At 37.1% G+C, this 57,104-nt stretch carries 58 protein-coding genes (1 of these 58 running past the window's edge); 23 read left to right on the forward strand and 35 right to left on the reverse strand.

Annotated features, from left to right (window positions below; genetic code table 11):
- On the reverse strand, window positions 1-249 hold a 249-nt coding region (locus B5440_RS15440), incomplete at its 3' end, for a transposase (RefSeq protein ID WP_143533302.1).
- A 197-nt stretch (window positions 250-446) separates the two neighbouring features.
- On the opposite strand from B5440_RS15440, the gene B5440_RS07220 reads away from it, so the two are divergent.
- The 5 genes from B5440_RS07220 to B5440_RS07240 all read left to right on the forward strand — a co-directional run bounded on the left by B5440_RS07220 (window position 447) and on the right by B5440_RS07240 (window position 6,767).
- A complete protein-coding gene (locus B5440_RS07220; RefSeq protein ID WP_141728105.1) occupies window positions 447-1,226 on the forward strand; it encodes a hypothetical protein in 780 nt (259 codons plus the stop codon).
- Between the two features lie 459 nt (window positions 1,227-1,685).
- Window positions 1,686-2,258 carry a cob(I)yrinic acid a,c-diamide adenosyltransferase gene (locus B5440_RS07225; RefSeq protein WP_070052910.1) on the forward strand — a complete coding sequence of 191 codons (573 nt, stop codon included), beginning with the start codon at window positions 1,686-1,688 and terminating at the stop codon, window positions 2,256-2,258.
- Window positions 2,259-2,495: 237 nt separating this feature from the next.
- Window positions 2,496-2,717, forward strand: a complete 222-nt coding sequence (locus tag B5440_RS07230) for a DUF2795 domain-containing protein (RefSeq protein WP_013070580.1) — start codon at window positions 2,496-2,498, stop codon at window positions 2,715-2,717.
- 88 nt (window positions 2,718-2,805) lie between these two features.
- Window positions 2,806-6,165 carry a preprotein translocase subunit SecA gene (gene secA / locus B5440_RS07235; RefSeq protein WP_070052908.1) on the forward strand — a complete coding sequence of 1,120 codons (3,360 nt, stop codon included), beginning with the start codon at window positions 2,806-2,808 and terminating at the stop codon, window positions 6,163-6,165.
- Window positions 6,166-6,290: 125 nt separating this feature from the next.
- Window positions 6,291-6,767, forward strand: a complete 477-nt coding sequence (locus tag B5440_RS07240) for a DUF4199 domain-containing protein (RefSeq protein WP_070052907.1) — start codon at window positions 6,291-6,293, stop codon at window positions 6,765-6,767.
- On the opposite strand, the gene B5440_RS07245 is transcribed toward B5440_RS07240, so the two are convergent.
- The 4 genes from B5440_RS07245 to B5440_RS07260 are packed head-to-tail and all read right to left on the reverse strand — an operon-like array spanning window position 6,768 to window position 10,061.
- Complete coding sequence (locus B5440_RS07245; RefSeq protein ID WP_070052905.1) at window positions 6,768-7,469, reverse strand: peptidoglycan DD-metalloendopeptidase family protein; 702 nt, start codon at window positions 7,467-7,469, stop codon at window positions 6,768-6,770.
- 55 nt (window positions 7,470-7,524) lie between these two features.
- On the reverse strand, window positions 7,525-8,934 hold the full coding sequence (locus B5440_RS07250) for a DUF4097 family beta strand repeat-containing protein (protein ID WP_070052903.1): 1,410 nt from the start codon (window positions 8,932-8,934) through the stop codon (window positions 7,525-7,527).
- Window positions 8,915-9,532 (reverse strand): hypothetical protein, encoded by a 618-nt coding sequence (locus tag B5440_RS07255; RefSeq protein WP_070052902.1) that lies wholly within the window; start codon window positions 9,530-9,532, stop codon window positions 8,915-8,917. Before B5440_RS07255 ends, B5440_RS07250 begins: the two co-directional genes overlap by 20 nt.
- Window positions 9,516-10,061, reverse strand: a complete 546-nt coding sequence (locus tag B5440_RS07260; protein ID WP_070052900.1) for an RNA polymerase sigma factor — start codon at window positions 10,059-10,061, stop codon at window positions 9,516-9,518. The genes B5440_RS07255 and B5440_RS07260 overlap by 17 nt, the downstream gene beginning before the upstream one ends.
- Window positions 10,062-10,304: 243 nt before the next feature.
- Between B5440_RS07260 and B5440_RS07265 the strand changes: the two genes are divergently transcribed.
- Window positions 10,305-10,868, forward strand: coding sequence for a DUF2911 domain-containing protein (locus B5440_RS07265; protein WP_070052898.1), 564 nt, complete (start codon window positions 10,305-10,307; stop codon window positions 10,866-10,868).
- Between the two features lie 214 nt (window positions 10,869-11,082).
- Here the strand turns inward: B5440_RS07265 and B5440_RS07270 are convergent, their stop codons facing one another.
- Entirely contained in the window at window positions 11,083-11,517 is a 435-nt protein-coding gene (locus tag B5440_RS07270) for an organic hydroperoxide resistance protein (RefSeq protein ID WP_070052896.1), read from the reverse strand.
- 95 nt (window positions 11,518-11,612) lie between these two features.
- On the opposite strand from B5440_RS07270, the gene meaB reads away from it, so the two are divergent.
- Window positions 11,613-12,701, forward strand: a complete 1,089-nt coding sequence (gene meaB / locus B5440_RS07275; RefSeq protein ID WP_070052917.1) for a methylmalonyl Co-A mutase-associated GTPase MeaB — start codon at window positions 11,613-11,615, stop codon at window positions 12,699-12,701.
- Here the strand turns inward: meaB and B5440_RS07280 are convergent.
- The 4 genes from B5440_RS07280 to B5440_RS07295 all read right to left on the reverse strand — a co-directional run bounded on the left by B5440_RS07280 (window position 12,698) and on the right by B5440_RS07295 (window position 16,466).
- Entirely contained in the window at window positions 12,698-13,267 is a 570-nt protein-coding gene (locus tag B5440_RS07280) for a phosphatase PAP2 family protein (RefSeq protein WP_070052895.1), read from the reverse strand. The two genes, meaB and B5440_RS07280, sit on opposite strands and share 4 nt — an antisense overlap.
- Entirely contained in the window at window positions 13,267-13,497 is a 231-nt protein-coding gene (locus tag B5440_RS07285; RefSeq protein ID WP_070052893.1) for a hypothetical protein, read from the reverse strand. Before B5440_RS07285 ends, B5440_RS07280 begins: the two co-directional genes overlap by 1 nt.
- 2 nt (window positions 13,498-13,499) lie before the next feature.
- Entirely contained in the window at window positions 13,500-14,870 is a 1,371-nt protein-coding gene (locus tag B5440_RS07290) for an MATE family efflux transporter (RefSeq protein ID WP_070052891.1), read from the reverse strand.
- 177 nt (window positions 14,871-15,047) lie between these two features.
- The gene (locus B5440_RS07295; protein WP_070052888.1) at window positions 15,048-16,466 is read right to left on the reverse strand and encodes a M20/M25/M40 family metallo-hydrolase; all 1,419 of its coding nucleotides are present in this window, start codon (window positions 16,464-16,466) and stop codon (window positions 15,048-15,050) included.
- Window positions 16,467-16,690: 224 nt separating this feature from the next.
- Here B5440_RS07295 and B5440_RS07300 point away from each other — a divergent pair, with 224 nt between their 5' ends.
- Entirely contained in the window at window positions 16,691-17,284 is a 594-nt protein-coding gene (locus tag B5440_RS07300) for a hypothetical protein (protein WP_070052886.1), read from the forward strand.
- A gap of 9 nt (window positions 17,285-17,293) precedes the next feature.
- Here B5440_RS07300 and B5440_RS07305 read toward each other — a convergent pair whose 3' ends face one another.
- The 7 genes from B5440_RS07305 to B5440_RS07335 all read right to left on the reverse strand — a co-directional run bounded on the left by B5440_RS07305 (window position 17,294) and on the right by B5440_RS07335 (window position 24,663).
- Window positions 17,294-18,460: a sigma-54-dependent transcriptional regulator gene (locus B5440_RS07305; protein WP_070052885.1), complete on the reverse strand. Its 1,167-nt coding sequence runs from the start codon at window positions 18,458-18,460 to the stop codon at window positions 17,294-17,296.
- 1 nt (window position 18,461) lies between these two features.
- Window positions 18,462-19,370: a DUF6268 family outer membrane beta-barrel protein gene (locus tag B5440_RS07310; protein WP_070052884.1), complete on the reverse strand. Its 909-nt coding sequence runs from the start codon at window positions 19,368-19,370 to the stop codon at window positions 18,462-18,464.
- Complete coding sequence (locus tag B5440_RS07315) at window positions 19,363-20,295, reverse strand: mechanosensitive ion channel family protein (protein WP_070052883.1); 933 nt, start codon at window positions 20,293-20,295, stop codon at window positions 19,363-19,365. Before B5440_RS07315 ends, B5440_RS07310 begins: the two co-directional genes overlap by 8 nt.
- 3 nt (window positions 20,296-20,298) lie before the next feature.
- Window positions 20,299-21,591: an ABC transporter permease gene (locus tag B5440_RS07320; RefSeq protein ID WP_070052882.1), complete on the reverse strand. Its 1,293-nt coding sequence runs from the start codon at window positions 21,589-21,591 to the stop codon at window positions 20,299-20,301.
- Window positions 21,584-22,513, reverse strand: coding sequence for an ABC transporter ATP-binding protein (locus B5440_RS07325; protein ID WP_070052881.1), 930 nt, complete (start codon window positions 22,511-22,513; stop codon window positions 21,584-21,586). The genes B5440_RS07320 and B5440_RS07325 overlap by 8 nt, the downstream gene beginning before the upstream one ends.
- Before the next feature lie 395 nt (window positions 22,514-22,908).
- Window positions 22,909-24,039: a molecular chaperone DnaJ gene (gene dnaJ, locus B5440_RS07330; protein WP_070052880.1), complete on the reverse strand. Its 1,131-nt coding sequence runs from the start codon at window positions 24,037-24,039 to the stop codon at window positions 22,909-22,911.
- 30 nt (window positions 24,040-24,069) lie between these two features.
- Window positions 24,070-24,663: a nucleotide exchange factor GrpE gene (locus tag B5440_RS07335; protein ID WP_070052879.1), complete on the reverse strand. Its 594-nt coding sequence runs from the start codon at window positions 24,661-24,663 to the stop codon at window positions 24,070-24,072.
- A gap of 157 nt (window positions 24,664-24,820) precedes the next feature.
- Between B5440_RS07335 and B5440_RS07340 the strand changes: the two genes are divergently transcribed.
- Complete coding sequence (locus B5440_RS07340; RefSeq protein WP_070052878.1) at window positions 24,821-25,489, forward strand: YceI family protein; 669 nt, start codon at window positions 24,821-24,823, stop codon at window positions 25,487-25,489.
- 171 nt (window positions 25,490-25,660) lie between these two features.
- On the opposite strand, the gene B5440_RS07345 is transcribed toward B5440_RS07340, so the two are convergent.
- From B5440_RS07345 to B5440_RS07355, 3 genes are all read right to left on the reverse strand, one after another.
- The gene (locus B5440_RS07345) at window positions 25,661-26,563 is read right to left on the reverse strand and encodes a TIGR01777 family oxidoreductase (RefSeq protein WP_070052877.1); all 903 of its coding nucleotides are present in this window, start codon (window positions 26,561-26,563) and stop codon (window positions 25,661-25,663) included.
- Window positions 26,564-26,633: 70 nt separating this feature from the next.
- Complete coding sequence (gene mnmD / locus B5440_RS07350; RefSeq protein ID WP_070052876.1) at window positions 26,634-27,308, reverse strand: tRNA (5-methylaminomethyl-2-thiouridine)(34)-methyltransferase MnmC2; 675 nt, start codon at window positions 27,306-27,308, stop codon at window positions 26,634-26,636.
- 1 nt (window position 27,309) lies between these two features.
- Complete coding sequence (locus B5440_RS07355; protein ID WP_070052874.1) at window positions 27,310-27,816, reverse strand: DUF4920 domain-containing protein; 507 nt, start codon at window positions 27,814-27,816, stop codon at window positions 27,310-27,312.
- A gap of 103 nt (window positions 27,817-27,919) precedes the next feature.
- Here B5440_RS07355 and B5440_RS07360 point away from each other — a divergent pair, with 103 nt between their 5' ends.
- Window positions 27,920-28,987 (forward strand): branched-chain amino acid aminotransferase, encoded by a 1,068-nt coding sequence (locus B5440_RS07360; protein WP_070052872.1) that lies wholly within the window; start codon window positions 27,920-27,922, stop codon window positions 28,985-28,987.
- A gap of 107 nt (window positions 28,988-29,094) precedes the next feature.
- On the opposite strand, the gene B5440_RS07365 is transcribed toward B5440_RS07360, so the two are convergent.
- Window positions 29,095-30,126, reverse strand: coding sequence for a Gmad2 immunoglobulin-like domain-containing protein (locus B5440_RS07365; protein WP_070052870.1), 1,032 nt, complete (start codon window positions 30,124-30,126; stop codon window positions 29,095-29,097).
- A gap of 57 nt (window positions 30,127-30,183) precedes the next feature.
- Window positions 30,184-30,570, reverse strand: a complete 387-nt coding sequence (locus B5440_RS07370; protein WP_070052869.1) for a pyrophosphohydrolase domain-containing protein — start codon at window positions 30,568-30,570, stop codon at window positions 30,184-30,186.
- Between the two features lie 66 nt (window positions 30,571-30,636).
- Here B5440_RS07370 and B5440_RS07375 point away from each other — a divergent pair, with 66 nt between their 5' ends.
- The 6 genes from B5440_RS07375 to B5440_RS07400 all read left to right on the forward strand — a co-directional run bounded on the left by B5440_RS07375 (window position 30,637) and on the right by B5440_RS07400 (window position 35,308).
- Window positions 30,637-30,825, forward strand: a complete 189-nt coding sequence (locus B5440_RS07375; RefSeq protein ID WP_057480293.1) for a hypothetical protein — start codon at window positions 30,637-30,639, stop codon at window positions 30,823-30,825.
- A gap of 57 nt (window positions 30,826-30,882) precedes the next feature.
- Window positions 30,883-31,914 carry an SRPBCC family protein gene (locus B5440_RS07380; RefSeq protein ID WP_070052867.1) on the forward strand — a complete coding sequence of 344 codons (1,032 nt, stop codon included), beginning with the start codon at window positions 30,883-30,885 and terminating at the stop codon, window positions 31,912-31,914.
- 6 nt (window positions 31,915-31,920) lie between these two features.
- Complete coding sequence (gene crcB, locus B5440_RS07385) at window positions 31,921-32,295, forward strand: fluoride efflux transporter CrcB (protein ID WP_070052865.1); 375 nt, start codon at window positions 31,921-31,923, stop codon at window positions 32,293-32,295.
- Between the two features lie 171 nt (window positions 32,296-32,466).
- Window positions 32,467-32,805: a P-II family nitrogen regulator gene (locus B5440_RS07390; RefSeq protein ID WP_070052863.1), complete on the forward strand. Its 339-nt coding sequence runs from the start codon at window positions 32,467-32,469 to the stop codon at window positions 32,803-32,805.
- A gap of 30 nt (window positions 32,806-32,835) precedes the next feature.
- On the forward strand, window positions 32,836-34,077 hold the full coding sequence (locus B5440_RS07395) for an ammonium transporter (protein WP_070052861.1): 1,242 nt from the start codon (window positions 32,836-32,838) through the stop codon (window positions 34,075-34,077).
- A 115-nt stretch (window positions 34,078-34,192) separates the two neighbouring features.
- Window positions 34,193-35,308: a porin gene (locus B5440_RS07400; RefSeq protein WP_070052859.1), complete on the forward strand. Its 1,116-nt coding sequence runs from the start codon at window positions 34,193-34,195 to the stop codon at window positions 35,306-35,308.
- Window position 35,309: 1 nt separating this feature from the next.
- Here the strand turns inward: B5440_RS07400 and B5440_RS07405 are convergent, their stop codons facing one another.
- The 4 genes from B5440_RS07405 to B5440_RS07420 all read right to left on the reverse strand — a co-directional run bounded on the left by B5440_RS07405 (window position 35,310) and on the right by B5440_RS07420 (window position 38,284).
- Window positions 35,310-35,810 carry a DUF1684 domain-containing protein gene (locus tag B5440_RS07405; RefSeq protein ID WP_232755974.1) on the reverse strand — a complete coding sequence of 167 codons (501 nt, stop codon included), beginning with the start codon at window positions 35,808-35,810 and terminating at the stop codon, window positions 35,310-35,312.
- Window positions 35,811-35,895: 85 nt separating this feature from the next.
- On the reverse strand, window positions 35,896-37,320 hold the full coding sequence (locus B5440_RS07410; protein WP_070052857.1) for a hypothetical protein: 1,425 nt from the start codon (window positions 37,318-37,320) through the stop codon (window positions 35,896-35,898).
- Between the two features lie 104 nt (window positions 37,321-37,424).
- Window positions 37,425-37,619 carry a DUF1328 domain-containing protein gene (locus tag B5440_RS07415; protein ID WP_057480301.1) on the reverse strand — a complete coding sequence of 65 codons (195 nt, stop codon included), beginning with the start codon at window positions 37,617-37,619 and terminating at the stop codon, window positions 37,425-37,427.
- A 209-nt stretch (window positions 37,620-37,828) separates the two neighbouring features.
- A complete protein-coding gene (locus tag B5440_RS07420) occupies window positions 37,829-38,284 on the reverse strand; it encodes an Lrp/AsnC family transcriptional regulator (protein ID WP_070052855.1) in 456 nt (151 codons plus the stop codon).
- Between the two features lie 116 nt (window positions 38,285-38,400).
- Between B5440_RS07420 and B5440_RS07425 the strand changes: the two genes are divergently transcribed.
- A complete protein-coding gene (locus tag B5440_RS07425) occupies window positions 38,401-38,805 on the forward strand; it encodes a hypothetical protein (protein WP_070052853.1) in 405 nt (134 codons plus the stop codon).
- Window positions 38,806-38,820: 15 nt separating this feature from the next.
- Here B5440_RS07425 and B5440_RS07430 read toward each other — a convergent pair whose 3' ends face one another.
- The gene (locus tag B5440_RS07430) at window positions 38,821-39,435 is read right to left on the reverse strand and encodes a MarC family protein (RefSeq protein ID WP_070052851.1); all 615 of its coding nucleotides are present in this window, start codon (window positions 39,433-39,435) and stop codon (window positions 38,821-38,823) included.
- Between the two features lie 420 nt (window positions 39,436-39,855).
- On the reverse strand, window positions 39,856-43,311 hold the full coding sequence (locus B5440_RS07435) for a methylmalonyl-CoA mutase family protein (RefSeq protein ID WP_070052849.1): 3,456 nt from the start codon (window positions 43,309-43,311) through the stop codon (window positions 39,856-39,858).
- 263 nt (window positions 43,312-43,574) lie between these two features.
- Here B5440_RS07435 and B5440_RS07440 point away from each other — a divergent pair, with 263 nt between their 5' ends.
- The gene (locus B5440_RS07440) at window positions 43,575-44,282 is read left to right on the forward strand and encodes a DUF4197 domain-containing protein (protein WP_070052847.1); all 708 of its coding nucleotides are present in this window, start codon (window positions 43,575-43,577) and stop codon (window positions 44,280-44,282) included.
- A gap of 169 nt (window positions 44,283-44,451) precedes the next feature.
- Window positions 44,452-44,634, forward strand: coding sequence for a Lacal_2735 family protein (locus B5440_RS07445; RefSeq protein ID WP_070052845.1), 183 nt, complete (start codon window positions 44,452-44,454; stop codon window positions 44,632-44,634).
- On the opposite strand, the gene B5440_RS07450 is transcribed toward B5440_RS07445, so the two are convergent.
- The 3 genes from B5440_RS07450 to prfA form a co-directional block, all read right to left on the reverse strand.
- On the reverse strand, window positions 44,631-45,404 hold the full coding sequence (locus B5440_RS07450; RefSeq protein WP_070052843.1) for an ABC transporter substrate-binding protein: 774 nt from the start codon (window positions 45,402-45,404) through the stop codon (window positions 44,631-44,633). The two genes, B5440_RS07445 and B5440_RS07450, sit on opposite strands and share 4 nt — an antisense overlap.
- 9 nt (window positions 45,405-45,413) lie before the next feature.
- Window positions 45,414-46,232 carry an orotidine-5'-phosphate decarboxylase gene (gene pyrF / locus B5440_RS07455; protein WP_070052842.1) on the reverse strand — a complete coding sequence of 273 codons (819 nt, stop codon included), beginning with the start codon at window positions 46,230-46,232 and terminating at the stop codon, window positions 45,414-45,416.
- Between the two features lie 133 nt (window positions 46,233-46,365).
- A complete protein-coding gene (gene prfA, locus B5440_RS07460; protein WP_070052840.1) occupies window positions 46,366-47,442 on the reverse strand; it encodes a peptide chain release factor 1 in 1,077 nt (358 codons plus the stop codon).
- A gap of 382 nt (window positions 47,443-47,824) precedes the next feature.
- Between prfA and B5440_RS07465 the strand changes: the two genes are divergently transcribed.
- Window positions 47,825-48,487 carry an ATP-binding cassette domain-containing protein gene (locus B5440_RS07465; RefSeq protein ID WP_070052838.1) on the forward strand — a complete coding sequence of 221 codons (663 nt, stop codon included), beginning with the start codon at window positions 47,825-47,827 and terminating at the stop codon, window positions 48,485-48,487.
- Between the two features lie 41 nt (window positions 48,488-48,528).
- Here B5440_RS07465 and B5440_RS07470 read toward each other — a convergent pair whose 3' ends face one another.
- The 4 genes from B5440_RS07470 to B5440_RS07485 all read right to left on the reverse strand — a co-directional run bounded on the left by B5440_RS07470 (window position 48,529) and on the right by B5440_RS07485 (window position 54,018).
- Window positions 48,529-49,056 (reverse strand): hypothetical protein, encoded by a 528-nt coding sequence (locus B5440_RS07470; RefSeq protein ID WP_141728103.1) that lies wholly within the window; start codon window positions 49,054-49,056, stop codon window positions 48,529-48,531.
- Between the two features lie 397 nt (window positions 49,057-49,453).
- Window positions 49,454-50,632, reverse strand: a complete 1,179-nt coding sequence (locus tag B5440_RS07475; RefSeq protein WP_070052835.1) for an AIR synthase related protein — start codon at window positions 50,630-50,632, stop codon at window positions 49,454-49,456.
- Between the two features lie 129 nt (window positions 50,633-50,761).
- Entirely contained in the window at window positions 50,762-52,948 is a 2,187-nt protein-coding gene (locus B5440_RS07480) for a glutamine synthetase III family protein (RefSeq protein ID WP_070052834.1), read from the reverse strand.
- A gap of 122 nt (window positions 52,949-53,070) precedes the next feature.
- Complete coding sequence (locus B5440_RS07485; RefSeq protein ID WP_070052832.1) at window positions 53,071-54,018, reverse strand: calcium/sodium antiporter; 948 nt, start codon at window positions 54,016-54,018, stop codon at window positions 53,071-53,073.
- Between the two features lie 133 nt (window positions 54,019-54,151).
- On the opposite strand from B5440_RS07485, the gene B5440_RS07490 reads away from it, so the two are divergent.
- The 3 genes in view from B5440_RS07490 to B5440_RS07500 are tightly spaced (at most 60 nt apart) and all read left to right on the forward strand, a layout consistent with a single transcriptional unit that may run on beyond the window.
- The gene (locus B5440_RS07490) at window positions 54,152-55,150 is read left to right on the forward strand and encodes a carboxypeptidase-like regulatory domain-containing protein (protein WP_070052830.1); all 999 of its coding nucleotides are present in this window, start codon (window positions 54,152-54,154) and stop codon (window positions 55,148-55,150) included.
- A 60-nt stretch (window positions 55,151-55,210) separates the two neighbouring features.
- Window positions 55,211-55,576, forward strand: a complete 366-nt coding sequence (locus B5440_RS07495; RefSeq protein ID WP_070052828.1) for a BlaI/MecI/CopY family transcriptional regulator — start codon at window positions 55,211-55,213, stop codon at window positions 55,574-55,576.
- 3 nt (window positions 55,577-55,579) lie between these two features.
- A protein-coding gene (locus B5440_RS07500) for a M56 family metallopeptidase (protein WP_070052827.1) crosses the window boundary here: on the forward strand, window positions 55,580-57,104 show its 5' portion. Its footprint extends 602 nt past the window's final position; the window shows 1,525 of its 2,127 coding nt (coding positions 1-1,525); it begins with the start codon at window positions 55,580-55,582; its stop codon lies off the right edge, out of view.

The following is a 57,104-nucleotide window of genomic DNA, read 5'->3' on the forward strand; positions in this document are numbered from 1 at the left end:
CTCAATTTTACGAGAGGAATACATATTGCGAAGGTACGCATAGATGGTCACCTTGAGCAACATCCGGGGATGGTAACTGGAGGTACCTCCTCCTTTATAACTTCGCTCCAGGTCAGCGATGTCGATTTGATCAATAATCGTATTGACGATCCTAACGGGATGATGGGCAGGGACCAGATCATCATAACTGGGAGGTAAAAGACTTAACTGCGACTGGTCATAGGTCTTAAATACTGCTTTGGCTTTCATTACATGAAAATACTAAAAACCAGAAAATAATACAACAAAAAAGGCTGCCTTTTCAGACAGCCTCTTTTTATTACTCCCAAAATAGAAAAAGAGCAAATAAACTGACATATTTAACTATTTTTCAGTAACTTAGAATACCTATTTATTTTAGCCTCATCTATCATAGCTGCATTACTAACACTTAATTAAAACAGCTTATGAAATCAATTTTCTACTGGATGATGCTAATCCCTTTTTTAGTATTCTCCCAAGATCAACAAAGTAACAGTGAGGAATACCTCATTGTAGGAAGCGCTATTTATTCAGCTAAAAGCGATAAAACGAAAGAGTTTTCCGAAGGAATGAAAAACCACAACGAGCAATTTCATGCCGAAGGTGCTATGGGTGTGCGAATTTTCAATATTATGAATGGCCAAAACGCCTACGACTATATGGCGGTTATGGGACCGATGCCCTGGAGCGCGCTAGACACACCAAGTACAAATCAGGAAGCCCACGACGAAGACTGGGAGAATAACGTAGTTCCTTATTTAGCCAGCGAAGAAGAAGTAACTTTCTGGAGATTTCACAATAATTTCTCTCACTTCCCAACAGATTTTGAAATGAGTAAACTAAGAGTTACCGTTTGGGATATTGCGAGGGGGAAATATGATGAGATGATTTCTAAATTAGAAAAAGTAACAAAAGTTCTCAAGGAAAAATCATCTGAAACGCCTTTTGGGATTTATACCAATGAATTCTCCTCTACTCAATCAGGTCAGGATTTATCTGTAGTCTATTTCTTTGATGACTTTGCCTGGCTGGGGAAAGATCAAAAACTTAAAGAGAAATTTGACGAAGTTCACGGCTCAGGTTCCTTTGATACTTTCGCCCAGGAATGGATGGATATTACTAACGGTGCCACACAAGAATTATGGATATACAACCAAAGCCTTAGCGGCATAGGACCACAAGTGACTACCTCAACAGAAGATTAAAACATTTTATATAAATTATTTACAAAGCCTGCCTTGATAAATTTAGGGCAGGCTTTATTATAAAATTCGACTTAAAGATTTTCAACACTCACCTAATACCACAACCGTAGGTTTTTTCCCAATCTTAAGTTTGAAAAGTAGATTTTAATTCCTGAAAAATTAAGAATTTCTTATCTTGTAAAAAATTAACAACCTATCATGTTTGAGTTTGACCAGGAAACCTGGATTTACTTCGCGCTCATAGCGGTTTTTCTCATTTATTTTATCTGGAATTCCCGCAGGGCCAAAAAGAACCGCAAGGCACGCAAAAACCGAAACTTCAGAAAGCGCTATATGGCTCGCCGAAATGATGAAAAATCAGAAACCAAAACCTGATTTCCATATTGGTTTAATTCATCGTTTACTACCTTTGGAAGATAAATTCCACCAGGTGAATTACGCAAAAACAAAACATTTTATATGAAGATTTATACAAAAACCGGCGATAAAGGAACCACAGCACTATTTGGAGGTACGAGAGTTCCAAAACATCATATTCGCATAGAAAGTTACGGCACGGTAGACGAACTAAACTCTCACATTGGGCTTATTCGTGACCAGGATACCGGAGAACATACCAAGCAAATATTAAGCAGAATTCAGGATAGGCTTTTCACTATTGGCTCAACCCTGGCTACAGATCCCGAAAAGCAAAAATTGAAGAGCGGTAAAGACAGATTAACCATTCCGAAGATTTCAGCTGAGGATATTGAATTGCTGGAAAAAGAGATGGATAAAATGAATGAAGAACTTCCAGAAATGACTCATTTTGTTCTTCCCGGCGGACACCAAAGCGTGTCATTCTGTCACATAGCTCGTTGCGTATGCCGCCGAGCAGAGCGGCTTGCCACTGCTTTATACGAAATTGAAGCTTTTGATGAAGCCGTATTACAATACCTTAATAGACTTTCTGACTACCTGTTTGTGCTGGCACGGATGTTGTCTAAAAGATTACAGGCCGAAGAGGTAAAATGGATTCCAGAAAAATCATAAAACCCAAGGTGCGAGCAAAAATTATTTATAAAACTACATCAGAACAGCTCAGAAGAAATTTATGGGAAATAACATTATATTTTCGTGTCAGATCTCAGAGCGTTTAAATATCGATTATCGAGTAAAATTTATAATTTTAGCGTAAGTTCTTAACAGTATTGATTAAATAATAGATTTTTTTCTTGGCTATTACCACAAAAAATTTATTTTTGCAAAAATAATAAACCTGATCAACCCATGTATTGGACTTTAGAATTAGCATCCTATTTAAGTGATGCACCCTGGCCAGCAACTAAAGACGAGTTAATTGACTATGCGATTAGAACCGGTGCTCCGCTAGAAGTAGTTGAGAACCTGCAGGCAATTGAAGATGAAGGAGACTCGTATGATTCTATTGAGGAAATTTGGCCCGATTATCCAACTGACGATGATTATCTTTGGAATGAGGATGAATATTAAATAACAACACGCAAAAAATAGAAAAAAGTCTCCAAAGTGAGGCTTTTTTTTTGCGTACATTTGAACCCCGTATTAAACAAAAACTATTATGAGTTTTTTAAATTCTGTATTAAAAGTATTTGTTGGCGATAAATCAAAAAAAGACGTCAAAGAAATACAACCCATAGTCGATAAGATAAAGGCGCTGGAAGGTGAGTTTGAAGCCCTTTCTATAGACGAACTTAGAGCAAAAACCACAAGTTTTAAAGCAAAGATCGCTGAAGCTTTAAAAGATATAAATAAACAAATTAAAGACCTGGAAGCTGAGGCCGATGCCAGTGATGACATTACCAGAAATGAGGATATTTATGCAGAGATTGACGCCTTAAAAGCAAAGTCTTATGAAATATCTGAAGGTGTTTTAAATGATATTCTTCCCGAAGCTTTTGCCACTGTAAAAGAAACAGCGAAACGCTTCTTCCATAACGAGCAATTAAAAGTTACTGCAACAGAATTTGACCGCGAGATTTCTGCAGAAAAAGATTACGTAAATCTTGAGGGAGATCATGCTATTTGGAATAACTCCTGGGATGCTGCCGGTAAGCCGGTAACCTGGGATATGATCCATTACGATGTTCAGCTAATTGGTGGTGTAGCAATGCACCAGGGTAAAATTGCAGAGATGCAAACCGGTGAAGGTAAAACCCTTGTAGCTACCTTACCAATGTACCTTAACGCCTTAACCGGAAACGGGGTGCACCTTGTAACGGTAAACGATTATCTGGCGAAAAGGGATAGCGCCTGGATGGCCCCTATTTTTCAATTTCACGGCTTAAGTGTAGATTGTATAGATTACCACAGGCCAAATTCCGCATCAAGAAGAAAAGCTTATAATGCCGATATCACCTACGGAACCAATAATGAGTTCGGTTTCGATTATTTGCGTGATAATATGTCTCACGCGCCAGACGATTTGGTGCAGCGTCCACATAATTTTGCTATCGTAGATGAGGTAGATTCGGTGTTAGTTGATGATGCCCGTACTCCACTTATTATTTCAGGACCTATTCCCAAAGGAGATGTTCACGAATTTAATGAGTTAAAACCGGCAATTTCTAATATTGTAGAATTACAGCGTAAACATCTTACCAAGGTTTTTGCTGAAGCTAAAAAGCTTATCAAAGAAGGAAACACCAAAGACGGTGCTTTTCTATTGTTAAGAGTTTACCGAGGGCTTCCTAAAAATAAGGCCCTAATTAAATTCCTTAGTGAAGAAGGTATAAAGCAACTACTGCAAAAGACCGAAAATCACTATATGCAGGATAATAACCGCGAAATGCCTAAAGTAGACGCGGATCTATATTTTACAATTGAAGAGAAAAACAATCAAATAGACCTTACCGATAAAGGTATTGATTACCTTTCTGCCGATGGAGATGCCGATTTCTTTGTATTGCCAGAAATGGGAATGGAGATCGCCAAAATCGAAAAAGAAGGACTTTCTAAAGAAGAAGAGGCTCAGAAAAAAGAAGAGCTTTTTAGAGATTACAGCGTAAAAAGTGAGCGTATTCACACCCTACGCCAATTGCTTAAAGCCTACACCTTATTTGAGAAAGATGACGAATATGTGGTGATAGATAACAAGGTGAAAATCGTAGACGAGCAAACCGGTCGTATTATGGACGGGCGTCGTTATAGCGATGGCTTGCACCAGGCAATTGAAGCTAAGGAAAATGTAAAGATTGAGGATGCTACCCAAACGTTTGCTACCGTAACCCTTCAGAATTACTTTAGAATGTACAGCAAGTTATCGGGTATGACCGGTACGGCTGTAACTGAAGCTGGAGAATTCTGGGAGATCTATGAATTGGATGTAGTAGAAATTCCTACCAACCGCCCAATTGCAAGAAACGATAAAGACGATTTGGTTTATAAAACCAAACGAGAAAAATATAATGCGGTTATAGATCACGTTACAGATCTTTCTAATGCCGGAAGACCGGTACTTATTGGTACAACTTCGGTAGAAATTTCAGAATTACTTTCAAGGATGCTGAAATTAAGAAATGTTCCGCATAACGTGCTTAACGCGAAATTACACAAAAGAGAGGCCGATATTGTTGCTGAAGCCGGTAAATCTGGTATTGTAACTATCGCCACAAACATGGCAGGTCGTGGTACCGATATTAAACTGAGTAAAGAAGTAAAAGAAGCCGGTGGTTTGGCCATTGTAGGTACAGAGCGTCACGATTCACGTCGTGTAGACCGCCAGTTAAGAGGTCGTGCAGGCCGTCAGGGAGATCCGGGAAGTTCTCAGTTCTATGTTTCCCTGGAAGATAACCTAATGCGTCTATTCGGCTCTGAAAGGATCGCCAAATTAATGGATAAAATGGGGCTGGAAGAAGGTGAAGTAATTCAGCATTCTATGATCTCAAAATCTATTGAACGTGCACAGAAAAAAGTTGAGGAAAATAACTTCGGAATAAGAAAGCGTTTGCTGGAATATGATGATGTGATGAATGCGCAACGTGAGGTGATTTACAAACGTAGATACCACGCATTATTTGGCGACAGGCTCAAAGTTGATATCGCTAACATGATCTTTGATACTTCTGAAGCGATTACCGAGAACAATAAAGTTGCCCAGGATTATAAGAATTTTGAATTTGAACTAATCAGGTATTTCTCTATGAGTGCCCCGGTTTCAGAAGAAGAGTTCGAGAAAATGGGCGTACAAAAAATCGCCGGAATTGTTTATAAAGAAGCCTATAAGCATTACCAGCAGAAAATGGAACACAGCGCATCCAGAGCGTTCCCGGTAATTAAGAATGTTTACGAAGATGAAAGTAACAATTTTGAAAGAATTTCGGTTCCATTTTCAGATGGTCAAAAAACACTTCAGGTAGTTACTAATCTTGAAAAAGCTTACGAAACCGAAGGCGTTCAGCTAGTTAAAGATTTCGAGAAAAATATAAGTCTTGCAATTATAGATGATTCGTGGAAAACTCACCTTCGTAAAATGGATGAGTTAAAACAAAGCGTTCAGTTGGCTGTTCACGAGCAAAAAGATCCTTTATTGATCTATAAATTTGAAGCTTTTGAATTGTTTAAAGCTATGCTGGACCAGGTAAACCGCGATGTGATTTCGTTCCTTTTCAAAGGAGAAATTCCAGAAGGAAATGTTTCTAACATTCACGAAGCAAGACAACGTAAAAAAGAGAAGGTAGAAACCCAGAAGGAAGAAATTCCTAATATAGATGAAAGAGCCGCTCAAAGTCGTGCTGCAGGGAACACCCAACAGCAACGTAGACCACAGGTGACTGAGACGATTACCAGAGACCAACCTAAAATTGGGCGTAATGATAAAGTGACTATCAAAAATGTGATGAGTGGAGAAAATAAAACTTTAAAATATAAACAAGCGATTCCGCTTATTGAAAAAGGAGATTGGGTTGTGGTAAACCAATAATCTAATTTTCAATTCCTTTTAAAAGGGCTGTCTAAAATTCCGAAATATGGAAGCTTTTAGACAGCCCTTTCTTTTTTCGCCTATTTTTTTGAGTAAATTAGCTTTTCAACTAACCAATCAAAAAAATGAAAAAATACGAGATAGAAATAAAATGGGGAGTGATCTTTTTTGCGGCTTCTTTACTTTGGATGTATTTTGAAAAACTAATGGGCTGGCACGATGTGCTAATAGCCAAACATCCTATCTACTCAAACTTTTTCGGCTTAATTGCAATCGCGATTTACTTATTTGCCATTCACGATAAAAGAAAGAATTTTTTCCGCGGAAAAATGAGCTGGAAACAGGGTTTTGTTTCCGGAGTTATTTTAAGTATCGTCATTGCGCTCCTCTCGCCTATTGGCACATTAATTACTCATTACCTAATTACCCCAGAATTTTTTGACAATGCCATAGAAAGCAGTGTAGCGAGAAATGCTATGAGCCGCGAGGATGCCGAGGCTTACTTTAACCTTAACTCTTACATAGTGCAATCTATAGCAGGATCTTTAATGATGGGCGTCGTAACGGCAGCAATTGCGGCCCTTATTTTAAAAAAGAAATAATCAGGAATTTCTAAGCTTTAGTAGATAATTGGGATCTGGACAATTTTGTAAATAAAAGTCCAGGTCTCTCCTTGAAGTTACGCCAGGAAAATCACCTATTTTTTCGTCCAGCTCCTCTATAATCTGAAAATGTAAATGCGGAGCATAATCCCCGTTTTCTTCGGCCGTTCCCAGCTGACCTATTTTCTCTCCTTTTTTAATGGAAATGCCAGGCTTTAAATTTTTTAAAGAAGCCCGACTTAAATGGCCATAGAGAGAATAAAATTTCTTCTCTTCAAATTTATGTTCAAGAATAATTGTTGGCCCGTAATCGCCAAAATTGGTATTATCATTAAAACTGTGGATTCTACCATCCAGAACCGCTAAAACATCGGTGTAGGCATCAGCCCAAAAATCCAGGCCTAAATGAATATTTCTGTTAGCATCTTCATCTTCTGAAGCTGTAAAAAGTTCACTTCTCTTATATAATTTTCGAACTTCAGAATAACCGCCAAAAGCAACTTTTTTTCCGAAGGCATTTAAATATTCAGCTATATAATTAGAAAAAGCCCGGGAAGAAGAAACATCTACTTTCCCGAGCTCTACATTATCTTCAGATAAATCTATTATGATATAATCTTCTTCCCTTAAATTCACGTCTAAAACCTGGGTAAACCCGGAAGTTAGCTGCGAAAGAAATTCAGAAAAATTGGTGGTTTCCATATTCGATCTTATAAACACTTTGTTGCTTATAAGATCGCAAAATACAGTATGAAATCTAATTTAACAAGACTTCGCTAAAATTAGCTTTAATACTAATATTCCCGCCTGCATCTTTTGATTTATGATACCCGCTAAGTTTTTTATTATCGTAAGATTCACTGCTTGTTAACTTTAAAGCATTGGGATGCTTAATATCACTCTGCGTGCCACTATATATAAAGTTAAACGCCGAAGAAGGCAAACCTAATTCCAGATCGCTATTCTCTAAATTGATATCCAGAACCTTAAAATTAGGACCCACGCTTGCAATATTCAGTTCACCAAAATTCCCCGATAAGATTCCGGTATCTTCCAGCTCGTTGATATTCACATTACTTGAGTTTGAAGTAAGTTTAATGCTTTTAACTTTATTAATTTTAAAGTTCTTTACATACTTAGCATCCATAATTCCGTAAGACCAGTAGTTGATATTCACTGGCGTGTAGGCTGCTTCCACATTGGTATTTTTCCCATTTATCCTATCGGCATTAAGTTTACTGTGAGAAAGATCGGCTCGTAAATTATTAGTGGTTCCAGAAAGTTTAATCTCTCCGTGACGAACATCAAGCTTAAGTTTCCCGTTTTTTGGCATTTTCACCTTAATGGTCTTTTTAGCCTTAGAATTACTTAAACCTATCACTTTACTTTTTCCATTTTCACCTTCTCCAAAACGAGCTTCCATTTGTGCGCCAAACGATTCGCCCCAGGCTTCCATATCCTTCCCAAAGCTCTCTGCCCATTTTTCCATAGACTTTTCCAGCTCCTCCTCGTTTATTTCCATTTTCATTTCAAAATTCTTCTCCCACTTCTCTGCATTTTTCTCAAACTGACTCGCCCATTTTTCCATAGATCTTTCAAAATCATCTCCAAAATTGGCTTCTACCTCCTTTTCAAACTTCGCAAGATATTCATCGCCGTCTTTTTGATAGGCTTCATAGTCAAATTTTATCTTTCCCATTTTCTCACTAAATTCTGGTGGAAGCGGTGCTCCCATACCTTCGCCCATGCTTTCTCCCATACTTTGTAATAAAGGTGTTACCAGGTTATTCATTAGCGGTTCCAGCATCTGCGGAAGGCTGGCCAACGGCTTTTCCAGTCCACTTAGATCTATATCTCCATTCCACTGCATCCCGCCACCGGAAGAAATATTAACTGTAGAAGTACTTCCTGAAGTATTCAGTTTCCATGCAGCCAGAAGATCTTCCGTTTGTTCTTTTGCAACCTCCCCGGTTTCTAAAGTGGCTTCTATTTGAACTTCATTTTTATCCCAGTAATCTACCACGATATTAGTGTGACTGGCATCTATTTTAACTTCTACATTATCTGAAGTTTTATAAGTTTTATTCAACTTATTTGTTTGAGCACCAAGCATTACCGGAAGGCAAAGTGCTAGTGCGAACATTAAATTATACCTCGTAGTTTTCATATTCTTTGTCTTGTGATGGTTTGACTTCTTTTAATTTATTCTTCAGCTTATACAGCAAATCCAATCTTAATTGAAGGTTTGCGATCATTGCCTCTAAAGTTTCTTCGTTTGGTCCCGTTTCTTTTATCTCTGTGTTTAAGCGTTGATATTCTTTATCTAGCTCGGCCATTTGCTTCATAAAAGAGTCTATAAGCGCTTTATTCTCTGGGGTAATATTGATCTTGGAAAGTTCAATATTGAGACTTGCCATATAATAATCTTCAATTTTCTTGAATTCTGGAGAAACTTCACTTAGTTGAAAGTTATTTTCAGAAGGTTCTAAATTATCTTCTTTTTCTACCGAAGATTTTTCAGTTGGAGTATCGACCACTGAAGGTCCATTAAAATTATCTCCGCCTGAATTCAGAAAAAAGAATCCTACTCCCAGCGCTACAACAAGCACGGCTGCGATCTTTAGAAAAAAGAAAGAATTATTTTCTTTTTTCTTCGGAAACTCCTTCTCAAGACGATCTTCAAATCGTTTTTGGTGCCCTTTGGGTAATGTATTGGGTTTGGGCTCCTTTTCATTTTTAAACATTTCCCTAATATCCTGTGCCATTTTTTATAGTCTTTAATTCTTGCTGCAATTTTTTCTTACCTCTGTGTACTAAAGTCCGCGAGGCTACCGGACTGATATTTAAAATCTCTGATATTTCTTCGTGATCATAACCTTCCATTAAGAACAACATCAAAGGATATTTATATTTCTCCGGGAGGTTTTCCATACTTTGCTTTATTTCTTCCATCCCAATACCATCATCTACCTGCCAATTATCGTCTTCTTCTGCGCTGCTTAGTACCTGCTCGTTTATGGCCACTAACTCCATTTTCTTCGCCTTTAACTTGTCAATGCATTTGTTAATTACAATGCGTTTAAGCCAAGCACCAAAAGTGACTTCTCCAGTAAATTGTTGCAGTTTAGCAAAGGCTTTTATAAAAGCTTCCTGCATCGCGTCTTCCGCTTCATACGGATCTTTCAAAAAACGTAAGGCCACATAATGCATTCCCTGGCAGTATTGATTGTAGAGCTTAAGCTGCGCCCGGCGATCATTATTTTTACAGGCTTCTATTAATTTATGCTGTATCATTTTTGATGGTTGATTTCATCCATTAAATGGAATTTGATATTCTGGATACAAGCAACGAAACATTTTGGTTGGTTATCAAAACAGTCGGCTTTTACCAGCTTGGTTTCATTATAAAGACGAAGATATTTTTCTAATGTTGCAAACTTCCAATTAATTTTAGCTGAAAATACGTTTTTTCGCTTTCATGCTTAAAAATTAAAGTTTGCACGCTTTTTGAATTAGATATTGTAAATTGAAGTAATAATGAAAAAACCGGTAAAGACTTTCTTAAAAATGGGTGGCATTATTCTGGTGCTTACCACGGTAATTTTACTGATTCTGCGCTATAATACAAAAGCTCACAGCCCGGAAGACACGGTATCTTATACTGAGAAAGACTTAAAAATGGAGGTTTTCTATAACCGTCCTTATAAAAAAGACCGGGACATATTTGGCAACCTGGTGCCCTATAATGAAGTTTGGCGAACGGGAGCTAATGAAGCTACTACCTTTGAAACCAATAAAGATATTATGGTAGACGGCTCTCTTTTAAAGGCCGGCAAATATACCTTATGGACAATCCCGATGGAAAATTCGTGGAAAGTGATTTTTAATGATAAAATGTACCCGTGGGGAATTAATCTGGAAGAAGAAGCGTATCGTGATCCCAAATCTGATGCATTGGTATTAGAAGTTCCTACCCAAAATCTAAGAAAAACTCTGGAGCAATTCACAATTAGGTTTAATAAACAGAATGAATTTGTTTTACTGAAACTCGGCTGGGATAATACTTTAGTCAGCGTTCCTATAAAACCCGAAAAGGCGTAAAACAATAAAACCTCACAGGTTTTACCATCCTGTGAGGTTTTTCTTTTATTTTCAATCCCTAGCGTCACCCTGAACTCGTTTCAGAGCTTGCCCCGATTATTATCGGGGGTCTAGATTGAAAGAACTTCTTTTCAAATTAGACGCTACAATAAAGCGACTTAGATGCTGAAATAAATTCAGCATGACGATTAAGAAAGTTTCAAATACATTCCCCTTAATCTTCGTCTACTAAAAGATTAAGCGTTACATCAATATTGTCTCTCGTTGCGCGAGAATAAGGACAAATTTCGTGGGCTTCATTTACAATTTTTTCACCGGTTTCAACATCTACACCTGGTAAATAGCAGTCTAATATTACAGATAGTTGTAAATTTTCTTCCTCATCAGTCAGACCTAATTTCACTACTGCACTAACACTAATGTCCTCTCCTAATTCTATATCGTGATTCTTGGCTGCTACCTGTAAAGCGCCTCCAAAGCAAGCAGAATAACCTGCTCCGAATAATTGTTCTGGATTAGTGAAATTACCACCGTCTCCACCCATAGACTTAGGCATACTTAATTTTACATCCAGTATCCCATCGTCACTTTTGGCGTGGCCTTTTCTTGCTCCTTTGGTGGTTACTGTTGTTTTATACAAATTTTTCATCGTTATTTAAGTTATATTAATTAGGCTTGAATATACCAAGCAAAAATAAGGCTCACAAAGATCGAATTCATAAATTTGTCATAAATAACCTAAGTTTGAGCAAGCAGAAACATCAATCAGCACTTCATGAATCGGGCAGTAAGCCGGCATCAGTGAATGTAAACCCCAATTCGGCTCAAAAGATAAGGGCTTCCCGAAAAAGTAAATTTTCAGAAGAGAATCTTCTTCGGCAATTATTAGATGGAAATAAAACTGCTTTAGGGCGTGCAATTACTTTGGTAGAAAGCAATCAATTTTCTCACAGAGAAAAAGCGCAGCAGCTTTTGGAAGGTGCCCTGCCCTATTCCCAGAAATCTATCAGGATTGGAATAACCGGTGTACCAGGCGTGGGAAAAAGTACTTTTATTGAAAGCTTTGGCTCCTATTTAATTAAGCAGGGTAAAAAAGTAGCGGTATTAGCCGTAGATCCCAGCAGTAGTGTTTCTCACGGAAGCATTTTAGGCGATAAAACAAGGATGGAGAACCTGGTAACAGAAGAAAATGCTTTTATAAGACCATCAGCTTCCGGAACTTCTTTAGGTGGCGTGGCTAAAAAAACCCGTGAAAGTATTATTTTATGTGAAGCTGCAGGATTTGATGTAATCTTAATTGAAACGGTAGGTGTAGGCCAAAGCGAAACTACGGTTCACAGTATGACCGATTTCTTTTTATTGCTGAAACTGGCCGGTGCCGGGGACGAATTACAAGGCATAAAACGAGGAATAATAGAAATGGCCGATGCAATTGTAATCAACAAAGCAGATGGTGATAATATAAAAGCGGCCCGCGAAGCCAAACTGGAGTTTAATAGAGCGCTTCAACTTTACCCTTCAAAAGAAAGCGGTTGGAAACCAAAAGTAGCGCTTAGCAGTGCGCTAGAACAAACCGGAATAGACAGTGTTTGGGAGCTCATTAAAGAATTTGAAAAGCTGGGGAAAGAAAATGGTTTTTTCCTGAAAAACAGAAAAGAGCAGAATAAATACTGGCTTTTACAAACTATAAATGAACATCTAAAGAATCGTTTTTATCAAAACCCTGTGATGAAAAACGAACTTGAAATTCAATTAAAAGCAATCGAAAACAATAAAGTCACAGCCTTTGCCGCTGCAGACCTTTTAATTGAAAGGTTTGAAAATCTCGCTTAAGAGTTTTTAAATATTTTAAGCTGCACCCACTCGTGCAGTTTATAGAATATAAAGCCTAAAAGTGCACCAATTAGCATTCCTACAATAATATCTCCCGGATAATGTACGCCAAGGTAAACCCGGCTATATGCCACCAGTAGCGCCCAGCCTAACAGCCAAAGTATCATTTTTGGAATAACTTTTCGAAACAATAAACCTAAAAATACCGCTACTCCCATTGAATTTGCCGCGTGAGCAGAAAAGAAACCGTAAGAGCCACAGCGAACCGCTACAAAGCGAGCATATTCCATCACGCCTTCCTGCCTGCAAGGTCTTAGGCGCTCAAAACCATCTTTAAATAAATTTCCTAACTGATCTGTAGCCGTAATTAATAAGGTGATAAAAACCACTGTTATCAAGCTAGGTTTCCAACCGAACTTCTTAAAAATAAGATACAGCAGTAAAGCATATAATGGAATCGCTGTCCATTTATCGGTAATAAGCAACCATATCCAATCCCAGGATTCGTTGCCCAGGTTGTTAAGCCAAAGAAATAACTGGTGATCTAATTCAATTAATTTATCCATTAATCTTCTTCGTATCGGGCGATTTCTCTATCGTAAAATTCTGAAGCTTCTCTGATAAGGTTTTCAGTTTCGTTTTCCAATTCCTTTTCATCGTGCTGGTCAAACTCCTCTAACCATTCTACCTCATCATTTTCAAGGTTGATAATGAAACGAGGAAATTCAGTATGTATTACGAAAATAGCAGTAGGATATTCGGTATTGTCACCGAGTAAAAATTTAGGAAAATCCATAATTATATTTTTGATTGTGCAAGATTTGACTCTTGCAAAATAAGTTTTTTTGATAAATAGTGAAATCGAATGTACAACATTAATGCCGAAGCAGAGAGCCCGGCCAGCAGTCCTAACCAAATTCCCATGCTTCCAAGATTGTCTGCTTTTCCAAAATACCAGGAAACGGGAAAACCAATGATCCAATAAGAGATAAAACAAATAATCGTTGGAATCTTTACATCCTGAAGCCCTCTTAAAGCCCCTAAAATAACCACTTGCAATCCATCACTTAGCTGAAATAAAGCCGCTATCACTAATAATTGTGCAGCCAGTAAAATAACCTCAACATTATCAAGATAAAAAGTAGGAAGCCAATCTTTTAGTAGAATAAAACCAAGGGCAAAGACCGCTTCAATTAAAAAGACCAGTAAAAAGGTAGACATGGCAATTCTTCGCAAATCTTTAAAGTTGGCCAGTCCTTTTTGATTTCCCACTCTTATGGTTGCCGTTACACCAAGCCCCACGGCTATCATAAATGTCATGGAAACCAGGTTTAACGCAATTTGATTTGCCGCCTGAGGATTCGTACCCAGCAAACCTGCAAGGAAGACAGTAGCAGTAAAAATCCCGACTTCAAAAAGCATTTGTAGTGCCGTGGGAAAACCAAGGTTTAATAACCTTTTAAATACATCAGAATTTAAAGATTCCTTCTTTCCCCATTTAAAATATTCGGCAAATTTCTTTTTACGTCTCAATATTTCCCAAACAAACCAGAGCATAAAGAAACGAGAAATCAAAGTCCCTATTGCCGCACCTTCCAGCTCCAATCTTGGAAAGATCCAGATTCCGTAGATAAGAAGATAATTAAATACCACGTTTACCACATTTGCAATTAGGGTAGCATACATGGCATATTTAGTTTGTGAAAGTCCATCTGCAAATTGCTTGAATGCCTGAAATATCATTAAAGGAATCATTGAAAAGGCAACAATATTAAGATAAGGAATGGCAAGTTCTACTACCTCTGGCGGCTGATCTAAATAGTATAATACAGGTTTCGCAATTAACAGCGCAATAAATAGAAAAATGCCATTAATAGTACATAAAATAGCGCCGTGATGAAAGTAACTGCGGCCTTTTTGAATATCCCCCGCTCCATCTGCTTCGGCAATTAAGGGAGTGATCGCAAAAGAAAAACCAATTCCCAGCGAAAGCGCTATAAATACCATAGAATTTCCAAGGGAAACTGCCGCAAGCGGAGCAGGCCCCAATTGCCCAATCATTAAATTATCTACCAATCCTACCAATACATGGCCTAACTGGCCGAGCATTACGGGAAAAGCAATATGCAAATTCTTGCTGAATTCTTTAGTGTAGGCGCTTAATTGCAAAACATAAATTTTGGCGGCAAAGATAGGATGATTTTACTCGATAATCGAGATTAAATGCTCAGAGACTTGCCTGGAAATCAAATTATATTTTTCAATAATAATGCTTCGTTAACTTGCTCCCAGGTTGTGTACCGTACTAAAATTTAAAACAGGATAAAGAATAATTAAATTTTAAACCTAAAGTTTCTGGTCCTTTTCAAGATTAATATGTTTCATTCCGTATTTATCTACCAAATAGATAAGTGAAGTCATCGTGGCAGCACCCAGCTCTAGCTCACGTTTATTTACGTGTTCAAAAGTATCTGTAGCAGCGTGGTGATGATCAAAATATCTTTGGGAATCTGGTCTTAAGCCTGCAAGTACAACGTCTCCTTTTTTCAAAGGACCAATATCTGCACCGCTACCACCCTGTTCAAAATAATGGATTAAATAAGGTTTAAAAAGTGGTTTCCAACTTTCAATTTGGGCAAACTGGGCATCATCGGCATCAAACGAAAATCCGCGTGGTGTAAATCCACCGGCATCACTTTCTAGAGCAAAAATGTGATTTTCATTTTTACTATGTGCAACATCGGCATATTTATTTCCGCCGCGTAGACCGTTTTCTTCATTCATAAAAAGCACAACCCTTATAGTTCTTTTAGGTTGATAGCCGGTTTCTTTAAATAGACGTAAAACCTCCATAGATTGTACTACGCCGGCACCATCATCATGAGAACCATCTCCCAGATCCCAGGAATCAAGGTGACCGCCAACTACCATAATTTCTTCAGGAAATTCGCTTCCTGTAATTTCACCAATCACATTATAAGATTGTACATCTCCGTGATTTTCTGAACTCAATTTGTAATAAAATTGAAGATCTTTTTTCAGTTTTAAAATTCCAGAAAGATACTCGGCGTCTTTGGTGCTAATCGCAGCGGCCGGAATTCGTTTACTATCTGGCAAATCTCCATAACTCATAGATCCGGTATGTGGGTATTTATCAATTTTATGACTTAAAGAACGAACAATCACTCCGGCGGCACCATACTTTGCCGCAGCTTCAGCACCAGAATAACGCTGATCTACGCATCCGCCGTATGCTTCAAAAGTTTGAATGAGTTCAGGCTTCATAGGGCGATTATAAAAAACTATTTTACCTTTTATTTCATCTTTATAATTCTCAAGATCTTCAATTCCCTGTACTTCTATTACCTGGGCTTTTAATCCGGCAGGATCAGTAGCCACAGAACCTCCCAGAGCAGTGATATTAACTTCTGTAGTCATTCCCGGGCCGGTTTGTATATAAGCATGTTCTCGTGCACCACGTGTCCATTTAGGCACCATAACCGGTTGCAGCCAAACTTTATCAAGGCCAAGCTCTTCTAACTCAGCTTTGGTATACTCTACCGCTCTCTGCGCATTTAAGGAACCAGATAACCTACCACCTATATTGTTAGAAAGGTGATCAAGCCAGTTATAAGCCTGTCCTTTAACCAAAGCGGCATCATAAATTTCACGAATTTTAAGGGAATCTTCCTTTACTTCTAGAGCCTGTGCAAGTAAGCTTAGACTGAATAATACTGAAAAGCCGGCAAAAATATATTTTTTCATTTTATGGGTATGATTTACTTAAAACTATTATTTACGAAAATAATTATTCCTTTAGAAGCTAGTAGTTATAGTTTGATTTTTTATTAGAAACTTTAAAAAATCAATTTACAGAAGATAAACAAAGAATATGCCCGAAAAATAAGAAATCAGATTCAATTTATAGCCCACTTTAATAAGCTTCAAAAAAGATAAATTTTATATCTTCGCCGCTAAATTCTAGCAGTTTGAATAAAGTAGAGAAAGAGGAGATCATCACCAAAGTTACCAGCCTTTTAAAGGAAATTCCATCTTCTATGGATATCGTAAAAAAAGGTGGAAATCGTCACAAACGTTTTGAATATCTTGCTACCCATATGGTGGAAAAAGCCATTGAAAAAGATGCTCTTATCGTTTCTGAAAACCGAATGGGAATTGCTATTTTATTTAAAACCAGCAAAAAAGACGATAATTTCCTAAAAGATATCCGATCGCAAATTGGCCTGGTTTTAAATGTTACCGGGATAAAAAATGCATATCGCATTGTTAAAAATCAGAACTATATTAAAAAACAACGTCCACAACATGGGGAATATCTTTATTGCTGGTTCTGGGGAATTTTAGCCGAATCTCGTGGAGCCGACACCCAGGTGGGCAAAGAGATGAAAGACGAATTTTACAGGCAGGCAAAAGAATATCAGGTCCCACTTTATGCTGAAACAAGAATGCGTAAAAATGCCCTGGTTTACCAGCGCTTTGGGTTTGAATTGTTTCACGAATGGCAACACCCAAGTGGAGATACTATGTACTTTTTAAGGTATAATCCCCCTGCAAAAGATTAAATATACTTTTTAAAACTTGCTCCCAAAGAGGTTTACATCTTCTTCGGTGATCTTATCGCCTCCAAGTATAATTAGCCTTTCTACTACATTGCGCAATTCTCGTATGTTCCCACGCCAGTCGTAGCTTTTAAGGGTTTTTAAAGCTTCTTCTGTAAACTCTTTTTTACTCGAACCGTGTTCTGCAGAGATCTTTTCGCTAAAATAATCTATAAGTAAAGGTATATCTTCGCGACGTTCGTTTAAGGATGGTACTTCAATTAGAATAACCGCCAGCCTGTGATAAAGGTCTTCTCTAAATTTCTTTTCTTCAATTTCCTTTTTAAGGTCTTTATTAGTTGCTGCTACTACACGCACATCTACCATAATATCTTTACCGCTACCTACTCGTGAAATCTTGTTCTCCTGAAGCGCACGCAAAACTTTAGCCTGTGCCGAAAGACTCATATCTCCAATTTCATCAAGAAAGATTGTCCCGCCGTTGGCAACTTCAAATTTACCTGCTCGGTCTTTATTTGCCGAAGTAAAAGCACCTTTTACGTGTCCAAAAAGTTCGCTCTCTATTAATTCTGAAGGGATCGCGGCGCAGTTCACCTCTACCATCGGGCCTTTAGACCTGTCGCTTTTTTGATGTAACCAATGTGCTACCAGCTCTTTCCCGGTACCGTTTTGCCCGGTAATTAGTACACGAGCATCTGTGGGAGCAACTTTCTCTATAACATCTTTGATACGCTGAATTTCTTCAGACTCGCCGATCATTTGAAAATTCTTCCCCACTTTTTTCTTTAAACGCGTATTCTCTACAACCAATTCTTTACGGTCTAGAGCATTTCTAACCGTATTTAATAAACGATTAAGGTCTGGTGGTTTAGAAATATAATCAAAGGCGCCAAGTTTCATAGTATTCACTGCAGTTTCAAGATCGCCGTGACCAGAGATCATTACCACAGGAATTTCAGATTTAATTTTCATTATTGCCTCCAGTACTTCTACCCCATCCATTTTGGGCATTTTGATATCACAAAGTACCAGATCAAAATCATGATCCTTTATTTTCTCAATTCCTTCAAGTCCATCTGCAGCTTCTTCAACTTCATAGTGTTCACTCTCTTCGGTAAGGATTTTTACTAAAACCCTTCTAATTGCTGCTTCGTCCTCAATTAATAAAATACGTGCCATATTATAAAATACTAAATTTTAAGCCGCTACGGGCATAGAATGTATTGGTATCGTCTATTGTATAAATATCTTCCCGATCCTTGTCTCTTAACCTAATGTCATTCAAAACAGTATAACCGGCGTATGCATAAAATGAAATATTATCGGTGAAATTGTATTGATATCCCAAACCGCTTAATACAATGGTCATTGACATACTTTCGGCTAGCCGGTTTGCATCGGGCCTTGTTTGGGGGTATGGATTAAAATTTTGCTGAACATTCGCAAAAAACCCATCTAAAGTTACAAAACCCTGCACCTGGTGTTTATCATTAAAATAATATTTTAAATTGGTTTTTGGTATTCCTAAACCATAAGACCATTTTTCATCAAAACGCTTATAATAATTTATAACCGGTAACGGAAAAGGAAATCCTGTGGTGGTAGAATAACTTAAACCTAGAATTAAACGCCAGGGTTCTAAATAGCGATCATCTTCTTTAATTTTAATAAAATATACCGAACCGGTGTAAATAAAATCGTCTCTCACTAACTCATTGGTGGTAAAGTTAGAGGCAACTTTCACTCCTGTTTCAGCACCAAAACGCCATAATTCATTCATTTTAAAAGTATAGCCTATTTTCCCGGTAAAAGACTGGAAACGATCCAGGTTATTAGTAGAAAAAGCCTCATCATTTTTATACTTAAAATGCACGTTTCGATATTCTATCCCCGGAATTAAATAAGCACCATTGTCATTAAGTTTTATAGGGAAATTTACAAAGGTCCTAAACCTTCTAAAGGAATTATCTGAATCTGATTGCGGAAAATAAGTGTATTCTATTCGGGCTAAATCTGTAGACTGAGCCATAGCCGGAAAAGTTACAACTCCCAGCAAAACGAAAGCTATAAATTTTAAGGTCTTATTCATTTTTAGGTAAATTTTGGGTATAATTTTTTGTAGGATAAAAATGCACATCTCGCTGTGGAAAAGGAATCGTAATATTATTCCTTCTAAATTCTTCGTCTATTTTAAACCTAAGTTGACTCTTAATTTTTGGATCAACAAAACTATCGGTTACATAAAAATGCAGCGAGAAATTCAGCGATGAATCTCCAAAAGCCTCAAAAAGCACAAAAGGCTTTGGGCTTTCCATCACATCTTTATTTTCTTTAGCACAATTCAATAATATCTCTTCAACTTTTTTTGTATCACTTCCGTAAGCGACGCCCACACTAACAAATTCTCTTGTAGTTTCGTGGTTTTGAGTGTAGTTAAAAATCACATCACTCATAAACTTATGATTAGGAATTATCATTACCTTATCATCACGTGTTAGGGCGCGCGTGGTTCTAAGCTTTATTTGAAAAACACGTCCCACTCTTCCTTCCATCTCTATCACGTCTCCCACTAAAAGAGATTTATCTAAAATGATAAAAACTCCTCCAATAATATCCTGGAAAAACTCCTGTAAAGCTAAACCTATACCTACAAAAAGTGCAGCTGATGCTGTTAAAAGTATGGTAATATTTATTCCGGCAGAACTTAAAGTAATGAGTATCACTACTAAGTAGACAAAGTATTTGATAAATTTAAAAATACTTATAAACTTAAGTTTGTCTCCTTCTTGCAGTTTATTGGTAATAAAAGATCTTATTAACCTTAGTACAATACTGGTAAGAACAAAAGCGAAAATAACAAGCAGAATATTACCTATCGTAATATGCACGGTATTCCCTTCTGTTTCTATAGGAAACAAAACAAAATTCCAAAAATCTACAATACTTCCCCAAATACCATCTTCTACTACCTCTTTTAAAACTTCTGTAGTTTCTGAACTTTCCTCTTTCTGCATCCCTTAATATTTAAGCCATTTAAATAACTCTTTATAACTCGCTTTCTTCCCGTACATAAGAATTCCTACCCTGTAAATTTTGGCTGCCAGCCATATTACCCCAAAGTTGGTGATAATTAAAAGCCCAACCGAAATAGCTAATTCCCACCACGGCACACCAAAAGGAATACGCATTAACATCACTATGGGCGAAGTAAGCGGAATCATAGAAAAAATGGTAGAAATGCTCCCGTGTGGATTTTCAATTACCGAAAAAAAGCCCATATAAATCCCTAACATTAACGGTAAAATAACCGGAAACATAAACTGCTGGGTATCGGTTTCGCTGTCTACTGCGGCACCAATTGCGGCGTAAATGGCACTGTATAAAAAGTACCCTCCAATAAAATAAATAAGGAAAAATATAACCAGACTCAAAATTGGTAAATTAATAACATCCATAACCAACTGAGCTATCTCTGGTTGTGCAATTTGCTCAACCGTCTCTAATTGGGATTTCTGTACCGTAAAAATATCTATCCCTAAAACGTAAAATGAAGTTATTGCCAGAACACCGGCCAGGAGAACCCAAATGGTAAATTGGGTAATTCCCGCCAAAGAAGTTCCCAGTACTTTCCCCATCATAAGCTGAATAGGTTTTACTGAAGAAACTATAATCTCAATAATCCTATTGGTTTTTTCTTCAATCACACTGCGCATTACCATATTACCATAAATGATAATAAACATCATTAATAAATACCCTGCCGCACCGCCAAAGAACATTTTTATATAGTTGGACATTTTCGAGGTACGTTCTCCAGAGAAATTCTGAATTTCAATTCTAACCTCCGTTTTGGCTTCATTTAACTGGTTTACATCAATACCGCGCTCAATAAGTTCTTGCCTAGTAAGTCTATCGGCAATAGTTTTTTCTATAGCCTGTATAGTTCCCAAACCGGGTGATTCTTTTCCAAAAAACTGAACACCTTCAACATCCCAATTAATATTTTCAGGAATATAAATGAGTCCGTAATATTCCTGCTCATTTACCATTTTTTTCGCCTCTTCAAAGGTTTTCCCGGAAAGATCTAAATATTGAACCTGTTCTTGGTCTTTAAATTCTGAAGCAAACATTTTGGTTTCATCATACAATCCAATAATGCGCTGCTCGCTGCTATTCAGCATACTTAAATAAGCGATTAGAGCAAACATTCCTACCAAAATCAGCGGACTTAAAAAAGTCATGATAATAAAGGTTTTATTCCTTACCCTCGCCAAATATTCCCGCTGAATTATAAGTTTTAGATTACGCATTTTGAGTGACAGTTTTAATGAAAATATCGTTTACTGAAGGAATAACTTCCACAAAATGGTTTATCCTGGCTTTCCCAATTAGATAATCTAAGAGTTGGTTGGGTGTTTCCCCGTTATTTAATTGAATGGTCAATTTAAGATCGTCGTTTATACTTTTAAAATTAGTATTGCCTATCACGAATTTCTCTTTTAATTCATTTAAAAGAACAGTATTATTTTCTGATTCCAGGCCAACCTCATAGGTATTAGATTTATAGGCTCTTTTAATTTCTGAAACCTTACCGTCCAGCAGTTTATTAGACTGATGAATTAAGGCCATATAATCACATAATTCCTCTACGCTTTCCATTCGGTGAGTAGAAAAAAGTATTGTGGCTCCTTCTTCTTTAAGCTGAAGGATCTCGTTCTTAATTAATCCAGCATTTACAGGATCAAATCCGCTGAATGGTTCATCAAAAATCAGCAATTTAGGACGATGAAGCACCGTAATGATAAATTGTATTTTTTGCGCCATTCCTTTAGAAAGCTCCTGTATCTTTTTGTCCCACCAACCTTCAATTTGTAATCTTTCGAACCAGTATTCCAGGCGTTCTTTGGCTTCAGCCTTAGAAAGTCCTTTTAATCGGGCAAGATAAAGTGCCTGCTCCCCAACTCGCATAGATTTATAAAGTCCGCGTTCTTCCGGCAGGTAACCTATATGCGCAATATCTTTAGGATGTAAAGGTTTTCCATCTAAATAAACCTGCCCTTTATCTGGCATGGTTATTTGGTTAATTATTCTAAGAAGTGTGGTTTTTCCCGCCCCGTTTGGTCCTAAAAGACCAAATATACTACCTCGTGGAATAGCTATTGAGACATTATTTAGTGCAGTAAAATTGCCAAATTGCTTATAAATATTTTCTGCTACTAAGAGGTTTTCCATATAAAAAGTTGGTATAAATAAACTCCCTGTAGCTAAGTGTACAAGGTATTAATATTGAAAAAATTGAGTCTCACCCCAAGATTGTAGCATATTAAATGCTTACCTGGTGAGTAAACTACTTCGGAGCAAGCTCACGAAGCATTATTATTGAAAAATATAATTTGATTTCCAGGCAAGCCTCGGAGCATTTAATCTCGATTATCGAGTAAATATATTGAAATAGCATGAGAGATGTTTTGCATTGAGAAAAAAATTTGATTTCAAAAATGCTCTAAAAAACAAAACCCACCCTTAATAAATTAAGGATGGGAAAAAAATTGCTATGAAAAAGAAAAATTGTCACTAAAAGACTTAGTGATAATCAAATATATAAATTTTTTCTTAAAAGCAGGGTTCTAAGAAAACATATCTTTAACTTTTTCAAAAAATGATTTATCACTTTTCTCTGGATTAGGCTGGAAGTTCTCGTCTTCAGCCATTCTTTCGAAGAAATCGCGTTGTTCTTTATTTAGGTTTTTCGGTGTCCAAACATTTACATGAACCAGTAAATCTCCTTTTCCGTAACCATTAAGATTACCAATTCCTTTTCCTTTAAGTCTTAGGATTTTTCCAGATTGTACCCCTTCTTCCACTTTTATTCTCACTTTTCCGGTAACAGTATCGATCTCTCTGGAAGAGCCAAGAACAGCTTCAGATAAACTGATATACAAATCGTAATGCAGATTATCACCTTCCCTTTGCAGGCTTGGATGTTCTTTCTCCTCTATTGCTACCAATAAATCTCCAGGAACTCCATTTCCAGGAGCATCATTACCTTTTCCAGAAACTTTTAACTGCATTCCATCTTCAACTCCCGAAGGAATTTTAATAGAAACGGTTTCTTCTTTCTGCACCAGGCCGTGAGCATCTGCTTCAGGTGGTCTTTTATCTATTATCTGGCCAGAACCACTACACGCTGTACAGGGAGAAGCGGTTTGCATTCTACCCAAAATAGTATTGGTTACCCTGGTTACCTGGCCTGTACCTTTACAGGTAGTACAGGTTTTATAGGTAGTTCCGGGCGCCTGAACTTTTCGTTTTACTTTAATCTTTTTCTCGGCACCATTGGCTATTTCCTCTAAAGTAAGACTCACCCTAATTCTAAGGTTGCTTCCTTTAGCACGTCTTTGACCACCGCCAAAGCCGCCACCAAAACCAGAGAAGCCTCCGCCACCGCTGAAGCCACCACCAAAGATGTCTCCAAACTGGCTGAATATATCATCCATATCCATCCCGCCGAAGCCTCCGCCACCGCCGGCGCCACCTTCAAATGCCTGGTGACCAAACCTGTCGTAACGGGCTCGTTTATCTTCGTTGCTCAGTACTTCGTATGCTTCAGCCGATTTTTTAAATTTTTCTTCAGCCTCGGTATCGCCCGGATTTTTATCTGGGTGATATTTAATGGCCATTTTTCGGTATGCCTTTTTAATCTCGGCAGTTGAAGCTCCTTTACTTATGCCTAATATGTCGTAATAATCTTCTTTCATGGTCTCGTTTTGCGGATTCTAAAAAGCTTTTTATTTGCCGGTTACTACCTTAGGAAATCTAATAATACGTTCCCCAAGCTTATAACCACGCTCTACTACATCAACTATCTTGCCTTTAAGCTTATCTTTAGGCGCAGGAATTTGGGTTATGGCCTCATGAATTTCAGAGTCAAAAGCATCTCCTTCTTCTACATTCATTGGCTCAAGACCTTTGCTGGTAAGCGTTTCCTTGAATTTATTATGAATAAGCTCCACCCCGTGAATTAAATTTTCATCACCTGCTTTGCGTAATTCATTCAAAGCCCTGTCAAAATCGTCTAATACTGGCAACATGGCGGTCATTACTTCCTGGTTGGCAGTTTTAAACAATTCTAATCGTTCTTTCGAAGTTCTTCTTTTGTAATTTTCAAATTCAGCGAAAAGACGAAGAAACTTATCCTTTTCTTTCTGAAGATCTTCCTTTAGCTTTTCTTCTTCAGTAAGTTCGGGCGTCTCTGCTTCATTGTCTTTCCCGTTTTCATCATTTTCAACTTCATCGATAGCTTCATCTATCACATCTTCAATCTGATCCTTAACAGGCTGATCCTGTTGCTCTTCTTTTATATCTTTTTTATTCTTGCTCATCTTTATTGCATTTTAATATACGCTCAACGGGTCAAAATCATTGCCAATAATGATTCGGTGTCAAAATGTCACTACAATTATTTAGTAAACATTTAGCATTAACGTATTTTAAGTTTCAGTAATTTTGCAAACTAAAATAAAACTAAATTTTAACAAAATGAGAAAATCAATTTTAAGCACTTTTGTGATTGCAGCTTTCTTAACTGTAGTTGTAGGATGTAAAAACGATAAAAATAAGGCAGAAACTTCTGAAGCTAAAGATGCAGCAACTGCACAAGCCGAAGCTATGGAGTTCAAAGTAGATACGGCAGCTTCTATTATTGAATGGGAAGGAAAAAAACCTACAAATACCCATACCGGTACTATAAAATTTGCTGAAGGAACTTTAAGCGCTAACGATAGCATTATTGAAAGTGGAAATTTCGTAATTGATATGCAATCTATTAACGTTACCGATCTTGAAGGGAAAGACAAGAAAGACCTTGAGGCTCACTTAATGGGAACTGTAGAAGGTAAAGAAGGTGACTTCTTTAACGCTACAAAATATCCTGAGGCTACTTTTGAGGTAACCGAAATTACTGAAAAAGACGGTCAAAAAATGTTGTCTGGTAACCTTACTATAAAAGAGGAAACTAAAAACATTACTTTCCCGGTTAGCATTAACCAATCTGACGACAGTATGGAAATTACCAGTGAAGAGTTCAGCATAGACAGAACAAACTGGAACGTAAACTTTGGTTCTAAATCTGTTTTTGACGGATTAGGAGATAACTTTGTAAGTGATAATATCACTTTAAAGATCAACCTCAAAGCTACTAAAGCTTAATAAGATTCATAATTTGAATACTAAAAAGGCTGTCAAAAATATTTGACAGCCTTTTTTTATGCTTATACATTTCTTATTTACTCGATAATCGAGATTAGATGCTCCGAGGCTTACTTTGAAATTATATTTTCTGATAATAATGCTTAGTGAGCTTGCTCCCAAGTTATTTACTTAGATAAGATCTTCCAGAGCTTTGGCAAGATTTACATATTTAAAGGTGTAACCCTCCTGCTCTATTTTGTCACTACTCACTAACTGACTTGACAATACAATATGAGACATTTCGCCCAGTACCAGTTTGAGAGCTACTTTAGGAACATTGGGCAACCAAACCGGTTTTCCCATTTGAGAAGCCACCTCGTTCACCAATTCTTTATTAGTAACAGGGTTTGGAGCTACCGCATTGTAAATACCTGTTAGTTGATTTTCTAAGGCAAATAGGAAAATGCCGCTTATATCATCTATATGTATCCAGGATTGCCATTGTTTTCCGCTACCCAGCGGTGAGCCCACATTAAAATTCACCGGTTCTTTTAATTTTTGAAGTACTCCTCCATTTTCGGCTAGAACAAGTCCAATTCTAATCTTAGCGACCTCAATTCCCAGGTCTTTAAAATTATCTACAGCTTCTTCCCATTTAACTACAACTTCGCCTACAAAAGAATCATCTACGCCTTTATCTTCTTCGGTATATAGTTTTTCTAGGGAACTGGGGTAAACTCCAATTGCACTGGCAGAAACAAGGTTCTTTACCTGGTGCTCATTTTCCTTCAGACATTTGTAGAGTAAGTTAGCCGTTTCAGTACGGCTTCTAAGAATGATCTTTTTCTGTTCTGGAGTCCATCTTTCGGCAATACTGGCTCCTACCAGGTTTATAATAGCACCAACACCTTTTATGGCTTCACTATCAATTTCATTGTTGTTGGGATTCCAGTAAAAACCTTTATAGTCTGCCTTGTTTTCTAACTTATCTTTACTGGTAGAGAGATAATGAACTTCCATTCCTTTATCTCTACATAACTGGCTAATTTTTGATCCAATTAAGCCGGTAGCTCCTGTGATTAATACTCGCATTTTTCTTTACAAGATAGCAACAAGTATAAATCTCAACTAAAAATTATTACTCATTTAACAGCAAAACCTGCTACTTTTTTAATGCTCTTAACATTTCGCGTTTTCCCGGCGGTCCCGGTAGCCGTTCAACGATAAAACCTGCAGTTTGCATAGCACGTCTCACACTTCCTTTTGCTGAATACGTCACTAAAACCCCATTGTTTTTCATTGCCATATACATTTTAGCGAAAATTTCTTCCGTCCACAGTTCTGGTTGAACCCTGGCACCAAAAGCATCAAAAAACACTAAATCGTATTTGTTGACATCTTCAATTTCTTCAAAACGTTTTTGTTGTTTTTCCAGTTGAAAATTTTCAGCAATAACTGCTTGGGTATTCCACGGAATTTGATGCATTTTTTGAAAAGAATTCATCTCATTTTCTGCGGAAAGCATTTCTGCATAATTCAGTTCACTTATCTCATTCTCCGCAACAGGATAGGCTTCTACGCCCGTGTAATTTATATTTAGCTGAAGCTTTTTAGCCTCAAGAAAAGTGATAAACGCATTTAGACCGGTACCAAAACCTATTTCCAGAATAGAAAGTTGCTTCTCCTTATTTAGACCAACCCAGTATTCTAAACCCATTTTTATAAACACATGTTGCGCTTCCTGTATCGCCCCATGTTTGGAATGGTATTGCTCGTCCCACTCACTTAAATGTATAGTTACCGAACCATCGCCGGTTTTTATGATTTTCCTTTCCAAGTTATTCTTTTAAAAGTACACCATTTGCAATAAAAGCCCTGGTAATTTCAGGTGAAGTAATCGCAGCTATTTCAGCTTCAGATTTCCCTTCATCTTCAGCATAGTGTTTTTGATCTTCAACAGACATTTCATTTAAAAAAGCCTTTCCTTCTACAATTACGTCTGTGTTTTCACTGTCTTTAGGCACAAAAAATCCATAATCCTTAAAGGTAATTCTCACCTCTTCCTCTTTCGGAAGTTCCAGGATCATCCAGCAGCCTTTCATTTTACAAACGCTATTAATTTTCGAAGCAAATTTGAGATCTAAGGTATCGCCGGGTTTTAAAGAATTAAATTTCTCCAAAGCCTCGGCTTTGGTCAAAGTATTTTCAGCTGAAATTTCAGCTCCAAAAAAAATATAAGTTTCAGGCTTTGCTTCAGCTAAAACTTCATCTTCATTATTAGATTTTTCGTTTTTACAAGCCGTAAAAATTAGGGATAAGCCAAGTATGAATACAATTTTTCTCATTTTCTTATTTTTAGTTGAAACCTTGCAGGTAAACAAATTTACCAAAACTTTAGATTTTGATTCTGTTTTAATTTAGGTAAATTTGTTAACTAAACTAATGATAATGAAATACGATACTAACCAGCTTGAAATTAATAAAGTCCAAAAATCTAAAATTGAAGAAGTAAACTTTGATAACCTGGTTTTTGGCGAGATTTTCACAGATCATATGTTTGAATGTGATTATGCCAATGGGGAATGGCAAAATCCAAAAATTAAGCCTTACGGCCCAATACAACTGGATCCTTCAGCAAAAGTATTTCATTACGGTCAGGCTGTTTTTGAAGGAATGAAGGCCTATAAAGATGAAGATGACCAAATTTGGCTCTTTAGACCAGACGAAAATTTTAAACGAATCAATAAATCTAGCGCGAGGTTAGCAATTCCTGAATTTCCGGAAGAATTTTTCTTTAACGGATTGGAAGAATTATTAAAACTTGAAAAAGACTGGATCAAAAAAGGTTTTGGAAATTCGCTATACATTCGCCCTTTTGTAATTGCTACCGAAGAATGCGTTTCAGCAAATCCTGCAACCAAGTATAAATTTATGATTATTTGTTCTCCGGCCCAGGCCTATTATAGCGGTGAAGTTAGGGTTCAATTTTCAGAAAAATATAGCCGCGCTGCCGATGGTGGTGTTGGGGCTGCAAAAGCTGCCGGAAACTATGCGGCACAATTTTATCCTACCAATCTTGCAAAAGAAGCCGGTTTTCAACAAATTATTTGGACCGATGCTAATACTCACGAATTCCTGGAGGAAGCCGGAACAATGAATATCTTTTTTAGAGTTGGCGACAAATTAATTACTGCACCAACCAGTGATAGAATTTTGGATGGTGTGACCCGAAAAAGTGTAATAGATCTCGCGAAAGATCTTAATATTGAAGTAGAAGTAAGAAGAGTAAAAGTTTCTGAAATTGTTGAAGCTGCTAGAAAAGGCGAGCTAAAAGAAATCTTTGGCTCTGGTACCGCAACGGTAATTAATCCTATTTCTGGCTTTGGCTATAAAGGTGAGAAATTTGAGCTTCCAAAATTAGAGGATTCCTACGGAAAATCTTTTAAAGACCGACTAATGAAAATTCAATACAACCAGGCAGAAGATAAGCATGGTTGGAGATATTTGGTAAAATAATATTACTGATATTTTCATTAAAAAAACCTCACAGATTCTCTATATCTGTGAGGTTTTTTTATGAAGTTTTCTGCGTGAAATTTGAAACAAGTTCAGGTTGACGTAAACTATTTTGGCGGGAACAATACCGGTAACGTATATTTTCTATCCAGTTCAGGCTTCCCGGAAGCATTAGATTTTTCAAAGATTAAATAACCTCTTTCATCATCTGGGGCGTTTTCAAAGTTAATTTTGCCAGAAAATGGCACAAAATCGTGTGTCATCCATTTCCCTTTGGCATTTATAGAAGTTTCAGCCAAAATTTTATAATCTTTATCTGCCAGTTTCACTGGAGCTTCAGCTTCAAAAAACCAGCTTCCACTAGCTTTTCCTTTAATTTCCAAAGGAGATGTAATTTCGATATTAGGCAAAGGCTTTTCCACTTTAATAAGATCTGAGAAATCTTTACGTTCCTCAGTATCATCTTGAGTAAAATAAAGGGACTCCAACACCCCATCCAACTTGTTCTTGCTTTCCTCTTCTACTTTTCCCGAAAAACTCACCTTATCTTCTCCCATAGGATCGCATTGCTCCATAGGTTTGCTTTCACCCATTGCAGAAACACAGGAAGCCTTAAAGTTGGTGACCGCATAATGCACAAAAACACCTCCGTATTTATTCCATTTTTCCGGCGGTTGATGAAATCTTAAGAAATAGGCCCACGGCTCGCCGTTTTTCAGAAGATAGACCTGGGATTCAGTTTCATCTACATTAAAAGATAAATTTAGGTTAGCATTCCAATCTTTTATAGACTTTTTACTTCCCGAAGGAGCATCTACACCAAAACCTTTTGGAAAAAAAGCGATGTAGGGAATTTCTGGTTTTTCATGAATTGCCAGCGGTTTCGAAATATTCATGCTTTCTGGATAGACATTTATTACCACGCTATTGCCGGGTAACTGCCCTTCAGAAACTATTAATTCTTCTAGGTATTCAAAAGCGAAATTCCAGGTATCGTTCTTATACTTTTGAATTTCTGTTCGTTTTTCTACTAGGGTATCTTGTTCTACTTCACCACTGGAAGCTTTTTCAGTGTTCTTAGGGTTTTTACAGCCTAAAGCCACAAGAATTATTATAAAAGAAATAACCGAAAGTTTCATTTTTTTAAGTTATGCTTTAAAATAATTAACTGCTTTCGTTTTAAAAAATCAATAAGATCAGTCTTTAAGCACTTTTGCAATATTCGGCTTAACATAGTCCGGTCCTTTGATCACTTTGCCCATTTCATTATATATTGGATTTCCGTTTTCATCTAGCTTGCTCATATTACTCTGCTGGATTTCATCAAAAATTGCTTCAATTTTATGTTCCAGGCCGTGTTCAATAATGGTTCCGCATAAAACATATAACATATCTCCCAGGGCATCAGCTACTTCGGTGAGATCTCCATTATTTGCCGCATCCAGGTATTCCTCGTTCTCCTCTTTCATTAATTCGTAACGCAACCGGTTCTTTTGGGCTCCCAGGGAAGCTGTTGGATCTTCAGAAATTCCTAATTTAAAGCTTGTGTGGAATTGCTTTACTGCAGCGAGTCTTTTCTTCATTTTTATATAATTTAAATCAATTACAGGTTAAGCCTAAAACCTTAACTTTGCATAAAAGTAAATAAAATGTTTAGCACAGGCCAACTCGTTTTCGCAGGCTTATTTGTAGTCGTTTTTGTAATAATTATTGTTATTAGTTATAAAAAAGATACTTTATTACATAAAAAACAATATAAAGGAAGTATTTGGGTACTCCTGGCTTTTCTGGCCTTTATAGGTTTACTCTTTATACTCAAAACCTTTTTAAATCCATAAATATCTTATTTACCAAATATTGTTAAAATAAGTATCTTCGTTTCTAAACCAACCTATATGAAAATTTTAAAATACCTTTTCTTTTTACTTTTAATAGTGATAATTGCAGGTTCTATCTATATCGCCACAAAAGATGGAGATTACCAGGTAGAAGAAAACAAAGTAATTACCGCACCGGTAGAAATGGTTTTCCAGGAAGTTAACGAACTTAAAAACTGGGAAAACTGGGAACCATGGTCCGCTGAAGCCGATGATATGATCATAGAATATGGAGCAAAAACCAGCGGAGATAGTGCTACTTATTCCTGGAAAAGCGAGAGTGCCGGTGATGGCGAAATAAAGACTATTGCAGCTAAACCTTATTCTGAAATTGAACAGGAAATCACTTTTAAAACTTCTTTCGGAGAATCTACGAGCGATGTTTACTGGGAGTTCAAGGAGATTGAAAACGGAACCGAAGTTACCTGGGGAATAAAAGGCCATCAGAGCTTTATGGAAAAGTTGGCTTTTACCTTCCAGGACCAAAGTATTTCAGAAATGATGCGTCCAAAGTTTCAAAAAGGTCTTAATAATATGGAAAGCGTCATTTTAAATAAAATGGATAAGTACACTATTAATGTAGATGGTGTTATTCAGCATGGTGGCGGCTATTATATGTACACTACTACTGCCAGTAAAATTAGCCAGGTAGATGAAAAGATGGCGCCGATGTTTACCGAAGTCTCTACCTATATGGATGAAAACGGGATTGAGAAAAACGGAAATCCTTTTGTACTTTATAATGAATGGAACGAATCATCTGGAACAGCTATTTTTTCAGCAGGAATATTTACCTCCAGCGAAGTAATTACGCCCGCTGAAAGTGAGATCTTAAACGGATTTATACCCAACCAAAAGGTCTTAAAAACCACTTTAAAAGGCGATTATAAAAACCTTAAAGAAGCCTGGGACACCGCCTATAATTATATTGCAGAGAACGATCTTGAAGTTATAGAGGATGCTCAAAATTTTGAAGTTCATTTAACTTCTCCAGAACAAGTGGCTAATCCTGCTAAATGGATCACACACCTTTACATCCCTGTTAAATAAACACTTATGTTTAAACAGCTATTATTGATTTTTCTGGGTGGCGGCCTTGGCAGTGTGTTGCGCTACCTAATCAGTAAAAGTTTAAATTCTGAAACCTTTTTTCTACCCTACGGAACTTTTACCGTAAATATCCTTGGGAGTCTATTGCTTGGCCTAATTTTAGGCTTCGCTGCCCGGCACGAATTCTTTAGTTCTAATCTCGTATTATTCCTTGCTGTAGGTTTATGCGGCGGCTTCACTACTTTTTCAAGTTTCGCTCTTGAAAATCAAGCACTTTTACGTTCGGGCGACTACCTAAATTTCTTCTTTTATGCTTTTGGAAGCATAATTCTTGGAATTTTAGCTGTCTTTTTAGGTCTTTTTCTCTCCAAACTAACCTAGCCGGCATCCTAAAATTTACAAACAAAGTAAAACTTAGCCTTTTATAAAAACAACCCCTAATTTTTTAGGGGTTGTTTTTGTTTTATTCGTATTAATTAAGCATAAAGCCCTATTTTTTTATGGGTGTTATGATAATTTTATACATTTACAACCATTGAAAATCAAGTTTTTATGAAAAAAATAGAAGTAATCATTAGAAAGTCCAGGTTTGACGAAGTTAAGAAAGCACTTCACGAAACCGAAGTCAATTTTTTTAGCTATTGGGATGTTACCGGAGTAGGTAATGAGAAACAAGGCCACGTTTATCGCGGAGTATCTTATAGTACCAGCGATATTCAACGGCGCAAGATCTCCTTAACGGTATCAGATCACAATGTAGAGAGCACGTTAGAAACAATCTTAAAAGCCGCTCATACGGGTTCGGTGGGAGATGGAAAAATTTTCGTAACACCGGTAGATGAAGCCTACCGCATAAGAACTAAAGAAAAAGGAACAGACTCTCTTTCTTAAAATATCAACTCATTATAAAAAATCACTTTTATGGAATTACTTACTACTAATAATGTTTGGATGATGGTGTGTACCGCCCTGGTCTTTTTTATGCACCTGGGCTTCTCACTTCTTGAGGTTGGACTTACAAGACAAAAAAATGCCATTAATATCCTGTTTAAAAACGTATTTATAATTTGTGCCGGCTTACTTACCTATGCTATTCTTGGGTTTAATTTAATGTATCCGGGCTCATTTTTAGCCGGAGTAATTCCGGATTACTTCTTTGACCTTTTTGGGTTAAGTGCGCCTGTAGCAGATGGTGCTTTAGATTTAGCCTATAACGAAGGTTACACTTACTGGACAGATTTCCTATTCCAGGGCATGTTTGCGGCAACCGCGGCAACTATAGTTTCCGGGGCGGTAGCAGAACGAATTAAACTGGGAAGTTTTATGCTTTTCTCGGTGATCTACATCACCATTGTTTATCCTATTGTAGGTTCCTGGAAATGGGGTGGCGGATTCTTAGACGGTCTTGGTTTTTATGATTTTGCCGGTTCTACACTGGTACATTCCGTAGGTGGATGGGGAGCTTTAATAGCTATCTATTTACTGGGAGCTCGTTTAGGTAAATTTGGAAAGGATGGACAGTCTCATGCAATTCCGGGTCACAATATTCCTTTGGCAACAGCGGGAGTTTTTATCCTTTGGCTAGGGTGGTTCGGGTTTAACGGGGGCTCAGTTCTTTCTGCCGATCCTTCCTTGACTTCTATTACACTGGTAACAACCTGTCTTGCAACCGCGGCCGGTGGTATTTCAGCATTTTTAGTTTCAACCATTGCTTATAAAAATTATGATCTAACCATGTTCCTGAACGGAATTTTAGGTGGACTGGTTGGGATTACTGCAGGCGCAGACCTAATGTCTCCTTTTGATGCGGTTCTTATTGGTTTAGTAGCAGGAGGAGTTATTGTTTTTGGGGTGTCGCTAGTCGATAAACTTAAACTGGATGATCCCGTTGGTGCAGTAGCTGTTCACCTTGCTTGCGGAATTTGGGGTACTCTTGCCGTAGGAACCTTTGGAAGTATGGCCGGTTTTGATCAATTTCTTACCCAGCTGGCGGGCGTGGGAATAATTGGTGCTTTCTGCTGTATTTCTGCATTCGTAATTCTCTCTATTATTAAAGCAACTATGGGCTTAAGAATGGAAGAAAAGGAAGAAACCGAAGGCCTGGACGCTCATGAACACGGTATGGATGCCTATGCCGAATTTGGAACGGTCCACGATAGATAAATAAAAATTAAATTTCTAAAAAGAAAAAGGAGCGCTTGGCGGAGCGCTCCTATAAAGTAAATCTCTCATACAGCTTTGCTCAACACATTTCAACTTATTAAACAAGACTTTTATTATGAAAAAATTTACCATTACAAATATCCGAAAAATATTCCTTTTAGGAATCTGTTTTGCTGCCGGAAATAACTTGCAGGCGCAGGAAACCGAAGAAACTAAAGTTGAAAGCTTTATGTCTAATTTTAGTATTAGCGGTTCTGTAGATACTTACTTCAGAACAAATTTTAATGGACTAAATAAGTATGAGTACAATGAAGCCGGTGATATTATTGCATGCCCACAAGCTCCCGCTTCTTCTTTTGCAAACGATCCCGGTTTCGCTATTGGAATGGCGAATGTAATTTTAGGTTACGAAGGAGAGAAAGTAGGTTTTGTGGCCGACCTGGTTTTTGGACCTCGTGGAGAAGATGCCGTTTTTGCATCAGGCGCTCCCAGCAATATTGTAAACCAGTTGTATGCTTACTGGAATGTTTCAGATGCAGTTACTCTAACACTGGGGAATTTTAATACCTTCCTGGGATATGAAGTAATTTCCCCGGCTGCCAATTTCAATTATTCCACTTCCTATATGTTTTTCTACGGACCTTTTTCCCACACCGGAATTAAAGCAGATTTCACGATAAATGATAACTGGAGCGCAATGTTGGCCATTATGAATCCTACAGACTGGACTAAATTTAATCCCTATGGAAAGTATTCTTTTGGCGGACAGTTAGGATATTCTAACACAAATGGAAGCGCATACCTAAACCTACTATACGGTGAGCAAATGCCAATTTCAGACGAAGCAACGTTTCAGATAGATTTGACAACGGGTTGGGATTTTACCGATTCTTTCTATTTAGGCCTTAACACCACGTATAACACTACAGATGGTGCAGGATTTTACGGAGCAGCACTGTATCCGCAGTTTCAAACTTCCGATAGTTTTGCTATTGGTTTAAGAGCAGAATATTTTAAAGAACTGGAAGATGGCGGCCCTGTTTACGGCGCTGATGCTGAAGCAATAGATTTTACCCTAACCGGAAATTATACCGTTGGAAGCCTAACTATTAAACCGGAATTACGCCTGGATAAAGTTTCGAATACTCCATCGCCGGTCTTTGTTAATTCAGATTTAGATGGTACCGATAACCTTTCATCTTTTGTACTGGCTGCGGTTTATGCGTTCTAAATCAATTAAAGTTCTTAACGCCTGCTTTAACTGCAATTTGCAAATTATTTTCAGCAGGAACTATAGGGCATGAAAAGTCAGCATTATAAGCACAATAAGGATTATATGCTTTATTAAAATTTAAAAAAATGGAATCACCCTCCGGTATCCTTAAGTCCAAATACCGTCCGCCGGAGTAGGTGGTTTCGCCATTGGTAAGATCTGTAAAGGGTAAAAAAAGGTAATTATAATATTCGGGATCTGAGATTAGCTCCTGATTTTGAAAAACATTCAGTTTAAAATCTTTTCCTTTAATACTGAAATATAATTCTCCATATTTCACATAAACAGGTTTTCTATTTGTTGTAGTTTGCATTTTAAATGGAGCTTCAGCCGGAGTTCTTAAAAAATAAGCCTTCACTTGAAAAGCCGAATCAATCTCGAAAAAATGTAGGTTCTTAAATTTAGCCAAATCATCTTTAGAAAGCGGAGTACGCTCGGGATCACTAAATTTTTCATTCATATCCCTCTGAAATTCCTCTACACTCTTTTCCTGAGCAATAACTGAAACAGATAGCATTAAGGAAACCAGAAAAAATAATTTCGAACTAACTATCAGCCTTATAATATTTGGCTTTCCCAAGATATTCCCTGATTTTCTCATTATATTCCTTACTCAATTTTAGATCTAAAATTCCTTCAATATCATATAATACCTCCATATCCTCAAATCCGGTTTTAAGCAAATCTTCCAAATAAAGGAGAGCTGTTTCATGATCGCCATCATGACCGGCAATTTTAATAATATTGAGATATGCTTCAGGATCATTCTTATCGAATATGGTACGAAGAATACTAACAAATACTTTTGATCTGGCATTAGCCTGGGAATTCACATAACTATCGTAGTAACTCTTGCTAAGTGCATCCAGAAAACCAAGAAGCCTGCTTGCCTTATTTTGTTTTGGCCCACTAAATTTTTCTTTATTTTCCTTTAATTCCTGCACCTGGGCGGCCCACCAACCAATATTTTCAAAATTAGAAGTTACTACATCGGCATCCATATAATAAATATATTCCTCCCGTTTGGCATTTTCTTCAGCGATAGCATTGCGATAATCCCGTCTTTGCTGCCTGAAGGCTTTATTTCGCCTAATATTCTTTATCTGGTCTCTCAAATCTATTTCCAGTCCAAAATCCTCATATTTATCTTCAATCTGTTTCAGCTTTTCAAATGCCTGGTAATAATTACGAGTGCGTCTTAGAACCTGGGCATATTCCACTTCAGCATTATAAAGTTGTTTTATAAAATCTAGATCTTTAAGCCTTTTTCCTTCCTTTATCGCATTTAAGGTAAAACCTGCCACAGCGTTCTGAATTACATCGGCAACAGGCCATTCCACTTCCTCCTCACAAGTATAAAAATTCATTTCTGTAGGATAATTTTCTTTATCAAAATAGCTTTCTATTTCCTTTAGAATACCCATTGAATTCCTGCTTTCGCAAGCTATTACGCTAAACATAAACTTATTGCTAGAGTTCAAATAATCAGTATTTAACCAGGCATTTTCCACAGCTAATACTCCAGAGATATTATTGTAAATAAATGGCAATGCAGTAGCCAATTGCCCACCTTCAGAAAGACCTACTAGATAAACCTGCTCCCTGTCAATAGACAGCATACCATCTACCTGGTTAATAAAAGGTCCTATTTTAGTAATGTTATTTTTTAAAGAATCTTTCTTTAGGTTTAAATTGGAGGCGGCGATAATATAAGATTGCTCTTCTGCCACCGTCCTGAAAAGCTGGGTAGCTGCCCTTCCCCTACCTTGAGGATCAAATACAAAAATTACCGGCCATTCTTTCTTTTCGTCAAAATCTTGCGGAAGATATAAAGCAAAACTATCTGCAATAGAATCGTTGGTAGGAACTGAATCTACAATTCTACCTAAAGGAATTTCAATTTCCTGTGTATTTCCTAATTGAGGAATAAGACTTAAGAGTAAAATTAAAAAAGGTATCTTTTTCATCATAATATCACATAATTACTATAAATATAAGCATAGATATCAAAGATCGTGCATAAAAAAAGCCTTCATCGAAAGAGGAAGGCTTCATAAATATATAGGCGGTAGATTTATTTTTTAACGCGTTGTAATCTTAAATTGTCATCTCTAAAGAAAAGACGGGCAACTAAAGATACTACGAGTAGATCTGCAAAAATTAAAAACAACACCCTCACTACTTCAATACCGGCAAAATTTAATCCGGAAAATCCTATCGCACCGGTTAAAGCCGCAACGATTAGGAATAATGTACTATACTTTCTCATAATGCAATTTCTTTTTTGTAAAAATAGGTACAGTATAGTCGTTATGCTATTAATAAAATTACAATTTGCTATTATTTAACTAAACCGATTATAGCTTTGAGTAATTAGTTAAAATAGACTCAAAAAAGAAGGTATTTTAACTGAATTCTAAAAAAACAGTACAAAAATTATCTGTTTAGAAATCACCAGAAATAGTTATACACAAGAATTTAAGATAATTTTGTGGCATTTTTATTTATTGGCGCAAATTCTACCACCTGGGACAGCACAATATGGGTTTTGGTTTCGCCGTAAGTGATGAGTTTGTCTATAAATTCTTCTAAATGAGCCTGGTCTCGTAAAACCACTTCCATTATAATATTTTCATTCCCGGTGATACGATAGCAATTATTTACCTCTTTAAATTCCTTTACCTTTTCAAGAAAGGGTTTTAATCTCCCCATAAAAGCCCTAAGGGTTATTATAGCTTTTAATTGATGCCCGGTTTGATGATAAGAGATTTGAGTTTTATAGCCTTTTATAATGCCGGCATCTTCCATTTTCTTTACCCTTTCTGCCACAGCCGGAGAGCTTAATCCTATCTCCCTCCCAATTTCGGCAAAAGAGTACCTGGCATTTTGCTGCAAGCGCGTTAAAATAGCCCAGTTAAGTTCATCAATTTGCATATTAAAGTTTTATTTGAATAATACTTTTTAATCAAAGGTAAAATATAATTTCAAGCTTAAAACCCGAAGTCAAGCTATTTATTTTCTCTTTAATTTTATGCTGAAATTTATTACTAATGTCACAGGCTTTTTCTTATAAATCTTATCACACACCGGTTTACCGGAAAGCTTTAGAAATTTTCAAACTTTCCAGGGCTATGGCTGTGCATTTTACGCAAGATAAGCACGTGCTGGAAATGGGATTTTCAGCCTGTCCAAAAGACAGGTATGCCGGAGATCTTGTAAACGAATCTCTTCTACTTGCCCCGGGCGTAGCTTCTGTGGCAACTGCAAAAAACTACGGCTCGCGTTTAGAACGTATTCGAAAAATTAGAAAGGCAAGTAAAAGTTTAAAAACGCTTTGTAGAAACCTGGAGTTCTCTGGGGTAAGAGAAAGTGAGTTTTTAGGACTACTAAAGAAAGAGATTCATCTTTTTGATACAATGATCGCTGATTGGATTCAGCAACTTAGAAAAGCTTAATTTAAGCTTAGCTGTTTATTCAAAGAAAGCGAGCTTCACACCTTCAATAAGCATATTAGTTCCAATAATTGCTATAATAAGCCCCATTATCTTCTCAATCACAATAATCTTATTCTGACCAATAAATCGCACTAAATATTCACTGGAAATAAAAGCGAGGTGATTTAAAAACATAATTAAGCCAAACATCGCGACAATAATTCCCATATCCATATAGCTAGCCGTGGTCGTATAGTTTACTGCAGTTACAATGGTTCCCGGACCGGCAAGAATTGGAATTGCTAGCGGAGAAATGGAAATCCCTTCATTAAAATCTACTTCTGTCTGGTTGTCAATACTGGATTGTTGTGCCCTTATCATTTCAAAGCCCACGAAAAACACCAAAATTCCACCTGTAATTTTAAAGGCAGGAATAGTTAATCCAAAAAGCTGGAAGATATATTTACCCAATAACACAAATCCTGTTACGATAACAAAAGCCGTGAAAGTCGCTTTTTTAGAAATAAAACGCTTTCTTTTTCCATCTGCCTGTTTGGTTAAGCTAAGGAAGATTGGAATATTCCCCACCGGATTATTAATCGCGAAAAATGCGGTAAACGCACCTATGGCATATAACCAGATATTTTCCATAGATTTATAATTTTGGTACTTACGTACTTACAGGTTGAAATTAGTAATCTGCAAAATTAATCTGAAATTTTAGCCCCACCCAATAAAAAGGATAAAAGTTTTAGACACCTTAGAACTTAATAATTAACGTATCGCTTTTTTAGAAAATTGAGGACATTTTCAGTTATGGTTTATCTTATTATAGCATTGAATTCTTAAATTAAAAATTGTTTTGAAATGAAAAATCCCAATGAGGCTTTCGCCCATTGGGATGATTTATTAATAACTTTAAAAGCCGTGATTCGCTAAGCTAATCACTTCTTTTTCGCAAAAATATTTTCAAAACATTTTTAGTTCTATAGATCCTGATTCGCTGCGCTCATCGGGATAAGCGATTCGCACACTTTCCCAGACTTTTCGCCTGGGAAGGTGGCTCTCTGCTTACATATTTCTTCTATACTGCCCGCCAACCTCAAACATAGCCTGAGTTATTTGTCCAAGAGAACAAACTTTGGTGGCTTCCATTAATTCTTTAAAAATATTCTCATTTTTAATGGAAGCCTCTTTAATTTTCTCTAAAGCTGCTTCAGCTGAATCTTCTTTGGCTTTGTGAAGTGTACTCAAAGTTTTAAGTTGATGCTGCTTCTCCTCTTCTGTAGCTCTAATTACTTCTCCCGGAGTCACAGTTGGCGATCCGGTAGAACTTAAGAACGTATTTACACCAATTATTGGATAATCGCCATTATGCTTTAAAGTTTCATAATGCAGACTTTCCTCCTGGATTTTTCCACGTTGATACATCGTTTCCATCGCGCCAAGCACTCCGCCTCGTTCGGTAATTCTATCGAATTCGGTTAAAACAGCTTCTTCGACGAGATCAGTTAATTCTTCTATAATGAAAGAACCCTGGATTGGATTCTCGTTTTTAGCAAGTCCTAGCTCTTTATTGATAATTAACTGAATAGCCATCGCTCTTCTTACAGAAGCTTCTGTTGGCGTGGTGATCGCTTCATCATACGCATTGGTATGCAGTGAATTACAGTTATCATAAATCGCATAAAGTGCCTGAAGCGTAGTTCTAATATCGTTAAAGTCTATTTCCTGGGCGTGAAGCGATCTACCGGAAGTTTGAATATGATATTTCAACATTTGTGCCCTTGGGTTTGCACCGTATTTATGTTTCAGTGCTTTAGCCCAAATTTTACGTGCAACTCTTCCTATTACCGCATATTCAGGATCTATTCCGTTAGAAAAGAAAAAGGAAAGGTTTGGACCAAATTTATTGATATCCATTCCCCTGCTTAAGTAATATTCTACGTAAGTGAACCCATTGGCTAAAGTAAATGCCAATTGGGTAATTGGATTTGCACCCGCTTCAGCAATATGATATCCTGAAATCGAAACCGAATAGAAGTTTCTTACTTTTTCTTTAATAAAATGCTCCTGAACATCTCCCATTAAGCGCAAAGCGAATTCCGTAGAAAAGATACAGGTGTTTTGCGCCTGGTCTTCTTTTAAAATATCAGCCTGAACGGTTCCACGAACCACGCTAATAGTTTTTTCCTTTATTTCTTCGTAAACTTCTGCCGGAAGAACCTGGTCTCCGGTAAGTCCTAAAAGCATTAAACCAAGTCCGTTGTTTCCTTCGGGCAATTCCCCACGATAAACGGGACGGTCTAAATCACGATCATCATAGAGTTCTTTATATTTCGACTCAACTTTATCCTCAAGTCCGTTTTCTTTGATGTATTTCTCACATTGCTGATCTATAGCCGCATTCATAAAGAAACCAAGCAACATAGGCGCCGGGCCATTTATCGTCATACTTACAGACGTCATTGCATCTGCCAGATCAAAGCCTGAATAGAGCTTTTTAGCATCATCCAAACAGCAAATAGAAACCCCGGAATTTCCGATTTTTCCATAGATATCGGGACGTTCATCCGGATCATTTCCGTAAAGTGTTACCGAATCGAAAGCGGTAGAAAGCCTCTTTGCGGGTAAGCCCATACTTACATAATGAAATCGGCGGTTGGTACGCTCTGGCCCACCTTCCCCGGCAAACATTCTTGTAGGATCTTCGCCCTGCCTTTTAAACGGATAAAGCCCTGCCGTATATGGAAATTCTCCCGGAACATTTTCCTGAAGACACCATTTTAATATATCGCCCCAGGCTTTATACTTTGGAAGCGAAACTTTTGGAATTTGAGTATGCGAAAGAGACTCTGTATGCGTATCTATTTTTATCTCTTTATCACGAACTTTAAAGGAATAAACAGGTTCTACATATTTATTCACCTTCTCCTGCCAGCTCTGTATTACTTCCCAGTTATAAGGATCGAGGTCCATTTTTACCCGGTCAAATTCTGCGAAAAGCAATTTTAGAAAATCCTTTTGGGAATCTTCGGCAAACTCATTTATTTCCTCCTGGTTAATCCCGTGTTTTTCTAAATATTTAGATTGATTGTTTGTCATTTCCAATCCAGAAACCGACTCGATAGTTTTAAAAACTCCGTAAAGTTTTTGAGCTACTTCAGCCTGGTTTGCGGCTTTCTCGTCGTAGCTTCTATTATTTTCAGCAATTTCTGAAAGGTAACGTGTTCGTTTTGGTGGAATTACGAAGATCTTCTCGCTCATTTCTGCTGAAATCTCAAAGGTAGAATTTAGATCGGCTTTGGTTTTTTCAGCAATCTTATCCATAATTTGACGATACAGGGTATTCATCCCCGGATCGTTAAACTGAGAGGCGATGGTTCCAAAAACCGGTAGTTTTTCAGCGTCTTCGTGCCATAATTGGTGATTTCGCTGATACTGCTTTTTTACATCTCGCAAAGCATCCTGTGCACCACGTTTATCGAATTTATTGATCGCTACTAAATCGGCGAAATCAAGCATATCGATTTTCTCTAACTGGGTGGCCGCACCAAATTCCGGCGTCATCACGTATAGAGCAACGTCAGAATGATCCATAATTTCGGTATCACTCTGTCCAATTCCAGAAGTTTCCAGGATAATTAAGTCGAATTCAGCAGCTTTTAAAACCTCAACGGCTTCAGCCACGTGTTTAGAAAGTGCCAGGTTAGATTGGCGGGTAGCCAGGGAACGCATATAAACGTGTTTATTGTTTATGGCATTCATCCTAATTCTATCTCCCAGTAAAGCGCCGCCGGTCTTTCTTTTAGAGGGATCTACTGAAATAATCCCGATATTTTTTTCGGGAAAATCACCTAAAAATCGGCGTACCAATTCATCTACCAAACTGGATTTTCCTGAACCACCGGTTCCCGTAATTCCAAGAACAGGAATTTCACTCTTACCGGTTTCTTCTCTTAAAGGTTCAAAATGCTCCAGAAAAGAATCGTGCTTATTTTCAGCAAGGGAAATTAGCCTTGAAATAGTATTTACATTCTTATTTTTTAAATCTTCGGCAACAGATTTTTCTTCAACCAAATCGCGAGTTTCAGTATCTACCCGCTTCACCATATCATTTATCATTCCCTGGAGCCCCATTTCACGCCCATCATCTGGCGAGTAAATTCGGGTTATCCCGTAATCCATTAATTCCTTTATTTCCTCCGGAAGAATTACTCCCCCACCACCGCCAAAAATAGCGATATGACCGGCGTTCTTCTCCTGAAGCAGATCGTGCATATATTTAAAATACTCTGTGTGACCACCCTGGTAGGAAGTCATCGCGATGGCCTGTGCATCTTCCTGGATGGCGCAATTTACGACCTCGTCTACACTACGGTCGTGACCAAGGTGAATTACCTCAACTCCGGTAGATTGGATGATGCGGCGCATTATATTAATAGCTGCGTCGTGCCCATCAAAAAGCGAAGCTGCGGTTACAATTCTTATTTTATTTTTAGGGGTATATGGCTTTTGTTGTTCCATTGCTAATTATCTCTGAATTTTGGACCTGCAATTTAAGAAAATCGCAACCAAATATTGAAATTTTAAGTTTTTTATGAGGATTTTATAAGCAAAAATAGCTTGATGAAAGAAAGTCAAAAAGTGATTTTCAGACTGCCATTTTTAAATTTATATCTTTGAAAAATCGAACCCAGGGCGAGCTTGTGACATAAGAGATAGATTTTTTGATATCCAGGCGAGCCTTCAAATATTTAAATCTCGATTATCGAGTAAAAAGCATTTCTATGAAAAAGATCATTCTCGTTTTTAGTGTACTTATATTTTCTTCCTGTGCCGAATTACAAACCATAGCCGAAAATTATCCGCAAGCAGGCGTTAGCAATACTGAAATAGCTTCAGGTTTACGCCAGGCTTTAGATATGGGAATCGAGAAACAAGTTACAAAGCTTACTGAAGAAAACGGATTTTACAGCAATGAATTAGTAAGAATTACTTTACCTCCAGAATTGCAGAAAGTAGATAAAACCTTACGCGATGTAGGCTTAGATGCCTTAGCCGATGAAGGCTTAAAAGTATTAAACAGGGCTGCCGAAGAAGCGGTTAAAGAAGCTACTCCAATTTTTGTAAATGCCGTGCAAGAGATCACTTTTAATGATGCCAGAAATATTCTACTAGGCCAGGATAATGCTGCTACCTTATATCTTACCGGTAAAACCGAAGAACCACTTTACAGCAAATTTAATCCTGTAGTAACCAATTCACTCGAAAAAGTTGGTGCCACTCAAGTTTGGAGCAATATTATTAACCGGTATAATAGCCTGCCCCTTACCAGCAATGTAAATCCAGACCTTGCAGATTATGTTACCAACCAGGCACTTGAAGGAGTTTACACTATGATCGCGGTTGAGGAGAAAGAGATCAGGGAAAAAGTTTCAGCAAGAACTACTAATCTTTTACAACGAGTATTTGCACTACAAGACGGTCAATATTAGTTTAACATTCTTCACTAAAAATTAGACAAACCTTCCAAAGAAAACGTTTGTCTAATTTTTTTAACATATTATCGAATGAGGAAAGATATTTTACACTAAGATTAACGCAGACTTGGCAATCCTTTGCGGGTGTGCATCTTATATTTGCATCAGAGACGAAAACAGTGTTATGTTCAAAATCTTTGAGACAAAATCTACAGAAGAATGCCTTTGTGATAAGTATACCCATCTTATGCACAAATCCTATAAACTGGCTCTTACCGATAAAGAGGAAAGTGACCGATTGAATGAGAAAGCAAAAAAAATTCTAGAGGAGCTTAGAAGAATGCAGTACGATAAAATAGATTATTAATCGCGAAGCTTTTTAAAATAGTCTATTGCTTCTATTAATCGCGATCCATACCAACTAAAATACTCACCATCTACCAGTTCAATTTCAACATTTAAGGTTGAAAAATATTCTTTATGCTTTTCCCCGAAAGGAAATGGCTCAGATGAAAGCAATAATAAATCAGGATCTTTAGCCTTTAATTCTTCAAGAGTGGTTTCTGGATATCTTGATTCCTTAAACACATTTTCAAACTTATTCAGTTTTAAAAGTTCATCTATAAAAGTGTCTTTCCCAGCAACCATTAAAGGTTTTTTCCAGATAAAATACGCTACTTTTCTAATCGGTTTATTCTGAATTTGTTCCTGAAGAACAGTAATCTTATCTCTAACAGAATTCACCATTGTTCCCACTAAAGCCTCTTGCTGAAAAATATCCCCATATTGATGCATCAATTCAAAAGCATCTTCAATTTTTACAATATCTGAAACGTGTACGGGAGCAATTTCTTCCAGCTCGGCCACCATTTCTTGAGTATTCTCCTCTTTATTGCAAAGAATAATATCAGGATTTAGCGCTTTTATTTTTTCAAGCTTAACTTGCTTTGTGCCGCCCACAATGGTTTTGGTTTTCCGAAGGTATTTGGGATGAACGCAGAACTTAGTGACGCCTACCAGGTTTTCCTCCAAACCTAAATCTACAAGAAGCTCGGTTTGACTGGGCACTAAAGAGATAATTCGCTTAGGAATGTTTGGAAGGAAAATCTTTCTTTGTAATTGATCTATCACTTCCATGTTGGGATTTTAAAGTTTACTCAACTCTTCTGCCATTTGTTGCTGAAGTACTTCCGCTTTGGCTCCGGCTATTTCAGCGAAATTTGAAGATTCTGAAGCGTAAATAATCTTTCGGGAAGAATTTACCAATAACCCTACATTCTTCGTCATTCCGTATTTACATACATCTTCCAGTTTTCCGCCCTGCGCTCCTACACCGGGAACCAAAATAAAGTTTTCAGGAATTATTTCCCGTATTTCTTTTAAGTATTCAGCTTTAGTAGCACCAACCACATACATTAACCTCTCGGAATTCTCCCAGGTTTTAGAAGTTTTAAGCACTTTTTTGTAAAGCTCTTCCCCATCAATTTCTTGTGTTTGAAAATCGAAAGCACCCTCATTAGATGTTAAGGCCAATAATATTGCCTGTCTATTTTCAAACTCCAAAAATGGCTCTACTGAATCTTTTCCCATATAAGGCGCTACAGTCACCGAATCAAACCCAAGATCCTTGAGAAAAGTTTTGGCGTACATCCTGGAGGTATTACCTATATCACCGCGTTTAGCATCAGCGATAGTATAGATTTCAGGATACTCGTGGTGAAGGTAATTGATTGTTTTTTCTAAAGCCTGCCAGCCTTCAACACCGTTGGCTTCATAAAAAGCGATATTCGGTTTATAAGCCACACAAAACTTATGAGTGGCGTCTATAATCGCTTTATTGAATTCAAAAATAGGATCGTCTTCAGATAACAAATAGGTTGGGATCCTGTCTATATCCACATCAAGTCCCACACATAAAAACGATTTCTTTTTAAAGATCTGTTCAGTTAATTCTTGCGGGGACATAGGTTAGATTTTTGTAATTAATATGGTTTAAAATATAAAAAGAAAATTCCGCTTTCGCGGAAAGTAATTCTTAAAATACGGGATTTGTCATACTTAGAATTTGAGACCTCCGCCTGCGCGGAGGTGACAATCTTTAAAAGATATCTGAATTTTCTTTAAGCTTCTCTGTATTTTCTACAAATCGCAATTCGTCCAGTATTTTCTGGATATCCCCATTTATGATGTTTGAAAGATCATAAAGGGTAAGGTTTATACGGTGATCTGTAACCCTTCCCTGGGAATAGTTATAGGTTCTAATTTTCGCACTACGGTCGCCACTGGAAACCATAGAGTTTCTTTTGGCAGCATCGGCTTCCTGCTTTTTAGCAAGTTCCATTTCATATAAACGGGAACGTAATACTCTAAAAGCTTTCTCCTTGTTCTTATGCTGTGATTTTTGATCCTGGCACTGTGCCACCAAACCTGTTGGCTCGTGAGTTAAACGCACTGCAGAATAAGTAGTGTTTACCGATTGTCCACCGGGACCGGAAGAACAGAAATAATCTATTCTTACTTCTTTTGGATCTATTTCAACATCAAATTCTTCAGCTTCAGGCAGCACCATTACGGTAGCGGCAGAGGTATGCACACGACCCTGGGTTTCAGTTTGCGGAACACGCTGCACACGGTGTACACCGGCTTCAAACTTCATTGTGCCATAAACATCTTCACCAGAAACTTCAAAGATCATCTCTTTAAATCCGCCACTGGTACCTTCACTATAATCTACAATATTATGCTTCCAACCTTTGCTTTCTACATATTTGGTATACATTCTATAAAGATCTCCGGCAAAAATACTCGCCTCATCTCCACCAGTACCGGCTCTAATTTCTATTACTACGTTCTTGGCATCGTCTGGATCTTTAGGAACCAGCATCATCCGTATCTTTTCTTCCAGCTTTGGCACTTCCTTTTCGGCTTCTTCCAACTGCATTTTGGCCATTTCGGTCATTTCAGGATCGCTGCCGTCGGCAATAATTTCCTTAGCTTCTTCAATATTATTGGTGAGCTCCAAATATTTTTCGCGCTCATCCATTAAAGCCCTAAGGTCTTTATATTCTTTATTTAGTTCTATATATCGCTTTTGATCTGCTATCACATCGGGTTGAATAATTAAATCATTCACCTCATCAAAACGCTGCTTTACTATATTAAGCTTCTCGATCATATAATCACTCTGATTTTTAGGAACACAAATTTACGATAAATTGATTGATTTATAAGATTGAAAAAAGAATTGTAAATTGAAATCTCCAAGAGGATTAAATGATAAGCAAAACAAGGGCGATCTTACATTTTTACCGACAATTTATTTTGGGGTCTATTTTATTGAATTTCTTTTTCCTGTTTTTCGGGAACCCTTTAGTATTTATCGTGTTATTCAAACTATTTCTTGGGGCCCTGATATTCTATTTATATAAAACTTCCTACAAACACCAGCTTTACTTTTACCAAAACCTTTCCCTGGGCAGCGTAAGGCTTTTTATCTTCGTCTTTCTCATAGATCTTATTTTCATCATACTTTCCGGCGGAATTTATTCTCTGATAATATGATCTTCGAAATTGATAATGTTGAACTTTATTTTGCCGAAAAGCAAATCCTAAATGGGGTTTACCTAAAAGCAGAAACAGGAAAGATAACCGGAATACTTGGGGCAAATGGTTCTGGAAAAAGTAGTTTGCTCAATATTTTCTTCGGAAGCTTACAACCAAGGCACAAACTGATTAGGATTGATAAAAAACCTTATCTGAAGCCACTTTTCAAATACGGAATGGTAACATATTTACCACAGCAAAATTTTATTCCGCCAAAAATGAAGCTTGAAACCTGCTTTCAACTTTTTAAGGTAGATGTAAATGGATTTCTACAGGACTTCCCTGAGTTTAGAAGCTATAGAAAAGCTAGAATGCGTGAATTTTCAGGTGGGCAACGGCGCATTATAGAAATTTATATTTGTCTAAATAGCAGAGCTGAACTTATTCTTTTAGACGAGCCTTTTTCACATCTTTCCCCGCTTTATATTGAAAAAATTAAAAGCTTAATTCAGGAATTAAAGAAAGAAAAAGCGATAATTCTTACCGATCATATGTATCGGCATATTTTAGATACCAGTGACGAACTTTACCTGCTAAAAAATGGCAGTACTAAATTGATTGACAAAACCAGCGAGTTGGAAGATTACAATTACCTTAAAGCGGGAACACTGTATTGAATTCAATTCATTTAAGATAACTACTCAGGCTAAACTTGAGCTTAAACCTCTCTTTGCTCCAAATTATTGTTGTTAGAATCTTCTATAGGTTTTATCCAAAAGAGAAGTAGCAATCCTAAAGCGAGAATATGGAAAAACCTATCGGGGTAATAAAACACAGGTACATCCAGATAGATTGCGATAAAGAAATTAAAATCAGAGAAGGCGAGAAAAAGCGCTGCCAGTAAAAAATAAAAACTTCTTTTATTACTAAATATGTTATTATACGTGAATGCTACCCCAACCAACAATATGGTTAATAGTGTGAGCGCTAAATATACCGGATAGAAATAATCGTATATAAAAGCTTCAGGCACCATAGCTAACAATTCAAACAATAAATAAATATTGATAGCAACCACGGCAATTCCCAGTATCAATTCAAAAAGCCTGAATTTTACAGATCGAATCTTTGGAAAAACAATAAAAATTAATAATGAGAAAATAAGCGACCTGGCGAGAAATGTTATAAAATTAAAAACCTGAAGTTCGTAATATACTAACGAGATATCGCAAATTAAGTAGGACACTAAAACATAGTCCATTTTGGACTTGAAAATTCCGAAGGAGAAACTCCATATCACAAAATAAAGCGAACTTGCTACTCTAAACCACCTGCTAATTTCTTCATCTAAAAAATAGACACTGAGTAGATTAATAATAACCCAGAATACTGTAGATATAATTATAAATTTGGAGCTGTAGAGATTCCGTATTTTCGCCAAAAGGATAGATTTTAAAGTTTAAAGAAGTACAAATATTCTTCTGAAATATTTGAAAATCATTTAAATAATCCGGTTTTAAGCCCCAACACCAGAAATAAGTTTAATTCAAAGTAAAGACGGATTATAAGTTCCGTGTCTCAAAAAGTAAGCCATAAGTCTGTTTAAATTTACAGCTCGAATAGCCAGGAATTACAAACAGAAGTTAATACTGAAACTCCCCGAACTCACTTTTTATAGTAAGTTTCTTTTCTTCTGAAGCTTCTACCCTACCCACAATTTGCGCATCTACATTAAAAGATTTGGAAATAGCTATAACCTCATCGGCAATCTCAGGGTTTACATAAAGTTCCATTCGATGGCCCATATTAAAAACCTGGTACATTTCTTTCCAGTCGGTTTTACTTTCCTGCTGAATAAGTTTGAAAAGCGGCGGCACTTCAAACATATTGTCTTTTACAATGTGCAAGTTATCTATAAAATGAAGAATTTTGGTTTGTGCACCTCCACTGCAATGCACCATCCCGTTAATTTCTTTATTGCTGAATTTAGAAAGTATTTTCTTAATAATTGGTGCATAAGTTCGGGTTGGCGAAAGCACTAATTTCCCCGCATCTATAGGTGAATTTTCAACCTTATCGGTTAAAGCTTTATTACCGGAATAGATCAAGTCTTCAGGAATATCGTTATCAAAACTTTCAGAATATTTTTCGGCTAAGATCTTAGAGAAAACATCGTGGCGCGCAGAGGTAAGTCCGTTACTACCCATTCCGCCGTTATATTCCTTTTCATAAGAAGCCTGCCCGGAAGAAGATAAACCAACAATTACATTCCCGGGTTTAATATTAGCATTATCGATCACTTCAGACTTTTTCATCCTGGCGGTTACGGTAGAATCTACAATAATAGTTCTTACCAAATCGCCAACATCGGCAGTTTCGCCACCGGTAGAATGAATTTCGACACCAAATTCTTTTAATTCAGCAATCAACTCTTCGGTCCCATTGATTATAGCTGAAATCACATCTCCAGGAATTTTATTTTTGTTCCGCCCAATGGTTGAAGAAAGCATAATATTATCTATAGCGCCCACACAAAGCAGGTCGTCTATATTCATTATCAAAGCATCTTGCGCAATTCCTTTCCAAACCGAAAGATCTCCGGTTTCTTTCCAATACATATAAGCAAGCGAAGATTTTGTTCCTGCGCCATCGGCGTGCATAATTAGGCAATGCTCATTGCTTCCGGTAAGATAATCGGGTACGATTTTACAAAATGCTTTAGGAAATAAACCTTTATCTACATTTTTAATGGCATTGTGCACATCTTCCTTTCCTGCTGAAACTCCGCGCTGGGCGTATCTTTTGCTTACTTCCTGACTCATAATTCCTGTATTAAAGCCCCAAAGATAAACAGATTAGATTTTTTGAAGCTAAGTACTTAATACTAATTTTCAACAAAAAAACCACGTGCATTATACACGTGGTTTTTTATACTTATTTAATTCAAAAAATTACCTGGTAAAAAGTAATTCTCTGTATTTAGTTAATGGCCAAAGCTCATCATCTACCACAAGTTCTAACTTATCACAGTGATATCTTATTTCGTCAAAGTATGGTTTCACATCATCACAATATGCAAAGGCACGCTTTTCAGCATCCTCAATCTTATTAGCGACTTTTCTAGCCTCGATCATTGCTTTAACGCCACTATTGATTTTTGCAATATGCGCAGATATCTCTTCGATGATCTCTAATTGTTCGTTAGAATGCTTTTTGAAGTCTTCATTATAAATATGTTTCAAGCCTTCTACGTTCTCAATAAGAATGTTTTGATATCGAACCGCCGTTGGGATCACGTGATTTCTAGCAATATCCCCAAGGATTCTACCTTCAATCTGGATACGCATTGCATAATCTTCAAGCTGAATTTCATGACGGGCTTCCAATTCGATCTGATTCATCACTTTTAAGTCTTTAAAAAGTGACATTGTCTTTTCAGAAACAAGTGCTTTAAGTGCTTGAGGCGTTGTTCTATTATTACTTAAACCACGCTTTTTAGCTTCTTTTTCCCAGGCTTCACCATAACCATCTCCTTCAAAGCGGATATTCTTGGATTGCTTGATATATTCTCTAAGCACGTTAAAGATGGCATCATCTTTCTTCATCTTTTCGCCCTTAATCAACCCGTCAACTTCGGTTTTAAAGTCATTAAGCTGCTTGGCTAAAATGGTATTTAGAATTGTCATAGGGTTACCACAGTTAGCGGTAGAACCTACTGCTCTAAATTCAAATTTATTACCGGTAAAAGCGAAAGAAGAGGTACGGTTACGATCGGTATTATCCAGTAAAATTTCCGGTATTTTACCAACTACGTTAAGTTTTAATTCTGTTTTTTCCTTAGGAGATAATTTTCCATCGGTTACTTTTTCTAATTCATCCAGCACTTCGGTTAACTGAGAACCAATAAATGCAGAAATAATTGCTGGTGGTGCTTCGTTAGCTCCCAACCTATGATCGTTAGATGCACTTGCAATACCCGCTCTTAGAAGTTCTTCGTTATCGTGAACTGCTTTAAGAATATTGATAAAAAAGGTAAGAAACTGAAGATTCTTCATTGGTGTGGTACCCGGAGCTAATAAATTTGTTCCAGTGTCTGTAGCCAAAGACCAGTTATTATGTTTACCACTACCGTTAATTCCGGCAAATGGTTTTTCATGTAGAATTACCTTAAAATGATGTTTTTCAGCAATTTTGCTCATAATATCCATAATCAATGAATTATGGTCTACGGCAAGGTTTCCTTCTTCAAAAATCGGAGCCAGCTCAAACTGATTTGGTGCTACCTCGTTATGACGTGTTTTTACCGGAATACCAAGTTTCATACACTCAATTTCCAGGTCACGCATATAAGCCAATACCCTTGATGGGATTGAACCAAAATAATGATCGTCTAATTGTTGTCCTTTTGCAGGAGAATGTCCCAACAAGGTACGTCCTGCCAAAGTAAGGTCGGGACGGGTTGCCGCTAAAGCCGAGTCAATAAGAAAATATTCCTGCTCCCAACCTAAAGTAGCTGTTACTTTAGAAACATTTTTATCAAAATATTTAGCCACAGAAGTTGCAGCCTGATCTACAGATTGAAGCGCTCTTAAAAGTGGAGTTTTAAAATCCAGAGCTTCACCGGTATAGGAAACAAAAATAGTAGGAATACAAAGTGTTGTTCCCCAAAGAAAGGCAGGAGAAGTAGGATCCCAGGCAGTATATCCTCTGGCTTCAAAAGTATTTCTTATTCCTCCACTAGGAAAACTTGAAGCATCGGGCTCTTGTTGCACTAAAGCACCTCCGCCAAATTTTTCTATTGCGCTTCCGTCGCCCTGAGTTTCAAAAAAGGCATCGTGCTTTTCCGCAGTTGCTCCTGTCAATGGTTGAAACCAGTGCGTATAGTGCGTTGCACCTTTAGCAATAGCCCATTCTTTCATTCCGGTAGAAATATGGTCTGACACTCTACGGTCAATTTTCTTACCAGTTTTAATAGCTTCCATCACATTCTCATAAGCTTCCTTGGTAAGGTATTGCTTCATGGAGGCTTCGTTGAACACATTTGTTCCAAAAAGCTCAGACCTTCTGGCCGGCTCTTTAATTTCAACCGGCTTACGGTTAAAAATTTCTTTTAAAGCTTCAAATCGTAAAGTTGACATATTGGTTTTGTTTGAGAATTTTGAATTTCAGCTAACAAATGTATGTATTTTTCAATACACCCCACCAAACAACTAGGCTCTGATTCTAATTTTTATGTTTTCCTTAATAGACCCCCTTAAAATTAACCCAAAAATGCAAGACCCGTAAAAATTACATAGCTCACAAATAAAATCGCACCTTTATACCTGTTGAAAAGGAACTTTTTTGGCAGAAAAGCAAGTGGCGCAATGGCAAAAGCAACTCCTATCATCCAAAAAATGTCATTTGTAAGTATTTGATCTGATTGAATATAGATAGGTTGAATCATTGCGGTGATTCCTAAAACCGAAGCAATATTAAAAATATTTGAGCCTATAAGATTTCCTAATGAAAGTGCTTTTTCCTTCTTTATTGCAGCAATAACTGAAGCAGCAAGCTCAGGAACACTGGTTCCTATAGCAATCATAGTAACCGAAATCACTCTCTCGCTCACGCCAAGCATGGTAGCAAGATCTACCGCACCATCTACCAGCAGTTCTGAACCTCCCCAAAGCGAAACACCACCAATAAGTAGCCAAATAATCATTTTAAAGTTAGAGGTGTCTTTTAAAGAATCATCTATACCTTCTATTGCTATCTCGGTTTTTCTGCGAGATCTTCTTATTAATAAAAACAAAAAGACTATTAGTCCAACAAATAATATAATACCTTCTAAACGAGAAATATTTCCACCGGTGCTTAAAAAATAATAGAGTGCAATAGAAAATATCATCATTGCCGGCCAGTTAAATCGGTAGAATTCCCTGTCTACCGCTATAGACGAAATTATTGCGGTAATACCCAGCACCAGTCCTAAATTGGCGATGTTGGAGCCTATTACATTTCCAAGGGAAATATCAGAAAAACCACTCAGCGCAGCCTGTAGACTCACTAAAAGCTCAGGAGCCGAAGTAGCAAAAGAAACTACGGTTAACCCAATTACCATTCGGGAAACGTTTAATTTGAAAGATAAAGCCACTGAAGCTCTAACCAAAAATTCTCCTCCTACTACCAATAAAACAAGCCCAATAAGAATAAAAGCAATACTCATCTAAAAATTTTTTGCGAAGATAAAATAATCTTGCCAGCTAAACTTAAAAGCATCCTAAATCAATTAAAAACCAATAATAAGGTCTTGTAACTATATTTTTAGTATAATTACGTTATTAACCGTTTAATTCATCATGCGAAAAGTCTTAATTAGCATACTTCTATTCTTAATTAGTTTCCACATCCAGGCACAAAAAGTCATCGAAGGTTTTGTATACAATGCAAAAGATACTACCGCTATAGTTTCGGCTTCAGTTTATTTTGGCGGCACCAGTATAGGAGTGGCTACCAACTCTAAAGGTTTTTTTTCAATTGAAGCGCCGGGGCAAATCAATCCGCCGCTTATAATTAGCTCTCTGGGGTATAAAGTTAAAGTGATTACCAACCTTTCAGAAGTCAGTAAGGAAAACCTAATTTTTTTAAATGAAAACCCAGAAACTTTAGAAACCGTTTTATTGGAAGCCGATCCCTGGACCAGAAGAAAAAAATTAGCGGAGTTTAAAAGAGAGTTTTTTGGCTATACCAAGGCCGCTTCTTCAATGATAATAGAAAATGAAGATATTCTTGAACTCAGTTATAGCCCATCTAAAAACACCTTAACCGCTAGCACATCCCAGCCCCTAATGGTTATTAACCGGTATCTCGGATATCTAATAACCTACGATCTAATTTCATTTAAACTTACCTATAAAACGAATAGCTCTGGCCTCACCTCGCCCTATATGAGCTATTATGAAGGATTTGCTTTCTTTGAAGAGTCTAAGAAAAAAATTAAAAATAGGTTTAAACGCCGTAGACAAAGATCTTATGAGGGTTCAATACTTCATTTTATGAGGGCTCTTAGAAATCGAAGTTTAGCAGCAGAAGGCTATAAAATTTTTAAAAATAAGACAGAAGTTAAACCTTATGAATATTTTAATCTTACCAGGAATGATGACTTGGTACGGGTAGATGTTTTATCCGATAAATTAAATATCCTCTATAAGGGTAGCGAGCAATCTGTATTGGAGGTAAATGGAAAATTTTCTATAGACAAATTAGGAAATTACGCCCCACAGCAAAATATCGTACTAAGCGGAAGTATGGGTGGCAAAAGACTGGCAGATTTATTACCTCCGGATTTTAATAAATAATAACTACTTTATTCGTTTCAAAACTATTTATTTCGTTATATTTGAAATAAACATAGAAAGATGAAACGATTAACCAATAAAGAAGAAGAGGTAATGCGAATTCTCTGGCAATTAGAGAAAGCCTTTGTAAAAGAGATCCTGCCCAAGATAAAAGACCAGAAATTGCATTACAACACCGTCTCTACCATAGTACGACATTTAGAAGATAAAGGTTTTGTATCTCACAAGGCTTACGGCAATACTCACCAGTATTATCCCGTGATCTCTAAAGAAGAATATAGAAAACATATTATGAGTTTAACCTCTAAACGGTTTTTTGATAATTCTTATAAAAGTATGGTTTCATTTTTTGCAAAAGAAGAAAAAATTAGTGCCGACGAACTCCGGGAAATCCTTGATATTATAGAAAAGGAAAAGAAAGCGTAGGATATGGAAGCATTACTAATCTATATTCTTAAAAGCGCCGGGCTGCTAAGTATTTTTTACCTGGCTTACCTTATTTTACTTAAAAGAGATACCAGTTTTCAGGCAAATAGGAAGTTTTTACTGGGCGGTATTTTGGCTTCTGCAGTTTTACCGGCCATTTATTTTACCCGAACAGTAGTTTTGGAAGCCAATAATTTTTCAGTAAATCAATTTCCAGTAGCTACTCAGCAATTTTCAGAAGAGATAACTTCAACTTTCAATATGTGGGAAGTACTCGGAATAATTTATATTTTGATCGCTACTTTTCTTTTAGGCCGAATTGCGGTCCAGCTATACAGCGTTTTCAAACTTGTTTCCACCAGCAAAATTTATAAAAGCGAGAAGTATAAGTTTATAAAAACCGATAAGACCTTAAGTCCGTTTTCATTTTTCAAATATATCGTTTACAATCCGTCAGAACATTCAGCAGAAGATCTTGAGATGATCTTACAGCACGAAAAAATCCACGCATCTCAACATCACTCCTTAGATATAATAATTGTCAACCTTACTACTGCCCTACTCTGGTTTAATCCATTGAGCTGGTTATATAAGAAAAGCATAGAACAAAATTTAGAATATATAGCCGACAGGGAGACCGTGGCAATTTCAGGCGCAAAAAAATCGTATCAGCAGGCACTGGTAAAAGTTTCTATTGCAAATATACAACCGGCGCTCACCAATCATTTTTATCAATCATTCATCAAAAAACGAATTCTAATGCTGAATAAAAAATCTACTCAAAATCCGGGGCTTTGGAAGATAAGCCTGGTTTTTCCCGCAATTTTGGCCTTTATGCTAACTTTTAATGTAAAGACCGAAGCACAAACCAAAAACGAGTTTGCCGTAAGTAGTGTTGAATATCACGATGATTTAAAAATTTCAGCGGTTATTACAAAATTTTCAGAAAAGGAAAGTTTTAAAAGGTTTTCTAAACTTTTTAAGAAGTATAATGTACAACTGGAGTTTTCAGAAATTGAATATTCCAAAGACCTCCTTACCGGTATAAAAGTTTCTTATTTAAATACTGAAACTAACGAAACCGGTGTTTTTTCTGCATCAAATTCTGAAGGAATAGAATCTTTTGAGTTTTATAAGAACGAAGGTAAAACCGGGTTTAGAAAGGCAAATGCTCTTATGAGAAAGGGTGCTATCTCTTCCAACGGAAGCCTTTTAAATGAACTTGGGAAAAATCCTTTATATATAATAGACGGTAAAAAATACGCTAGTAAAGAGTTAAATGGAAGGTACCTAGATATTACCAAAAAAGGGATTAGTATCTCCCTGCCGGAAGAAGCCCTTGAAAGATTTGGAAATAAAGCTCAGGACGGTGCGATTATCGCAAATAATGCCAGAATCATAGACGGTTTTAAAGAGGAGTTAGAAAGAATTGATGAAGAAAACATCGAAATTAAAAGGGAATTCCTACAAATAGAGCAGGGTAAAACCCCAACTTTAATATCCCTTAAAACTAATGCTGAAAAAACCA

The sequence above is a fragment of the Salegentibacter salarius genome (assembly GCF_900168265.1).
Lineage (GTDB): Bacteria > Bacteroidota > Bacteroidia > Flavobacteriales > Flavobacteriaceae > Salegentibacter > Salegentibacter salarius.

What these genes read in the sequence shown, in the direction of transcription:
- B5440_RS07425 (WP_070052853.1), top strand. Translation starts at nt 38,401, where the DNA reads ATGTCACAGGCTTTTTCTTATAAATCTTATCACACACCGGTTTACCGG.
- B5440_RS07315 (WP_070052883.1), bottom strand. Translation starts at nt 20,295, where the DNA reads ATGCAGAAAGAGGAAAGTTCAGAAACTACAGAAGTTTTAAAAGAGGTA.
- B5440_RS07490 (WP_070052830.1), top strand. Translation starts at nt 54,152, where the DNA reads ATGCGAAAAGTCTTAATTAGCATACTTCTATTCTTAATTAGTTTCCAC.
- B5440_RS07465 (WP_070052838.1), top strand. Translation starts at nt 47,825, where the DNA reads ATGATCTTCGAAATTGATAATGTTGAACTTTATTTTGCCGAAAAGCAA.
- B5440_RS07475 (WP_070052835.1), bottom strand. Translation starts at nt 50,632, where the DNA reads ATGAGTCAGGAAGTAAGCAAAAGATACGCCCAGCGCGGAGTTTCAGCA.
- B5440_RS07370 (WP_070052869.1), bottom strand. Translation starts at nt 30,570, where the DNA reads ATGAAGAAAAGACTCGCTGCAGTAAAGCAATTCCACACAAGCTTTAAA.
- B5440_RS07450 (WP_070052843.1), bottom strand. Translation starts at nt 45,404, where the DNA reads ATGGAAGTGATAGATCAATTACAAAGAAAGATTTTCCTTCCAAACATT.
- B5440_RS07345 (WP_070052877.1), bottom strand. Translation starts at nt 26,563, where the DNA reads ATGCGAGTATTAATCACAGGAGCTACCGGCTTAATTGGATCAAAAATT.
- B5440_RS07375 (WP_057480293.1), top strand. Translation starts at nt 30,637, where the DNA reads ATGTTTAGCACAGGCCAACTCGTTTTCGCAGGCTTATTTGTAGTCGTT.
- prfA (WP_070052840.1), bottom strand. Translation starts at nt 47,442, where the DNA reads ATGATCGAGAAGCTTAATATAGTAAAGCAGCGTTTTGATGAGGTGAAT.
- B5440_RS07395 (WP_070052861.1), top strand. Translation starts at nt 32,836, where the DNA reads ATGGAATTACTTACTACTAATAATGTTTGGATGATGGTGTGTACCGCC.
- B5440_RS07280 (WP_070052895.1), bottom strand. Translation starts at nt 13,267, where the DNA reads ATGGATAAATTAATTGAATTAGATCACCAGTTATTTCTTTGGCTTAAC.
- B5440_RS07480 (WP_070052834.1), bottom strand. Translation starts at nt 52,948, where the DNA reads ATGTCAACTTTACGATTTGAAGCTTTAAAAGAAATTTTTAACCGTAAG.
- secA (WP_070052908.1), top strand. Translation starts at nt 2,806, where the DNA reads ATGAGTTTTTTAAATTCTGTATTAAAAGTATTTGTTGGCGATAAATCA.
- B5440_RS07495 (WP_070052828.1), top strand. Translation starts at nt 55,211, where the DNA reads ATGAAACGATTAACCAATAAAGAAGAAGAGGTAATGCGAATTCTCTGG.
- B5440_RS07405 (WP_232755974.1), bottom strand. Translation starts at nt 35,810, where the DNA reads ATGAATGAAAAATTTAGTGATCCCGAGCGTACTCCGCTTTCTAAAGAT.
- B5440_RS07430 (WP_070052851.1), bottom strand. Translation starts at nt 39,435, where the DNA reads ATGGAAAATATCTGGTTATATGCCATAGGTGCGTTTACCGCATTTTTC.
- dnaJ (WP_070052880.1), bottom strand. Translation starts at nt 24,039, where the DNA reads ATGAAAGAAGATTATTACGACATATTAGGCATAAGTAAAGGAGCTTCA.
- B5440_RS07240 (WP_070052907.1), top strand. Translation starts at nt 6,291, where the DNA reads ATGAAAAAATACGAGATAGAAATAAAATGGGGAGTGATCTTTTTTGCG.
- B5440_RS07310 (WP_070052884.1), bottom strand. Translation starts at nt 19,370, where the DNA reads ATGAATAAGACCTTAAAATTTATAGCTTTCGTTTTGCTGGGAGTTGTA.
- crcB (WP_070052865.1), top strand. Translation starts at nt 31,921, where the DNA reads ATGTTTAAACAGCTATTATTGATTTTTCTGGGTGGCGGCCTTGGCAGT.
- B5440_RS07420 (WP_070052855.1), bottom strand. Translation starts at nt 38,284, where the DNA reads ATGCAAATTGATGAACTTAACTGGGCTATTTTAACGCGCTTGCAGCAA.
- B5440_RS07285 (WP_070052893.1), bottom strand. Translation starts at nt 13,497, where the DNA reads ATGGATTTTCCTAAATTTTTACTCGGTGACAATACCGAATATCCTACT.
- B5440_RS07255 (WP_070052902.1), bottom strand. Translation starts at nt 9,532, where the DNA reads ATGGCACAGGATATTAGGGAAATGTTTAAAAATGAAAAGGAGCCCAAA.
- B5440_RS07380 (WP_070052867.1), top strand. Translation starts at nt 30,883, where the DNA reads ATGAAAATTTTAAAATACCTTTTCTTTTTACTTTTAATAGTGATAATT.
- B5440_RS07220 (WP_141728105.1), top strand. Translation starts at nt 447, where the DNA reads ATGAAATCAATTTTCTACTGGATGATGCTAATCCCTTTTTTAGTATTC.
- B5440_RS07305 (WP_070052885.1), bottom strand. Translation starts at nt 18,460, where the DNA reads ATGGCACGTATTTTATTAATTGAGGACGAAGCAGCAATTAGAAGGGTT.
- B5440_RS07445 (WP_070052845.1), top strand. Translation starts at nt 44,452, where the DNA reads ATGTTCAAAATCTTTGAGACAAAATCTACAGAAGAATGCCTTTGTGAT.
- B5440_RS07230 (WP_013070580.1), top strand. Translation starts at nt 2,496, where the DNA reads ATGTATTGGACTTTAGAATTAGCATCCTATTTAAGTGATGCACCCTGG.
- B5440_RS07435 (WP_070052849.1), bottom strand. Translation starts at nt 43,311, where the DNA reads ATGGAACAACAAAAGCCATATACCCCTAAAAATAAAATAAGAATTGTA.
- B5440_RS07225 (WP_070052910.1), top strand. Translation starts at nt 1,686, where the DNA reads ATGAAGATTTATACAAAAACCGGCGATAAAGGAACCACAGCACTATTT.
- B5440_RS07325 (WP_070052881.1), bottom strand. Translation starts at nt 22,513, where the DNA reads ATGGAAAACCTCTTAGTAGCAGAAAATATTTATAAGCAATTTGGCAAT.
- B5440_RS07335 (WP_070052879.1), bottom strand. Translation starts at nt 24,663, where the DNA reads ATGAGCAAGAATAAAAAAGATATAAAAGAAGAGCAACAGGATCAGCCT.
- B5440_RS07390 (WP_070052863.1), top strand. Translation starts at nt 32,467, where the DNA reads ATGAAAAAAATAGAAGTAATCATTAGAAAGTCCAGGTTTGACGAAGTT.
- B5440_RS07260 (WP_070052900.1), bottom strand. Translation starts at nt 10,061, where the DNA reads ATGATACAGCATAAATTAATAGAAGCCTGTAAAAATAATGATCGCCGG.
- B5440_RS07415 (WP_057480301.1), bottom strand. Translation starts at nt 37,619, where the DNA reads ATGAGAAAGTATAGTACATTATTCCTAATCGTTGCGGCTTTAACCGGT.
- B5440_RS07360 (WP_070052872.1), top strand. Translation starts at nt 27,920, where the DNA reads ATGAAATACGATACTAACCAGCTTGAAATTAATAAAGTCCAAAAATCT.
- B5440_RS07440 (WP_070052847.1), top strand. Translation starts at nt 43,575, where the DNA reads ATGAAAAAGATCATTCTCGTTTTTAGTGTACTTATATTTTCTTCCTGT.
- B5440_RS07270 (WP_070052896.1), bottom strand. Translation starts at nt 11,517, where the DNA reads ATGAAAAATTTGTATAAAACAACAGTAACCACCAAAGGAGCAAGAAAA.
- B5440_RS07320 (WP_070052882.1), bottom strand. Translation starts at nt 21,591, where the DNA reads ATGCGTAATCTAAAACTTATAATTCAGCGGGAATATTTGGCGAGGGTA.
- B5440_RS07250 (WP_070052903.1), bottom strand. Translation starts at nt 8,934, where the DNA reads ATGAAAACTACGAGGTATAATTTAATGTTCGCACTAGCACTTTGCCTT.
- B5440_RS07295 (WP_070052888.1), bottom strand. Translation starts at nt 16,466, where the DNA reads ATGAAAAAATATATTTTTGCCGGCTTTTCAGTATTATTCAGTCTAAGC.
- pyrF (WP_070052842.1), bottom strand. Translation starts at nt 46,232, where the DNA reads ATGTCCCCGCAAGAATTAACTGAACAGATCTTTAAAAAGAAATCGTTT.
- B5440_RS07400 (WP_070052859.1), top strand. Translation starts at nt 34,193, where the DNA reads ATGAAAAAATTTACCATTACAAATATCCGAAAAATATTCCTTTTAGGA.
- B5440_RS07265 (WP_070052898.1), top strand. Translation starts at nt 10,305, where the DNA reads ATGAAAAAACCGGTAAAGACTTTCTTAAAAATGGGTGGCATTATTCTG.
- B5440_RS07340 (WP_070052878.1), top strand. Translation starts at nt 24,821, where the DNA reads ATGAGAAAATCAATTTTAAGCACTTTTGTGATTGCAGCTTTCTTAACT.
- B5440_RS07365 (WP_070052870.1), bottom strand. Translation starts at nt 30,126, where the DNA reads ATGAAACTTTCGGTTATTTCTTTTATAATAATTCTTGTGGCTTTAGGC.
- B5440_RS07355 (WP_070052874.1), bottom strand. Translation starts at nt 27,816, where the DNA reads ATGAGAAAAATTGTATTCATACTTGGCTTATCCCTAATTTTTACGGCT.
- B5440_RS07245 (WP_070052905.1), bottom strand. Translation starts at nt 7,469, where the DNA reads ATGGAAACCACCAATTTTTCTGAATTTCTTTCGCAGCTAACTTCCGGG.
- B5440_RS07410 (WP_070052857.1), bottom strand. Translation starts at nt 37,320, where the DNA reads ATGATGAAAAAGATACCTTTTTTAATTTTACTCTTAAGTCTTATTCCT.
- B5440_RS07485 (WP_070052832.1), bottom strand. Translation starts at nt 54,018, where the DNA reads ATGAGTATTGCTTTTATTCTTATTGGGCTTGTTTTATTGGTAGTAGGA.